The sequence below is a fragment of the Brevibacterium sp. LAARM3_SD1 genome (assembly GCF_057364765.1).
On record NZ_JBNFOL010000001.1, the window covers coordinates 57672 to 113890 of the forward strand.

53 protein-coding genes, 1 tRNA gene and 4 pseudogenes (2 of these 58 cut by a window edge) are annotated in these 56219 nt (G+C 64.2%); 32 read left to right on the forward strand and 26 right to left on the reverse strand.

Annotation, left to right across the window (positions count from 1 at the left end; all coding sequences use genetic code 11):
- The 6 genes from AC2W7L_RS00235 to AC2W7L_RS00260 form a co-directional block, all read right to left on the reverse strand.
- A protein-coding gene (locus AC2W7L_RS00235; protein WP_486002744.1) for an FAD-dependent oxidoreductase crosses the window boundary here: on the reverse strand, positions 1 to 237 show its 5' end (the start). Its footprint begins 894 nt before the window's first position; only the first 237 of its 1131 coding nucleotides appear in the window; it begins with the start codon at positions 235 to 237; its stop codon lies beyond the left edge, outside the window.
- A 192-nt stretch (positions 238 to 429) separates the two neighbouring features.
- On the reverse strand, positions 430 to 1215 hold the full coding sequence (locus AC2W7L_RS00240) for an alpha/beta fold hydrolase (protein ID WP_486002866.1): 786 nt from the start codon (positions 1213 to 1215) through the stop codon (positions 430 to 432).
- Positions 1216 to 1319: 104 nt separating this feature from the next.
- Positions 1320 to 1970: a TetR/AcrR family transcriptional regulator gene (locus AC2W7L_RS00245; protein ID WP_486002745.1), complete on the reverse strand. Its 651-nt coding sequence runs from the start codon at positions 1968 to 1970 to the stop codon at positions 1320 to 1322.
- A 176-nt stretch (positions 1971 to 2146) separates the two neighbouring features.
- Entirely contained in the window at positions 2147 to 3181 is a 1035-nt protein-coding gene (locus AC2W7L_RS00250; protein ID WP_486002746.1) for an FAD-dependent monooxygenase, read from the reverse strand.
- A 55-nt stretch (positions 3182 to 3236) separates the two neighbouring features.
- The gene (locus AC2W7L_RS00255) at positions 3237 to 4265 is read right to left on the reverse strand and encodes an NAD-dependent epimerase/dehydratase family protein (RefSeq protein WP_486002747.1); all 1029 of its coding nucleotides are present in this window, start codon (positions 4263 to 4265) and stop codon (positions 3237 to 3239) included.
- Positions 4157 to 4564, reverse strand: coding sequence for a hypothetical protein (locus AC2W7L_RS00260; protein WP_486002748.1), 408 nt, complete (start codon positions 4562 to 4564; stop codon positions 4157 to 4159). Before AC2W7L_RS00260 ends, AC2W7L_RS00255 begins: the two co-directional genes overlap by 109 nt.
- Before the next feature lie 130 nt (positions 4565 to 4694).
- Here AC2W7L_RS00260 and sigJ point away from each other — a divergent pair, with 130 nt between their 5' ends.
- Positions 4695 to 5552: an RNA polymerase sigma factor SigJ gene (sigJ, locus tag AC2W7L_RS00265; protein ID WP_486002749.1), complete on the forward strand. Its 858-nt coding sequence runs from the start codon at positions 4695 to 4697 to the stop codon at positions 5550 to 5552.
- Positions 5553 to 5729: 177 nt separating this feature from the next.
- Here the strand turns inward: sigJ and AC2W7L_RS00270 are convergent, their stop codons facing one another.
- Positions 5730 to 6509: an alpha/beta fold hydrolase gene (locus tag AC2W7L_RS00270; protein WP_486002750.1), complete on the reverse strand. Its 780-nt coding sequence runs from the start codon at positions 6507 to 6509 to the stop codon at positions 5730 to 5732.
- Positions 6510 to 6690: 181 nt separating this feature from the next.
- Here AC2W7L_RS00270 and AC2W7L_RS00275 point away from each other — a divergent pair, with 181 nt between their 5' ends.
- The 3 genes from AC2W7L_RS00275 (at position 6691) to AC2W7L_RS00285 (ending at position 9789) form a co-directional block, all read left to right on the forward strand.
- Positions 6691 to 7113, forward strand: a complete 423-nt coding sequence (locus AC2W7L_RS00275; protein WP_486002751.1) for a hypothetical protein — start codon at positions 6691 to 6693, stop codon at positions 7111 to 7113.
- A 419-nt stretch (positions 7114 to 7532) separates the two neighbouring features.
- Entirely contained in the window at positions 7533 to 9140 is a 1608-nt protein-coding gene (locus AC2W7L_RS00280; RefSeq protein WP_486002752.1) for an ABC-F family ATP-binding cassette domain-containing protein, read from the forward strand.
- 79 nt (positions 9141 to 9219) lie between these two features.
- Positions 9220 to 9789 (forward strand): CatB-related O-acetyltransferase, encoded by a 570-nt coding sequence (locus AC2W7L_RS00285; RefSeq protein ID WP_486002753.1) that lies wholly within the window; start codon positions 9220 to 9222, stop codon positions 9787 to 9789.
- A gap of 307 nt (positions 9790 to 10096) precedes the next feature.
- Here AC2W7L_RS00285 and AC2W7L_RS00290 read toward each other — a convergent pair whose 3' ends face one another.
- Positions 10097 to 10312 carry a hypothetical protein gene (locus tag AC2W7L_RS00290; protein WP_486002754.1) on the reverse strand — a complete coding sequence of 72 codons (216 nt, stop codon included), beginning with the start codon at positions 10310 to 10312 and terminating at the stop codon, positions 10097 to 10099.
- Positions 10313 to 10331: 19 nt separating this feature from the next.
- On the opposite strand from AC2W7L_RS00290, the gene AC2W7L_RS00295 reads away from it, so the two are divergent.
- A protein-coding gene (locus tag AC2W7L_RS00295) for an IS3 family transposase (protein WP_486002755.1) occupies positions 10332 to 11524 on the forward strand; the annotation gives its coding sequence in 2 pieces (ribosomal slippage) (positions 10332 to 10616 and positions 10619 to 11524; 1191 coding nt in all).
- 670 nt (positions 11525 to 12194) lie between these two features.
- On the opposite strand, the gene AC2W7L_RS00300 is transcribed toward AC2W7L_RS00295, so the two are convergent.
- Positions 12195 to 13331: a Glu/Leu/Phe/Val dehydrogenase family protein gene (locus AC2W7L_RS00300; protein WP_486002756.1), complete on the reverse strand. Its 1137-nt coding sequence runs from the start codon at positions 13329 to 13331 to the stop codon at positions 12195 to 12197.
- A gap of 74 nt (positions 13332 to 13405) precedes the next feature.
- Between AC2W7L_RS00300 and AC2W7L_RS00305 the strand changes: the two genes are divergently transcribed.
- The 7 genes from AC2W7L_RS00305 (at position 13406) to AC2W7L_RS00335 (ending at position 18259) form a co-directional block, all read left to right on the forward strand.
- Positions 13406 to 14323 carry a LysR family transcriptional regulator gene (locus AC2W7L_RS00305; protein WP_486002867.1) on the forward strand — a complete coding sequence of 306 codons (918 nt, stop codon included), beginning with the start codon at positions 13406 to 13408 and terminating at the stop codon, positions 14321 to 14323.
- Between the two features lie 284 nt (positions 14324 to 14607).
- Complete coding sequence (locus AC2W7L_RS00310) at positions 14608 to 15309, forward strand: hypothetical protein (protein ID WP_486002757.1); 702 nt, start codon at positions 14608 to 14610, stop codon at positions 15307 to 15309.
- Between the two features lie 86 nt (positions 15310 to 15395).
- Positions 15396 to 15755, forward strand: a complete 360-nt coding sequence (cmtR, locus tag AC2W7L_RS00315; protein ID WP_486002758.1) for a Cd(II)/Pb(II)-sensing metalloregulatory transcriptional regulator CmtR — start codon at positions 15396 to 15398, stop codon at positions 15753 to 15755.
- Positions 15752 to 16480: a cation diffusion facilitator family transporter gene (locus AC2W7L_RS00320; protein ID WP_486002759.1), complete on the forward strand. Its 729-nt coding sequence runs from the start codon at positions 15752 to 15754 to the stop codon at positions 16478 to 16480. Before cmtR ends, AC2W7L_RS00320 begins: the two co-directional genes overlap by 4 nt.
- Before the next feature lie 20 nt (positions 16481 to 16500).
- Complete coding sequence (locus tag AC2W7L_RS00325) at positions 16501 to 17427, forward strand: LysR family transcriptional regulator (RefSeq protein ID WP_486002760.1); 927 nt, start codon at positions 16501 to 16503, stop codon at positions 17425 to 17427.
- Positions 17428 to 17429: 2 nt separating this feature from the next.
- Entirely contained in the window at positions 17430 to 17789 is a 360-nt protein-coding gene (locus AC2W7L_RS00330) for a hypothetical protein (protein WP_486002761.1), read from the forward strand.
- Entirely contained in the window at positions 17681 to 18259 is a 579-nt protein-coding gene (locus tag AC2W7L_RS00335) for a uroporphyrinogen-III synthase (RefSeq protein WP_486002762.1), read from the forward strand. Before AC2W7L_RS00330 ends, AC2W7L_RS00335 begins: the two co-directional genes overlap by 109 nt.
- 2 nt (positions 18260 to 18261) lie before the next feature.
- On the opposite strand, the gene AC2W7L_RS00340 is transcribed toward AC2W7L_RS00335, so the two are convergent.
- Complete coding sequence (locus tag AC2W7L_RS00340) at positions 18262 to 18384, reverse strand: hypothetical protein (RefSeq protein ID WP_486002763.1); 123 nt, start codon at positions 18382 to 18384, stop codon at positions 18262 to 18264.
- A 341-nt stretch (positions 18385 to 18725) separates the two neighbouring features.
- On the opposite strand from AC2W7L_RS00340, the gene AC2W7L_RS00345 reads away from it, so the two are divergent.
- Both AC2W7L_RS00345 and AC2W7L_RS00350 read left to right on the forward strand, forming a co-directional pair.
- Positions 18726 to 19226: an SRPBCC family protein gene (locus AC2W7L_RS00345; RefSeq protein ID WP_486002764.1), complete on the forward strand. Its 501-nt coding sequence runs from the start codon at positions 18726 to 18728 to the stop codon at positions 19224 to 19226.
- A gap of 45 nt (positions 19227 to 19271) precedes the next feature.
- The gene (locus AC2W7L_RS00350; RefSeq protein WP_486002765.1) at positions 19272 to 19733 is read left to right on the forward strand and encodes an acyl-CoA thioesterase; all 462 of its coding nucleotides are present in this window, start codon (positions 19272 to 19274) and stop codon (positions 19731 to 19733) included.
- Here the strand turns inward: AC2W7L_RS00350 and AC2W7L_RS00355 are convergent.
- Together AC2W7L_RS00355 and AC2W7L_RS00360 are read right to left on the reverse strand one after the other, a co-directional pair.
- Entirely contained in the window at positions 19688 to 20038 is a 351-nt protein-coding gene (locus AC2W7L_RS00355) for a peptidase dimerization domain-containing protein (protein WP_486002766.1), read from the reverse strand. The genes AC2W7L_RS00350 and AC2W7L_RS00355 overlap by 46 nt on opposite strands.
- A gap of 60 nt (positions 20039 to 20098) precedes the next feature.
- A complete protein-coding gene (locus AC2W7L_RS00360) occupies positions 20099 to 20725 on the reverse strand; it encodes an HAD family hydrolase (protein WP_486002767.1) in 627 nt (208 codons plus the stop codon).
- Between the two features lie 98 nt (positions 20726 to 20823).
- Between AC2W7L_RS00360 and AC2W7L_RS00365 the strand changes: the two genes are divergently transcribed.
- Positions 20824 to 21468 (forward strand): GNAT family N-acetyltransferase, encoded by a 645-nt coding sequence (locus AC2W7L_RS00365; protein WP_486002768.1) that lies wholly within the window; start codon positions 20824 to 20826, stop codon positions 21466 to 21468.
- A gap of 162 nt (positions 21469 to 21630) precedes the next feature.
- Here the strand turns inward: AC2W7L_RS00365 and AC2W7L_RS00370 are convergent, their stop codons facing one another.
- Complete coding sequence (locus AC2W7L_RS00370; protein WP_062240453.1) at positions 21631 to 21834, reverse strand: cold-shock protein; 204 nt, start codon at positions 21832 to 21834, stop codon at positions 21631 to 21633.
- Positions 21835 to 22383: 549 nt separating this feature from the next.
- On the opposite strand from AC2W7L_RS00370, the gene AC2W7L_RS00375 reads away from it, so the two are divergent.
- The 6 genes and pseudogenes from AC2W7L_RS00375 to nrfD all read left to right on the forward strand — a co-directional run bounded on the left by AC2W7L_RS00375 (position 22384) and on the right by nrfD (position 30921).
- Entirely contained in the window at positions 22384 to 23475 is a 1092-nt protein-coding gene (locus tag AC2W7L_RS00375) for an LCP family protein (protein WP_486002769.1), read from the forward strand.
- Between the two features lie 54 nt (positions 23476 to 23529).
- Positions 23530 to 23967, forward strand: a complete 438-nt coding sequence (locus tag AC2W7L_RS00380) for a thioredoxin family protein (RefSeq protein WP_486002770.1) — start codon at positions 23530 to 23532, stop codon at positions 23965 to 23967.
- A 62-nt stretch (positions 23968 to 24029) separates the two neighbouring features.
- The gene (locus tag AC2W7L_RS00385; protein WP_486002771.1) at positions 24030 to 24686 is read left to right on the forward strand and encodes a class I SAM-dependent methyltransferase; all 657 of its coding nucleotides are present in this window, start codon (positions 24030 to 24032) and stop codon (positions 24684 to 24686) included.
- 205 nt (positions 24687 to 24891) lie between these two features.
- A pseudogene (gene fdnG / locus AC2W7L_RS00390) lies at positions 24892 to 28052 on the forward strand (formate dehydrogenase-N subunit alpha); the annotation flags it as partial.
- Between the two features lie 437 nt (positions 28053 to 28489).
- The gene (locus tag AC2W7L_RS00395) at positions 28490 to 29617 is read left to right on the forward strand and encodes a 4Fe-4S dicluster domain-containing protein (RefSeq protein ID WP_486002772.1); all 1128 of its coding nucleotides are present in this window, start codon (positions 28490 to 28492) and stop codon (positions 29615 to 29617) included.
- Entirely contained in the window at positions 29614 to 30921 is a 1308-nt protein-coding gene (gene nrfD / locus AC2W7L_RS00400; RefSeq protein WP_486002773.1) for an NrfD/PsrC family molybdoenzyme membrane anchor subunit, read from the forward strand. Before AC2W7L_RS00395 ends, nrfD begins: the two co-directional genes overlap by 4 nt.
- A gap of 249 nt (positions 30922 to 31170) precedes the next feature.
- On the opposite strand, the gene AC2W7L_RS00405 is transcribed toward nrfD, so the two are convergent.
- Genes AC2W7L_RS00405 through AC2W7L_RS00420 form a run of 4 tightly spaced genes read right to left on the reverse strand, consistent with a single transcriptional unit; the run spans position 31171 to position 33651 of the window.
- Positions 31171 to 32802 (reverse strand): MFS transporter, encoded by a 1632-nt coding sequence (locus tag AC2W7L_RS00405; protein ID WP_486002774.1) that lies wholly within the window; start codon positions 32800 to 32802, stop codon positions 31171 to 31173.
- A gap of 6 nt (positions 32803 to 32808) precedes the next feature.
- Entirely contained in the window at positions 32809 to 33012 is a 204-nt protein-coding gene (locus AC2W7L_RS00410) for a hypothetical protein (RefSeq protein WP_486002775.1), read from the reverse strand.
- A complete protein-coding gene (locus tag AC2W7L_RS00415; RefSeq protein ID WP_486002872.1) occupies positions 33009 to 33191 on the reverse strand; it encodes a hypothetical protein in 183 nt (60 codons plus the stop codon). Before AC2W7L_RS00415 ends, AC2W7L_RS00410 begins: the two co-directional genes overlap by 4 nt.
- Positions 33133 to 33651, reverse strand: coding sequence for an NADPH-dependent FMN reductase (locus AC2W7L_RS00420; protein ID WP_486002776.1), 519 nt, complete (start codon positions 33649 to 33651; stop codon positions 33133 to 33135). The genes AC2W7L_RS00415 and AC2W7L_RS00420 overlap by 59 nt, the downstream gene beginning before the upstream one ends.
- A gap of 130 nt (positions 33652 to 33781) precedes the next feature.
- On the opposite strand from AC2W7L_RS00420, the gene AC2W7L_RS00425 reads away from it, so the two are divergent.
- Positions 33782 to 34477 (forward strand): TetR/AcrR family transcriptional regulator, encoded by a 696-nt coding sequence (locus AC2W7L_RS00425; protein WP_486002777.1) that lies wholly within the window; start codon positions 33782 to 33784, stop codon positions 34475 to 34477.
- 154 nt (positions 34478 to 34631) lie between these two features.
- Here the strand turns inward: AC2W7L_RS00425 and selD are convergent, their stop codons facing one another.
- A complete protein-coding gene (gene selD / locus AC2W7L_RS00430; RefSeq protein WP_486002778.1) occupies positions 34632 to 35618 on the reverse strand; it encodes a selenide, water dikinase SelD in 987 nt (328 codons plus the stop codon).
- A gap of 122 nt (positions 35619 to 35740) precedes the next feature.
- Between selD and AC2W7L_RS00435 the strand changes: the two genes are divergently transcribed.
- The 4 genes and pseudogenes from AC2W7L_RS00435 to AC2W7L_RS00450 all read left to right on the forward strand — a co-directional run bounded on the left by AC2W7L_RS00435 (position 35741) and on the right by AC2W7L_RS00450 (position 40816).
- Positions 35741 to 35835 (forward strand) — tRNA-Sec (locus AC2W7L_RS00435).
- A 63-nt stretch (positions 35836 to 35898) separates the two neighbouring features.
- Positions 35899 to 37218 (forward strand): L-seryl-tRNA(Sec) selenium transferase, encoded by a 1320-nt coding sequence (gene selA, locus AC2W7L_RS00440; RefSeq protein WP_486002779.1) that lies wholly within the window; start codon positions 35899 to 35901, stop codon positions 37216 to 37218.
- Positions 37211 to 39114 (forward strand): annotated as a pseudogene (gene selB / locus AC2W7L_RS00445) (selenocysteine-specific translation elongation factor). The gene selA and the pseudogene selB overlap by 8 nt, the downstream one beginning before the upstream one ends.
- A gap of 325 nt (positions 39115 to 39439) precedes the next feature.
- On the forward strand, positions 39440 to 40816 hold the full coding sequence (locus AC2W7L_RS00450; protein ID WP_486002780.1) for an NAD-dependent succinate-semialdehyde dehydrogenase: 1377 nt from the start codon (positions 39440 to 39442) through the stop codon (positions 40814 to 40816).
- Between the two features lie 36 nt (positions 40817 to 40852).
- On the opposite strand, the gene AC2W7L_RS00455 is transcribed toward AC2W7L_RS00450, so the two are convergent.
- From AC2W7L_RS00455 to AC2W7L_RS00465, 3 genes are read right to left on the reverse strand one after another with little or no spacing between them, the layout of a single operon-like run.
- Positions 40853 to 41281: a MarR family winged helix-turn-helix transcriptional regulator gene (locus AC2W7L_RS00455; RefSeq protein WP_486002781.1), complete on the reverse strand. Its 429-nt coding sequence runs from the start codon at positions 41279 to 41281 to the stop codon at positions 40853 to 40855.
- Positions 41278 to 41934 carry an NAD(P)-dependent oxidoreductase gene (locus AC2W7L_RS00460; protein ID WP_486002782.1) on the reverse strand — a complete coding sequence of 219 codons (657 nt, stop codon included), beginning with the start codon at positions 41932 to 41934 and terminating at the stop codon, positions 41278 to 41280. Before AC2W7L_RS00460 ends, AC2W7L_RS00455 begins: the two co-directional genes overlap by 4 nt.
- 53 nt (positions 41935 to 41987) lie before the next feature.
- The gene (locus AC2W7L_RS00465) at positions 41988 to 42869 is read right to left on the reverse strand and encodes an aminoglycoside adenylyltransferase domain-containing protein (RefSeq protein WP_486002783.1); all 882 of its coding nucleotides are present in this window, start codon (positions 42867 to 42869) and stop codon (positions 41988 to 41990) included.
- Positions 42870 to 43105: 236 nt separating this feature from the next.
- Here AC2W7L_RS00465 and AC2W7L_RS00470 point away from each other — a divergent pair, with 236 nt between their 5' ends.
- The 3 genes from AC2W7L_RS00470 to AC2W7L_RS00480 all read left to right on the forward strand — a co-directional run bounded on the left by AC2W7L_RS00470 (position 43106) and on the right by AC2W7L_RS00480 (position 45475).
- Positions 43106 to 43696 carry a hypothetical protein gene (locus tag AC2W7L_RS00470; RefSeq protein WP_486002784.1) on the forward strand — a complete coding sequence of 197 codons (591 nt, stop codon included), beginning with the start codon at positions 43106 to 43108 and terminating at the stop codon, positions 43694 to 43696.
- Positions 43697 to 43783: 87 nt separating this feature from the next.
- Positions 43784 to 44374 (forward strand): NlpC/P60 family protein, encoded by a 591-nt coding sequence (locus AC2W7L_RS00475; protein ID WP_486002785.1) that lies wholly within the window; start codon positions 43784 to 43786, stop codon positions 44372 to 44374.
- 507 nt (positions 44375 to 44881) lie between these two features.
- Positions 44882 to 45475 (forward strand): hypothetical protein, encoded by a 594-nt coding sequence (locus tag AC2W7L_RS00480; RefSeq protein WP_062240480.1) that lies wholly within the window; start codon positions 44882 to 44884, stop codon positions 45473 to 45475.
- Positions 45476 to 45484: 9 nt separating this feature from the next.
- On the opposite strand, the gene AC2W7L_RS00485 is transcribed toward AC2W7L_RS00480, so the two are convergent.
- From AC2W7L_RS00485 to AC2W7L_RS00495, 3 genes are all read right to left on the reverse strand, one after another.
- Complete coding sequence (locus AC2W7L_RS00485; protein WP_486002786.1) at positions 45485 to 46750, reverse strand: M20 family metallo-hydrolase; 1266 nt, start codon at positions 46748 to 46750, stop codon at positions 45485 to 45487.
- Between the two features lie 38 nt (positions 46751 to 46788).
- Complete coding sequence (locus AC2W7L_RS00490; RefSeq protein WP_486002787.1) at positions 46789 to 48537, reverse strand: thiamine pyrophosphate-dependent enzyme; 1749 nt, start codon at positions 48535 to 48537, stop codon at positions 46789 to 46791.
- Between the two features lie 98 nt (positions 48538 to 48635).
- Positions 48636 to 49967, reverse strand: coding sequence for an MFS transporter (locus AC2W7L_RS00495; RefSeq protein WP_486002788.1), 1332 nt, complete (start codon positions 49965 to 49967; stop codon positions 48636 to 48638).
- A 241-nt stretch (positions 49968 to 50208) separates the two neighbouring features.
- On the opposite strand from AC2W7L_RS00495, the gene AC2W7L_RS00500 reads away from it, so the two are divergent.
- A complete protein-coding gene (locus tag AC2W7L_RS00500) occupies positions 50209 to 51411 on the forward strand; it encodes an RsbRD N-terminal domain-containing protein (protein WP_486002789.1) in 1203 nt (400 codons plus the stop codon).
- Between the two features lie 173 nt (positions 51412 to 51584).
- On the opposite strand, the gene AC2W7L_RS00505 is transcribed toward AC2W7L_RS00500, so the two are convergent.
- The gene (locus tag AC2W7L_RS00505) at positions 51585 to 52595 is read right to left on the reverse strand and encodes a DUF2332 domain-containing protein (RefSeq protein ID WP_486002790.1); all 1011 of its coding nucleotides are present in this window, start codon (positions 52593 to 52595) and stop codon (positions 51585 to 51587) included.
- A gap of 224 nt (positions 52596 to 52819) precedes the next feature.
- Between AC2W7L_RS00505 and AC2W7L_RS00510 the strand changes: the two genes are divergently transcribed.
- Together AC2W7L_RS00510 and AC2W7L_RS00515 are read left to right on the forward strand one after the other, a co-directional pair.
- Positions 52820 to 54184, forward strand: coding sequence for an MFS transporter (locus tag AC2W7L_RS00510; RefSeq protein ID WP_441091380.1), 1365 nt, complete (start codon positions 52820 to 52822; stop codon positions 54182 to 54184).
- A 298-nt stretch (positions 54185 to 54482) separates the two neighbouring features.
- Positions 54483 to 55711: pseudogene (locus AC2W7L_RS00515) on the forward strand (FAD-binding oxidoreductase).
- An 80-nt stretch (positions 55712 to 55791) separates the two neighbouring features.
- On the opposite strand, the pseudogene AC2W7L_RS00520 reads toward AC2W7L_RS00515, so the two are convergent.
- Positions 55792 to 56219: pseudogene (locus AC2W7L_RS00520) on the reverse strand (LysR family transcriptional regulator) (it continues 456 nt past the right edge of the window).

Below are 56219 nucleotides of genomic sequence, written 5' to 3' on the forward strand. Positions count from 1 at the left end.
CTGTTGCAACTGTCGCCACGGGGAGGCGTGTTCCCGCAGTTGGTCTCTGAGACCCAGGCGTGTAGCGGCCTTGAAGCCGATTCCTGAGAAGCCGACGACGAATGCGCCTCCGCGCGGTCGGGGTGCTCGCTCCACAACAGTGACGCTCCAACCGGCTCGGGCGAGGCTGACCGATGAAGCCAATCCTGCGATTCCGGCACCGACGACGATGGCGCTCCGAGGTGTTCGCGGCGACATCTATCGGCCTCCAACTGCGGTAGTGACGACAGAGCGGGAGACCATGTTGGAATCCGCGCGACAGCCACCAGCACCTGCAGACCCGGGCTTCCGGCGAGGGACTGAGGTCAATGTCGACTGACAGCTGTCGGACAGGCACACCAATGGCTCGTGCGTGTGAGACAGGTGGAACCGCATTCTCATATCAGACATTCATTCTGCGTCTTCTTCGAGGAATCGTCGGACGACGCGGACTGTTTCGTCAGGGTGGTCTTGTGGTAGAAAATGGCCCGCACCTTCGATGATTTCCACCTGTCCGCGCTCAGCGGCATCCGCGGCCTCGATGGCGAGCTCAGCCGGCACTGCCTCGTCGCGGCTGCCATGGACGAACAGTGTCGGACATGTCAGTTCTTCGATCCGAGGAAGGTGATTGGTGCGCATTCGCCTGGGGCCGATCTCAAAACGATTCCAATCGCTGAAAAGGTGGCCCCCATGTTGTCGCTTGGACTCGTGCTCTGTGAGGTAGGCCGACGTAAGACGGTCAATGTAATTCTCGGTTATGTAATCGGCGTAAGGCAGCTTATTTTTGGCGAACTGTGTTAAGGACTTCGCAGATTGCAGCCGGGAAAGTGCCCACGACACTGGTGTCCGGAGAGATAGGTAGGACAGTTCGTGAGCGCCGACTCGGTCCTGAATTCCGCCGCAGGAGGCGAGTACGAGTCGGTTGACGCGATTGGGATGGTTGAGGGCGACCCCCAGTCCGACGGTTGCGCCCATTGACAGACCGATGATGGTCACTGATGGCAGGTCCCAGGCGTCCAGCATTCTGAGAACAACTGACTCGAGGCCGCTCTGGTCTGCCCGAGCTGACCAAGGCCAGCTCTCGCCGTGCTTGGGTAAGTCCGGTGAGTACACGAGGTGGTCGTCCGATAGGTCGCGAGCGACATGCCTCCATGTGATCGAGCCATTGTCCAAGCTGGCTCCATGCAGAAAGACCACTGGCTGGCCACTACCGTGGACTTGATAGGAGATATGCCCTTCCGCAAAATCGAGACCGTGTCGCTCGAAATTCTCGATGGAACTCGCGTTCTCAAGGCGGTGTGTCAATTGTGGTCCTCCACCTCAGACAATTGGTCGTCGAGACGTTGCAGGAGAAGCAGCTGTGCCTGACGGGCAGCGTCGGCATCGGGCGTATTGGCCGGGGCGAGACCCCGACTGGTGACGTCGGCGAACAGCAAAACAGAATCGGATAGTTCCTGCGGCGAGCACTCGCCCATCGTGGCGGGGGAGTGCACTAGGCCGATGGTGAAGGTCGACAGCATCCGGACGATGCCAGTCGGCTCTATGCTGTCGGTGATCACACCAGCATTTTGCAGGTGGTGCACGTATTCATCGAGCCAATCGATCCGCCTGCGATAGCGTGTGTTCGCAACGTCGGCCATGTGATTGCCAAGTACCGCGGCATCGCCGAGATAGAGGGCACGCATGAGTGGATCGGTCAGCAATTCAGCAACCGAGAAGCGGTACACCTGTGCCAGATCGACTATCCCGTCGGCCTGGAGTACTCGGGAGCGCACCTGAGCGATCAGTCGCCGTGAGCTTTCACGAATCAGCCCGTCGAGAATCGCGGCTTTGTTCTCGAACTCCAGGTAGACCGCCCCTTTGCCGATCTTGGCGTGCGCGGCGATGTCGGACACAGTCGTTCGCGTCCAGCCCTTTTCGTGGAACAGAGCCCGGGCAGCGTCGAGGATCAAGTCGCGACGGTGCGGAACCAATGGCCTCGGCATTGAATCATCCTCGTAGTGACTAGATCCCGACGTTTGGTCACTACGAGTGTATCACTCTGCGCTGGTGACCGGCCAGAGTTGAACGGCATTAATCGTGCAGGCGAACAAGGTCGCGCATTAACACTGTCGGTTGGAAATTGGCATCATGAGAGGGACGCGAGCATCGTCATGACTTTCCGACGGGCGTGACCGAATCTCTTCCCGGTTGAAAGGCGATTGAGGAACCGCGACTGACTGGCGATTTTTCTGGACTGTCGGAGGCGACGGTGGTTGAACTCTTTCAAGCCCTCCTCAAGGGCAGTCGAAGTACGTAGTGCGTCGGCCAGGGTGACTGCGTCGATCAACGATTCGCATGCGCCTCGGCCCATGTTCGGGGCCATCGCGTGAGCGGCATCGCCGATGATGGCAGTCGGGCCATGAATCATCGATCGCATGGGAACGGAGTCGTAGAGTATGCGCCGGTCGACATGCTCGGGACGTATGGCTCCGACAATGCTCGCAACAGACTGGTGCCAATCTCCGAACAGCTCGACAAGCGCTTCGCCGGTCCCCATGGTTTTTCCTCGTCGGTGGAGGAGATCTTCCCTCACGCAGGCGAACCAGTTTGTCGAGGTTGAGTCTTGCGGTGTGATGCCGAACAGGCGGCCTCTGCCCCAAGTCTCGGTGATCTGGTTCGTTCCGCCTGGTGTAACCCCGCGAAAGACGATCGACCCGAGGGGTCGACGGATGTGGTGCTCGCCTTTAATGGCGCGTCTGATCCGACTGTTGATCCCGTCGGCCCCGATGACTAAGTCGCTTTCTGGGAGGGATGCCGGGTCACGGACGTTGTACGACCAATTGATGCGGTCGTCCGGTATTCCTCGACAAAGCGTCGAGAGGAGCATAGGGCGTGAAATGAGGTATACGGGCTCTTCGGGTTCAAAACGGGTGACCACGTTGCCGTCGGGGCGAAGAAGGCGCGCTTCCTGTTGACGAACCGCTTTGGCTTGCACCAGGTTGCTGAGTCCGAGTCTGTCGAGCGCCTTCATTGCCTCGGGCCACATTCCTAACGCCGTTCCGGCCCGTGGTAGTCCAGGGCTCTGTTCAAAGAGACGTACGTCCCAACCGTTGGCCATCAGGGCTCTGGCTGAGGCGAGTCCGCTGACTCCTGCCCCGACTATGTTGGCTCGAGAACTCATACTCTTCCTTTCTTGAGAAGCATGCTGGATGTCCGCGCTTCGGCAAATCGTCGCCTTACAGTGTGCGAGTCAGCCCTTCTTGATAGGTTGAATAGGTCGGTGACCATCCGAGCTCGGCTTTGGCCTTTTCGTTTCCCATCCGAATCCGGGTGTCGACCATCATTGCGTGCAAATACGGAGTCGGCTTCAGGAGCCAACCGGGGACCACTGTGGGACGGCGCGCCCCAGCCTGATCCGCTAGTGCGAAGATGTACTCGGAGAAGCTGACGGGCAGGTCATCGCAGATGTTGTAGGCCTCGCCGGCTCTGCCATGCTCCAAGGCAGCCAAGGTGGCGTCTGCAGCGTCGTAGATATGGATGAGGGAGACCGTCCCCGAAGGCTTCGGTACAGGCAGCCACCCCTTCGCCGCCAGCGACAGAAGCTTCCGCGTCGAGGGTTCGGGCCCGTAGAACATCCCGAAGCGAAGTGCGATGCCATCGAACTTCTGATTAGTGAGCACCAGTGATTCATTGGTGCGCATTGAAGCGAGGTGGCGTTCGACGGCACGGTCCCGATCACTTCGGCCGAACTCTGTTTCCTCCGTCACCAAGCCTTCTCCGAGATCTCTGTAGCCGTACCCGAGGAAGAATGATTGGGTGACGAACCGAGTCGCGCCGATCCGCTGAGCGGCCTCGACCAATGTGGATGTGCCTTCATCACGAAGTCGGTCAGTCGCATGGAGGTCATGGTGGAACACAGGGAGACCCGCAAGCGCTGTCGCCTGGTGGATGACTGCATCGGCTCGTATTCCGGCCACCGCCCGTAGGAGGCCCACTCTGTCGAGTACATCGGCGTGGACCGCCGTCGCGCCCTCCCGTTCCAGCCACTCGACTCCGGTGGCAGATCGTGAGATGCCAATGACTGCATGACCGGCCTCGCGCAGGCGCGCTACTAGCGGTCTGCCGATAGTGCCAGTAGCTCCCGCGAGCAGCACTTTCATGACCTTCTCCCGTCTGCCTCGAACGCCTTCGCCGGGTTGCGTAGTTGGCGGATTCGGAGTACGAGTCCGATGAGGCCCACTATCGAGAGTGCGGACAAGAGCCATGGGTCGGAGGGGTTGCCTCCAAGGTGGAGGTCCTGGGCGTGGTTGAGTGCGTGGAGTGAATTGGTCAGGCTGAAGCCGCCCAACCCGACGGCAATAGCGTCGTTCCATATCAGAGCAGCCAGCAGGGCGAGCCCGATCCCGATCTGAAATACTCCCGCATCGTGGAGAAAGTGGATATGATTCGGCCAGCCGGCGTAGTCGGCGAAGCCAGCAGGGTCCCACCGTGCCCAGACGCCGAAGAAGACCATCGACAGCGCGGTGATCAGCACTGTCGTGCGCACAGGCCAAGTACTTTGCATTGTTTCTCCTTTCCAATCACCCATACGACGAATAGCGTCTCGGTTCTGTGACATGCCTGGCTCGAACGGGTTTCTCAGTGCGTGGACTTATGGCAGGCTCGGTTGAGACGTTCAGCAGAGAGGTGGCGAAGTGGAATCGGTCTTCGATGAGCATCGTGGTCTGCTGTTTCGGGTGGCCTACAGCATCCTTGGGTCGGTGTCCGGGGCCGAAGACATCGTGCAGGAATCCTGGGTGAAGTGGGACCGCAGCCGAAAGGACGATATTGCCCGTCCCCGTGCCTTTCTCGTGCGAATCGCCACCAACCTCGCAGTGGACGAACTGCGCGCGCAAAAGCGGCGGCGAGAGGACTATGTTGGAGTGTGGCTGCCCGAACCGTTGGTCAGCGACAAAGACCCGTCTGAGCGTCTTGTCGAGTCAGAGGACATCACGCTGGGAATGCTCGTCGTATTGGAGGCGCTTTCGCCACTGGAACGAGCGACGTTCGTCCTCCGTGAAGCCTTTCGATTCGACTACGGTGAGATCGCCCGGATCCTCAATCGCTCCTCTGACTCTGTGCGCAAACTTGCCCAGCGAGCCCGTGAACACGTGCGAGCACGTCGCCCTCGGTACACAGCAGATCCTTCTACTGCCCACGCTGCTGCCGGCAGGTTCCTCGACGCCGCGCTCGGAGGAGACATGGATGCATTGCTCGAAGTCGTGGCTCCTGACGCGATCTTGTACAACGACGGCGGCGGGAACGCACCCGCGGCGCTGAAGCCGATCTACGGTGCAACAAAGGTTGCGCGGCTCATGGCCAGCGTCGGTCCGCGGTATGCCTCATTTGATCGAGCGTGGATGGCGGGAGTTGAGCCAGCTGTCGTCCTCCGCGATCGTGACGAACAGATAATTTCCGTGCTTGCCTTCGAGGCTGACCCCGACAGCGGTCTGGTGCGTCGCGCATACGGCGTCGTCAATCCCGAAAAGCTACGAGAACCCAGGCAGCTTTGAATCGCCAACGTCGTGCTGAAGCACACTTGTGGTGTTGCATGCAATGCGCCGAGAAATGTCGCACCGTTCACGATCACAAACGCGAAGCTTGTCGTTACCTCGGGCTGACTCCGGTGTCGTCATCCGACACGTTACAAATGCGCTGGCTCACACTTACCCAGCTGCAGGTTCTGCTGCTTACAGATTCAACTCTGCATTGATGTCTAGCAGCGTGGAAGCAACTGTTTCGGGTTGAGTGAGGGCAGCCAGATGATGGGTGTTGGTCCGCCGCACTGGCCAGCCGCTTTGCTCGAATAGTGCAGCGGCTTCCGTGTATGGCGGACTCAGTTGCACATAGCCGGCGGACCCGGTCCAGTTCGCAACGGGCCGCGTCTCGGCCACAATAGCGGCAGCCACCCGAGGTTCCTCATCGAACACCAATGACCGAAGTGCGTCGTCCGGAACGAGGTCAGAGAGCATGTTTGCGTCGAACCAGAGGTGCCACGGAGGCAACTGTGACCCTCGTGCCAAAGTATTCAGTTGTTCGACTTGCTCGACTGGTGCAACATCTTCCAAGGCTCGCCCGGGGGTGGGCAGTTCAGCGTCCAAATAGATGAGCGCGGAGATTGTGGGGAGAATCGCATCAGCCAGGGCAGGCAGAAGCGGCCCGGCACCGCTGTGACCCACGAGGACCGATTCGCCTGGTGGAGCTGCGATCGACACAAAACGTGTGAACTCAGCGACCAACCGCTCATACACAGGCTCCTTAGTCACTGCAGCTCGCAGGTCCGGCACGAAAGTCGTGACGCCAGCTGCTTCTAACTGGTCGGCCAACGGCTGCAAGCTCGTAGGCCCCAAAAAGGGGCTGTGTATCAGTACAAAAGCTTGTGGACTGGTCGAAGCATGCGACGATTCCTGTTTCGGGCGGCGGACGTCGATCGGGTGAGCCTTCACTGGCTTGGGAGGCATGGCAGTCATCGCCTCTGATCAATGCGTAGCTTCAAGGTGGATCGTTCCGATTCTGGTGGAAAGTTCATAGTCGTACTCCGCCCGATTCCGACTGGCAGCTTTCAGTGTAGTCGGCGTGCTCGAGCCATGCCGAAGCGAAGTCATCGTGTCAGGCTCATCCCCGGCCAGGGGTACTGGCCGGACATGATAGATGTGCCCACATTTCCCTCCTCCCCGCGAAATCCCTTACCCAGTTCATCAGATCGCCGACATCCTGTTCTGCTTCTGCAAAGCCGACGTTGTCCCAGACGGCCAGGACCAGCTGCACCATATCGAACAGTCGCGCTTAGCGGCCAGGCGTTGCAACTCCCGCTACATTGCTGGCACAGAGGTCTTCCCCGAGCCGACAGCTCTGATCAACGATCAGCTGCTCATCCTCGGCACGGACAGACAGAAGATGTCCACGAGCAGGGACAACATGATCCGATTCGCAGCCTCTGAAGATGAGACCGCGACGCTGACTCGACAGACCCGGACAGTTGGCGACCCAACAATCACCTATGAGGCTGAGCACCGCCCTTGCTTGCCGAAGCTCGGTCCGAGGATCACGGCGGCAACGGAGATGCAGCGCTGATGAGTCGCGTGATCGGGTCCGTCACCGAAGCCCATGGCGACCACCGAGATCGACGCAGGCGGGTTGTAGACGACCGATCTCAACTGATCGAGATCCCCCAGATAGGAAATTCCAATGCGCGGGTAGCTGTTGACACCACCCTCACCGAGGCAGTTCGGCGATGACGATGGACTATTAAAGTCTTGGCTGGTGAAAGTGCGCAGAGCGAAGGCGGCTCTCGCTTCAGCAACTCCCGATCATGTCAGTGCGACAGGTCGAGCACCTGTTAGTATTGAACTTTCAGCGGTAGTTTCGAGACAAGGACTTCCACAGTGCTCATCGACGAACGCTCCGGCGCCCCGTCCGTGCGCTGACGTCGTAGACGACCCGTACCCGGGCTCCGATGTCAGCGCTCTCGCTGACCCATCAGGAGCCTGTCCTTGTCTATTACTCACACTGCCTCTGTTGTTCTCGACCACATAGCGTTCGACTGGCCCGACGGCACCCCCGTCTTCCGACATCTCAGTGCTGCCTTCAGCACTGGCCGCACCGGTTTGATCGGCCCGAACGGCACCGGCAAATCAACGCTGCTCAAGCTCATCGCCGGCGAGCTGGTGCCAGCTTCCGGTTCGATCACAGCCACGGGCACCATCGGGTATCTGCCACAGCAGCTCACCTTGCATACCGCCGACACCGTCGCCGATCTACTGGGGGTCCGAGAGCGGCTCGACGCGTTCCGCGCCATCGAGTCCGGCGACGCCGATCCGAGGCATTTCGACACACTCATGGACGACTGGGGCATCGAAGACCGCATCCGCGCCGAGTTGGAGGACTTCGGGTTGAATACTCTCGATCCCGACCGCCCGGTCAGCACACTCTCCGGAGGTGAAACGGTACTGACCGCGTTTGCAGGACTGCGTCTCGCCCGCAACGAGGTCGTGTTGCTCGATGAGCCCACGAACAACCTCGATCGCGACGCGCGCCATCAGCTGTACGAGGCTGTGGCGACCTGGCGCGGGACACTCATCGTCGTCAGCCACGACGTGGCACTGCTCGATCTCATGGACGACACGGCCGAGCTCCGAGCTGGCTGTCTCAGCATCTTTGGCGGCCCTTATACCGCGTATCGGAAACACCTGAAGCGGGAACAGACAGCAGCCGAGCAGGCCCTACGCACCGCGGAGCAAAAGCTCAAGACCGAAGAGCGCCAGCGCATCGAAGCGCAGACGAAGCTCGCACGACGGCAGCGCTACGCACGCACCGATTTCGAGAACAAGCGCAAGCAGAAGGTGGTCATGAAGCAGCGCAAGACGGAGGCCCAGGTCTCAGCTGGCAAACTGCGCGGAGAACTCGATGAGAAGGTGGCCACCGCCCGCGAGGCGGTGGCCGAGCGGGCCGGACGGGTGCGGCATGATCGCATCATCTCGATCGACCTGCCCGATCCCGATGTCCCGCCGAGCCGCCGCCTGGCCGAGCTGCGCGACCAGGAGCGCACCATTGTGATCCAAGGGCCCGAGAGGGTGGCGCTGACCGGACGAAACGGCATCGGCAAGACCCGTCTGCTGGAGACCATCACCCGCGACAGACCCTGGCCCGAAGGCCGGGTGCATGCCCTGGCGCAGACGGATCGGATCGGCTACCTGCCGCAGCGCCTCGACCACCTCGACGAGGAGGCCAGCATTCTCGACATGGTGAGAAAGGCAGCACCGCACACGCTTCTGAACACCATCCGGGCGAACCTCGCCAGGCTCCTCTTCCACACCGACACCGTCGACCGCAGGATCGGCGACCTCTCCGGCGGGGAACGCTTCCGCGTCGCTCTGGCCATGGTGCTGCTCACTGATCCGCCGAACCAGCTGCTCATCCTCGACGAGCCGACCAACAGCCTCGATCTCGACAGCATCGACGAGCTCGTCGATGCGCTCGACGCGTACCACGGCGGTCTCATCATCGTCAGCCATGATGACGCTTTCCTCGATCGCATCGGCATCGATGTCTGGATCGAGCTGACTGCTGAAGGCCTCTCGCAAACGATGAAGGAGAACTGATGGACCGGACTCCCGACCCCGACCAGCTCCACCCGAGCACCCGGGCGGACTTGACCACGTCGTGTTCCTGAACAATGAGGTGACATCTCCTCTTATCGAAGTCGGCGACTACACCTACTACGACAACGAGGGCCACCGACCCCTGTTCGAGCGAGCCAATGTCAAATACCTGTATGGGCCCCAGCGGCTCGTCATCGGTCGCTTCACCACCATCGGCCCCGCAAGCACCTTCCTCATGCCGGGTGGGAATCATCCGATGATCGGGCCGTCCACGTACCCGTTCACGATGTTCGGCGGTGCCTGGGCAGAGAACACGATGGATGCCTTCCGGGCGATCGAACAGCCCGGTGACACCGTCGTCGGCAACGACGTGTGGATCGGACGGGAAGCGACCATCCTGCCCGGGGTCGCGATCGGCGACGGCGCAGTCATCGGCACCCGGAGCGTGGTGACAAAGGATGTCGGTCCATACGAGGTCGTCGCTGGCAATCCGGCCCGCCGACTCAGGACGCGATTCGCCCCGGCCGACATCGAGCGTCTGCTCGCAATCCGCTGGTGGGACTGGCCGATCGAGATGATCACACAACATGCTGCGATGATCATGGCGGGCACCGTCAACGCCCTCGAACGCGTGAACAAGCAACTCTGACAACTACATCATCGTTTTGAATCGCTCCGGGGATAATACAGGCAAGAGCGAATCTCCTTGCCTGTATTATCCCCGGAGCAATTAGTCATGCCAGTATCCCATGACGAACTCTCGGCTTTCCTTCATACCCACTGGGTAACCTATCCGGTACCGCATGGTCAGAATCGCCTGTGCCCATCGAGCCGGCCCTCAGTCTCGTCAGCGCTCGTTCTGGTGCTCGTGACGTGTCCTCGACCGTCACAGTGTCATCGAACGTGTCCAGCCAGTGCGGCGGTGGTAGCCGTATTCCCTGTGCATCGCTGAGTCATCAGAGTGGATGCTTGTTGTTGAACCGCTCCACGTCGTTGACGAAGATATCGATTCCTTCGCCACTGCACACTTCGAGGTCTGGAAGGCCCTCACCGAACAACTTCCGTACGATCTCGTTGTCGAGCACGAAGCCACCCACGCCACCGCCGCCCTGGCCAACGGAAGGGACTGATGCAGGGTTTGGTGACATCTGATGTGGCTTGTTCTCAGGCAAGCCTGGAAGGATTGACACCATGCCCCAGCCGTACCCGAAAGAGTTCCGCGATGACGTCGTCCGTGTCGCCTTGAACCGCGACGAGAAGACCACGATCGCTCAGATCGCGAAGGACTTCGGCGTCCACGAAGGCACTATTGCGAAATGGCTGCGCCAAGCAGACATCAATGCCGGCAACAAGCCCGGCAAGTCCACTGACGAGTCCGCCGAGCTGCGCGAGCTGCGGAGGCGGACGCGTCTGTTGGAGCAGGAGAACGAGGTCCTGCGTCGGGCTGCGGCGTATCTGTCGCAGGCGAATCTGCCGTCAAAAGGCTCTACCCGCTCGTGAGAGAGCTCGCCGCCGACGGGATCCCCGTTGCGGTGTCGTGTCGGGTCTTGAAGCTCTCTCGCCGGCCCTACTACCGGTGGCTGGCAGCGCCTGTCCCTGAAGCTGAGGTGAATGAGGCGTATCGGGCCAATGCGCTATTCGACGCCCATGCCGATGCCCCGGAATTCGGGTACCGGTACCTGGCTGATGAGGCCGAGGCTGCCGGCGAGCCGATGGCAGCGCGGACCGCGTGGCGGCTGTGTTCGGCCAATGCCTGCTTCTCGGTATTCGGAAAGGCCCGGGCCAAGAACGGTAAGAGGCCGGGGCCACCGGTCCATGACGACCTGTGCGCGGTCGTCGACGCCGACGGACGGGTTCGGCACGAGTTCCACGCTACGGCCGTCAATGAGCTGTGGATCACCGATATCACCGAGCATCGCACCGATGAGGGCAAGCTGTATAGGTGCGCGATCAAGGATGTCTACTCCTCGCGGATCGTCGGCTACTCCATCGGGGCCCGAATGAAGGCGCGCTTGGCCGTAGACGCTCTTGAGATGGCTGTGGCCCGTCGCGGTCGTGATGCGGCCGGATGCGTGACGCACTCGGATCGCGGCAGCCAATTCCGGTCGAAGAAATTCACCCGCGCACTGGAGCGCCACGGCCTGATCGGATCGATGGGCAGAGTCGGCGCGGCCGGCGACAACGCTGCCATGGAATCGTTTTTCGCTCTGGTGCAGAAGAACGTTCTCGACCGTCGCCGGTGGGCGAATCGCGAGCAGTTGAGGCTCGCGATCGTGACGTGGATTGAGCGGACGTATCACCGGCGTCGGCGGCAAGCCCGGTTGGGTCGTTTGACACCGGTTGAGTACGAGGCAACTATTGAGTCACCTGCAGTCGCAGCGTGACACCCGAATTGTCACCTCTCCTTGCATCAGTCCCCCGTCATGTACCTGTGCATGCTTACTCAACAACAATGAAACGGGTTCTACCTCTGGAGTCTGGGCTGGAGTTTGAGCTGGCTCTGTGGCTTGACCGCCGATCAGATGTCGAGTGCTTCGTGCCGCAACCGTGTCGAATTGCTTCGAGCGAAGGGGTTCGGCACGTTCCTGACCTGTTGGAACGCAGACTCGACGGGACTGTCACAGTTTGGGACGCTCGTCCTACGGAGCGTCAGGATGCAGAGTTTCTGTCTCAGGCCGCTTTGTCGGAGAACGCCGGTAACGCGGTCGGATGGGCTTACAGAGTATTCGACGGTCTAACGCGGGTTGAGTCGCAGAATCTGCGTTGGGTTTCTGGTTATCGCCGGGCTCCTTCAATCCGTTCAGGAGTCCGGAATTGTATGGCGCTTGTGAGAAAAGACGGCTGGATGCGTGCAACCGGTATTGCTCGGCAGTGTCTGGGAATACCTTCAGCAGTCCCTATTGCTGTCCCGGCTTTTCCAACACTCGCCGCCTTACCCATACCAGGGGCGGCCTGTTGGAATCGGCCCCCTGCACCAAACCAAGCTGTGGCGGATAACTGAGGAACGCTGCGGCCACGTCCGTTTGCGTCTTCCGGACCTCCGGTTGTATGTGCTCACGCGTCGGAGACATCGCGTCGACGTGTTTGGAGTCGATCGAGCGCGAGTTCTCGCGCCACATCGCCTGTGGTGCCTGACCTGCTCATCGCCTTGTCTAGCAGTACTCGTGTACGGTCGCCAACAACACGAACTCTTTGGTGGGTTGCCTCTTCGTCGTTGCCGAGGAGCTCTTCCTCAAGGGCTATCAGTCCGCCCGAGCTCGCCAGGATATCTGGTACATAGAGTATGCTCCGCTCCCGCAGCTCCGCCTCCATCTCGCGGGATTCGACTACATTGTTCGCGCCACCCACGATGCCGCGACACTTCAAACGCGGGATTGAAGAGGGGGTCACAACTGAACCCATCGCGCACGGCGACAATACGTCGCACTCGACGTCTAGAAGCTCATTGGCGTTGACCACGTGAACATCATGCCGCGACGCGACTGTTGATGCCCATCGGGCATCGACGTCGGCGATGGTGACTTCCGCGCCCTCGCCGACAAGCGCCTTGACAACTCGTTGGCCAACATTGCCCACACCCTGAACTGCCACGTGAAGTCCTTCGAGGGAGTCGGTTGAATCAAGACTCAGGCGTGCAGCTTTCATCGACTCAATTACTCCCTGCGCTGTGAAAGGAGATGGGTCACGCTGGCACACGCGTGCCCCTTCCTCTTTCATTACCCGCATGTCCATGGACGTGGTGCCCACATCATTGACGGCTATAAGCTGATTGCGCAGGGAGCCCATTAGCCGCCCGATTGCTCGCAGCAAATTTTGCGATTTCTGTTCGCGCGGATCGGCCAGTACTAGAACGGTCCCGCCACCCAAGTGCAGTCCCGCGGCCGCAGCCTTTAATGTCATGGCGAGAGAGAGGCTCAAACCGTCGGAAAACGCTTCGCTCTCGGAGTGGTAGGCGTGCATGCGAACGCCAGCCAGGGCTGGACCCAGCGTTGTGTCGTTGAGGATGACGATCGCTTGCAACCCGGAGTCTGTTTCTGTTGCGAAAATGACTTCTTCGGCGGTGGCGGACGACATCTGACCGAGGATGGTGTTGGTCGCGGGCTGATCAAGCATGCTCGATGAGGTCGAGGGTGGTGGCTCGGCATCTGCCCTATAGCCCTTGCGACTGGAAAAGTTGTGAGCGGAGGACATACGAACAGCGTATGAACGAACTTCGCATACGTCTAATGCATTCTCATCGCCACAAACATGCAATACTTGCAATTATGCAGCTTGCCGAACTGGAGACGTTTGTCGCGGTGTGCCGAACTGGTTCGCTGACCGCCGCCGCCGAAGAGTTGCATACTTCTCAGCCGGCGCTCACGCGACGGATAGCCAGTCTTGAGAAGGACTTAGGAGTCTCCGTGTTGGAGCGTGCTGGACGACGATTGGTACCGACGCCTGCAGGCGAGAGATTCCGTGACTACGTCGAAGAGGCACTTGCTACACTTCGCGACGGCACTCAACGCCTTCGCGAGGATACTGGCGGGCACCTGACTGTCGCCTTGGTCGGAACGCTCGCCAACAGCCAGATCGTCGCCGCGCTGCGGCAGTTCCACGACGAGCTGGAGAACTGGGAGATACGACTGCGCACGGCCAACTCTCCGGGAGTATCCGAGCTCGTTCGGCAGGGTCGAGCAGACATAGGACTGCGGTATAATCTCGGACTCGAGGATCCGCACCTACTGACCGCCTACACGCTGCATGAGCGGCTTTGCGCTGTCGGTCGCGCTGGTCAGAGTCGGGCACCGGACGCGCGAGAATGGACGTGGCTCGTTTTCCCCTCCAGTCGACAAGAACGCGACCCCTATCGAAGGGCATTGGCAGACTGCCTCTCAGTCGACGATCTCACTCGTGTCCGGCTTCTCGAAGTTGACTCGCTAACTGCGCAGATAGGGTTGGCACGCGCAGGATTCGGGTGCGCTGTCCTCCCTGAAACGTCCTTGGAGATCGACTCCTCAAACCATCAGTTGGAGAGGCTGCCAGGGGTGATACAACCCGCGCTGGACATTGACGTTATCACTCGGCCAAACGCCTTCAAACATCAAGTCATCTCCGATCTGTTGCAGCGGATAGAATCCACTTGGTCGCTAGCGACGCACGCCACTGCAATGTCACCGATAACTCGAGATCAGATTGGCTGATCACCAACCCGGATGATGACTCTGTCCAGTGTTCGCACCAAAGAGGACGAACTGGTCGCGCATCCTTCCGACCCCTTATGCAGATTCCCAATGAAGAGTGACCAATGCAAGAGTGCAGTTATGAACTCTGTGCCTACGCTCAGCGATCACGTGAAATTTCCAATCTATCTGTGACTCGCCTTGCGTCGCGCCATTTTGCACACGGATCGTGCCGAACAGTGCTTAGTACAAAGTACTACGGCGTGTCGTGGGTAAAGTAGGACGCATCTCTACACGGAGCTTGAATGGACGCCTACTGGATGCGCGGCAAGTGGGGTGACGGCGGGAAGAGTGAGGGCCGCTGGAACCAGGGCAGCCGGAATCCGCTGACCATCATCATCACCGGTGCCGTGTTCCTCGTCGGCGTCGGTGTGGTCTTCGCCGTCGGGTACCTGTTCCCGTCCTTGCTGCTGCTCACGATCATCCTCGGGTGCGTCTTCTTCGTCGGTGTCACTCTGGCGATGCGCAGGTTCATGGGACACACACCGGCGTACTGGTACACCGGACCATTCGTGGCCATTGCGCTCATCGGCACTGTGATGCTCGGCGAGGATCTCGCATTGTCGCAAGCTGGCGAACTCACCGAGGTGGTCGTCGCCGATCACAAAGTCGAGCAGAAGACCGTGCGCAGTTCCAATCCGCCCAGGTCGCGGCAGGTCTATGTTCATACCTACAGCCTCGAACGCGCCGACGGCACCCCTGTCGCCGAACCGCTGATCTACCGCGGTAAGGACGGATACGACGACTTCGATGAGGGCGACACGATCTCCGTCCTCATCGATCCGGAGGGGAAGGCACCGACCAAACCGGCCGAGGACGTGGATCTGCCTGCCGATATCGGAATCCTCGTCACCGGACTGGTCACCTCGGGGATCGTGTTCCTCATCTGTCTGATCGTCGTGCTTCTGAGATGGACGCGTTCGCCGTCGCAGGACCACGTGCGCTGACGACCGGGCGGCAGACGCCGGAGAGGCCCTCATTCCGCCATGAGCGGTCCGCGACAACAGGTCAGCACATGCTGTATAGTCAGCATATGCTGACTATTGCCTCTCGTGTCGATGCCATGCAGCGCCTCGGCCGCGCGATGGCCGATCCCACACGCTCACGGATTCTGCTGTCGCTGCTGTCCGAGCCTGGCTATCCTGCGCGCTTGGCAAGCGATCTGGGACTGACGCGCACCAACGTCTCGAACCACCTCGCCTGCCTGCGGGGATGCGGAATCGTGGTGGCCGAACCTGAAGGCCGGCGGACGCGTTATGAGATCGCCGACCCTCATCTGGCAACGGCCCTCACTGCTCTTGTCGAGACGACTCTGGCAGTCGATGAGAACGCTCCGTGTGCCGATTCCAATTGCACGGTGGTCGGCTGCTGCGATGCTGGACTGAGCCGATGACCGAGACGGTGCTGCGAAGGGACAGAGCGGCAGTTCTGCGGAAGCGGATCCGAATCATCGTTGCCATCACCATCACTTGGAACGTGATTGAAGCGTTCGTTGCCATTGCTGCAGGCGGAGCGGCCTCCTCGGCGGCCCTCATCGGGTTCGGACTCGATTCGATTGTCGAGGTCCTCTCTGCCGCAGCGGTAGCCTGGCAGTTCTCGGCACCGGAACCCCAGCGCCGGGAACGGGTCGCTCTGCGGGTCATCGCAGTATCCTTCTTCGCGCTCGCGGCCTACGTCAGCGTGGACGCTGTTCTGTCCATCGTGGGCCCGCGCCAGCCGGAACATTCGACCCTCGGCATCATCATCGCCGCACTCAGCCTGCTGGTGATGCCGTTCCTCAGCTGGTTCGAGCGGAGGACGGGACGAGAACTGGGATCTGCTACGGCTGTCGCTGATTCCAAGCAGACCCTCATCTGCACCTATCTCAGCGCCGCAGTGCTGATCGGAGTCCTGCTCAACAGCCTGTTCGGGTGGGCCTGGGCCGATTCCGTCGCAGCTCTCATCATCGCGGTCTTCGCCGTTCGGGAAGGAGTCGAAGCCTGGCGAGGGGACGCCTGTTGCGCGGTTCCGGCTGCGGTTCTCACCGGTGAGCGTGCAGAAGGGTGCTGTGCTGAAGATGATCCGGTCGACGACGGGTGCCGAAACGCGTGCTGTGCTGCGACGCAGATCGTTGAGTAAGCCCGCCTACTATGGCAGGCATGGACACCACTCCCAACGATCTGCTCGTGCTGCTGGCCGTCTCCCGCACCGCCAAATTCACGACGGCGGCCCACAACCTCGGTCTCACCCACTCGACGGTCTCCCGCCGCATCGCCGCCCTGGAGAAGTCCTTGGGCGGACGCGTGCTGGCTCGCTCGGATGGCGGATGGGAGCTGACCGACCTCGGGGAACGAGCCGTTGCGGTGGCCGAACAGATGGAGACCGCGGTCGCTGAACTCGAAAGTCCCGGCCAGGGCCCGGAGACGGTGTCCGGAGTGGTGCGGATGACCGCGACGGATGGGTTCAGCGCCTATGTCGCCTCCCCGGCGGTCGCGAAGCTGCGTCGTCGGCATCCCGGGCTGAGCGTCGAGATCGTCACCGTCACCAGGCAGGCCCTGCAGCAGCGGTCCGGTCTCGATATCGAGGTCGTCGTCGGCGAACCGCGCGTGCATCGGGCAGAGGCGATCGAGCTCGGTGACTACGAACTCGGTCTCTACGCCTCGCGTGACTATCTCGCGGATAACGGCACCCCCGCCTCGGTGGAGGAGGTCAGCGACCACCGGCTCGTCTATTTTGTCGATTCCATGCTCCAGGTCGACGACCTCGATGCGCCGAGGCGGCTGTTTCCCGAGATGAAGGATGCACTGACCTCGACGAACGTCTTCGTTCACGTCGAAGCGACGCGTGCGGGTGCCGGAATCGGCTTCCTCCCGTGTTTCATGGCCGACCGTCACCCCGACCTCGTGCGACTCTTCCCCGATTCGGTGGCCGAGCGACTGCCCTACTGGATGGTGCTCAGACCCGATTCGATGCGGCGACCGGCGATCGCCGCCGTGGTCCAGGGACTCAAGGATGAGATGCTCGCCCACCAGGCTGCTCTCGAAGGGCGGAAGTTGCCCCGGCGAGTCGGCCAGACCAGGATATGAGCATGAACCAGCCCCGTACCGATGTCGGCGAAGAACTGGCCGGACGTCGCATCGTGCTCACAGCTCAGCGGCGCGCCGAGCAGCTCGCCTCCGCCCTCGAGCGTCACGGCGCGGAGATCGTCCATGCCCCGACCCTGTCCGTCATCCCGCATATCGACGACCCTGAACTCGTCACCCACACCCGTGACCTCATCGAGGCCGGCCGGATATCGTCGTGGTCACGACCGGAGTCGGATTCATCGGTTGGGGCGACGTGGCTGAAGCCGCGGGTCTTCGCGAAGAATGGCACTCGATGCTCGCCGGAGCACGGATATACGCCCGCGGTCCCAAGGCACGCGGAGCGATTCAAGCGGCCGGACTGAGGGCTCACTGGGTCGCCGAATCCGAGACGAGCGCAGAGATCCAGCAGGTCCTCCTCGGCGAGGGCGTGGACGGTCAGCGCATCGCCGTACAGCATCACGGTGCCGGCGCCGACGGACTTGATGAGTCCTTCGCCGCAGCAGGCGCCGATGTCCGCTCCCTCGTCATCTACCGGTGGGGTCCGGCCCCCGACCCGACCGCCGTGGTCGACGCGGTCCGACTCGTCGCGGAGCGCAGGTGCGATGCCGTGGCCTTCACCTCAGCACCCGGGGCGGCAGCATTTCTCACCGCGGCCGACGAGCAGGGACTGCTGCCGGCCGTGATCGAGGCGTTCAACGAATCGGTGGTGGCCGCAGCAGTCGGCGACGTCACCGCGGCGCCGCTGCATGAACAGGGCATCAGAACCGTGATTCCCGAGCGATTCCGACTCGGAGCCCTCGCGCGTCTGCTGATCAGCGAACTCGCCGAATGATCTCAGTCTGACGCGAATTCGATGTCGACGGCGTCTGCCTCGCGCAGTGCGCCGATCGCCTCTGCCTCAGCGGTCACTGCGCTCTTCACCGACGTCGAGACGGTGCCGAAGGTTGCGATCGTCATGCTCAGTCGTCGATTTATAGCAGAGCAGTCAACGGCGCAGCAGCTCGGATCTGGTCCGGTCGCCTTCGCTGTCGTCGGATGCGGACGGCGCCCCGCGCATGGAGTGCGGTCAGCGCGGATCCTGGTGGGCTGTTCTGGATGCCGCAGGCTCCCGCGGCGTCAAGAAGTGAGTTGTGGCTGAGTCGCTCATCGAGGTGATGAGCTCGGAGGCGGAAGGCGATGATCTCGTCGTTCGTCGCGGAGTCGGCCATGTGCCCAGCTAGCTCAGGACCCGTGTTTGAATGGGCCCTGTGCACGGCCGGCTTCAGGTGCGTGCACGACCACAATGAGAAGGGACGACGATGACGCGAACGATGCAGGTCAGCGACAGTATGGTGATCAAAGCCGACGCCGCCGGGCTCTGGGAGCAGATCGCCGATCCGACCCAGATGGCCCGATGGAGCCCGGAGAACACGGGCGCAAGCACGCGCACGACTGCAGGTCCGCTGCAGACAGGCGACGTCTTCGTAGGCACGAACCGTCGCGGGCCGGCGACGTGGGTGACCGAATGCGTCGTCACCGAATCTGTGCCCGGCAAACGGTTCGCCTTCACCGTGCGCCGGATCGGGCCCCGAACTCCCAGCATCGAAGGACCGAACGCGAGCTGGGCATACGAGTTCGAGGACCTCGGCGAGGCGACTCGAGTGACAGAGTCGTGGACGGACGATCGCCGCGCTTGGCCCGACTGGCTGGCCTGGGTCTTCGACCACATTGTCACGCGGGGCCGGAGCTTCGCGGACTTCCAACGTTTGAACATCCGGCAAACTCTCACCGCCATGAAGGATGATGTCGAAAAGCGGTGACACGGACGAAACGAGGGCGAAACAACTCCTCGCTACTCTGATCGCATGACAGCGACGGTACAGCCCACAGAGAGCTCCGCCCGCCACGATGTGGAGGGGATGAACTTCTATACCCGCAAATGGGTGCGGCCTGAGGACCTCAACGCCAACGGCTCCCTCTTCGGCGGCAGCCTACTGAGGTGGATCGACGAGGAGGCCGCGATCTACGCGATCATCCAGCTCGGCAACCATCGAGTTGTGACGAAGCTGATCTCCGAGATCGACTTCCAGGCTTCGGCGAGGGAAGGCGATCTCATCGAGATGGGGCTCCTCGCCACGCATTTCGGACGCACCTCACTGACGATGAGGGCCCGGGTGCGCAATATGATCACTCGCAGATCCATCCTCAGCATCGACAAGATCGTATTCGTCGGTGTCGACGAGGACGGCACTCCGATTCCCCACGGGTACACGACGATCACCTATGACCGAGACCGAATGCCCGAACCACACGGGAAGATCTCGTAGGAGAGACCGCGGTCCGACGCGGTCGCAGGTGTCGCCTCCTGGACCGCCTCGGTGATGGTGTCATTGACCGCCTCACTGTTGACCGTCAGCGGGAACTGGTCGAAGTACTCGAAGGTCGGTTCCTTCGGCGTCCCGGCGGCCTCGCATTCGCCGCGGACGATCCGCTCGATCGACGCGATGACTCTCTTGCGCACCGCAGTGTCGTAGGTGCGGACGTTGAGCAGCAGCTCGGCGCGATCAGGGGTGATATTCGACTTCGGCCCAGCGTTCGACGCACCGACGGTGACGACGCGGACATTTCTCACAGGATCAGCGGGTGAGGAGCCCGTTCAGGGGTGTTGCCCGGGCGGCGCGAGTTGAGCACCCTATTGAGCGAGCAGACCCCGTTCGGACAGGTCCGTGCGCAGTGTGGCGGCTCCTGAGAACACGTGGCCGATGAAGCCGAGCTGTTCGGCTGCCTCCACATTGGCGGGCAGATCATCGACGAAGACCGTCCGGGCCGGGTCGAGATCGAATCGGTCCCGAGTCAGTTCGAATATGGCCGGATCGGGTTTGACCAGCCCGACTTCACCCGAGACGACGATGTCTTCGAGTTCGCTGATCGCCGGGGCGACGACGGGGGCATGGTGGATGGTCTCGGCCGACCAGTTCGACAGCCCGACCAGGCGGATGCCGGCGGTCTTGAGATCTGCGACGATCTCGGCCATGCCGTCGATCGGACCGGTCAGGGACTTGTCGAAGTTCTCGTAGTAGCCGGCGACGATCTCACCGTGGCGGGGGTCCGCCTCGGCGGCTCGGGCGACGATATCGGTGATCGAAACGCCGGAATCAGCTGCGGTATTGAGCGTGGGGAAGTCGGCCGCCTCGGCGAAGGAATGCCATTCATCGGCACTCATGCGATCGGCCAGAGGCCCTGTCTGGTCCCAGCCGATGAGCACATTGCCGAGGTCGAAGACAACGGTCGTCGGGGTCGGGCGATCGGGTTCGGTCATGGGCCACCACCTGCTATCGGCATCCTGGAGTCGAACCCCACGCTACCCGGAGTTGCCGGACCATTGTGGATTCGGTCCGGCTGGCCTAGGTTGGTTTCATGATCGGCTACCCGCCCCTGCAGATCCGGGTGAAGACTCCCCGACTCGAACTCGTCGGTGCCGCCGATGAGATGCTTGCGGCGCTCGCCCCTCTCGTGCGGGACGGCAAGGTCTTCGCGGAACCCGCCCCCTACGACGATCCGATGTCGTTCTACGAGTCCGACCCGGACGTGCGGGTGAGCAGGTGGCTCCAGAGCGTATGGCGTGGACGGGGGCGGTTCTCTCCTTCTGACTTCCGGTTGGCCTTCGCCGTCCTCGTCGATGGTGAGGCCGTGGGGATGCAGGACCTCATTGCGGAGAAATTCGACTCCTGCGGGACGTTCGCGTCATTCTCCTGGCTGTCGACGGATGTACGCGGTCGCGGCCTCGGTACCGAGATGCGCAGTGCTCTGTGGCATCTTGCGTTCGCAGGGCTCGGGGCTAGTGAGGCCGGTTCCGATGCGTTCGTCGACAACATCGGATCGAACAAGGTGTCTGAAGCCTTGGGGTACGAGCGCAACGGCGTCGACTGGGACATCCGCCGAGGCGAGCCGGGACGCATCCAACGCTGGCGCCTGACCCGCGAGGCGTGGGAAACCAGACGGCGGAACGACATCGAGCTCAGCGGAGTCGAGGACTTCTGCACTTTCCTAGCCCACCACTAATTGCTACCTGACGGGGGCCCAGCAACCTGGCGCGAGGTTGCTGGGCCGCCGTCGGGTAGCAATTGGGGAGGAGACGACAGCGACCCTGCGTTCACACCAAGTGGGTGAACGCAGGGTCGCTGGTGAATCTCAGAAGTCTCTAGGTGAGACTCTCAAAGAGTCTCAGAGGCCGCGGACGCGAGTCGCCTGCAGGCCCTTGGAGCCCATCTCCGAGTCGAACTCGACGTTCTGACCCTCGGTGAGCTCGCGGTAGCCGGAGGCTTCGATCGCGGAGAAGTGAGTGAACACGTCAGCCGAACCGTCGTCAGGCTGGATGAATCCGAAACCCTTTTCCGCGTTGAACCATTTCACGGTACCTGTTGCCATAATCTTTGTATCCTTATTTTTTAACTGATGACCGCTGCTGCGATCGTGATGGTCGAACCCATTGCTGGATCCGGCTTTCCCGCTGGCTGGACTGGATCTTCAGACGCAGATCCAACGAAAACTTGTGGGTGAACCGAGGACTCGGAATCGAAGGTGAGGGTGAGTTCTCTGATATGAGGTCTCTGTCTCAGACGAAATCGTGGGGATACTCGGTTTCGATCATGCACTCGAAGGTGCTGGACGGAAGTCGAAAAACGACTGAACTGGGAAAAATCATGAGGGGCGCGGAAGGCAGGCACGCGCCGACGGGCAAACACATGGTGACGAGCGAATCTACCTGCTCTTCAGACACCATCTGCTCCGCACATTTCTGTACGAGAACGATTCCAGCTTAACAGAGCGATCGCACTGTTGGTGATTTCGGCCGATCTATTTCAATCGAGAGATGGCACACGGTTTTATGCACACGACCGCGCCAGTGTTTAGGATTGTATACATTCCGTTTTGTATGCAATCCGTCGTGACCCCGGACGCAGGAGCACCCGAACCGTGGACAACGAAGAATCGTCACCGCCGCCAGGACCCCGCCGACAGCGACGCCTCGCCGCGAAGTACCGGCGCCGGCGCACCTTCGTCGCCGTGGCCGCGGTCCTTACCATCGGTGCCCCCGTGACGATCGCGGTGGCGGTGCACAACCTCGGCGCGAACATCGCCTCCTCACCGCTGCGCGCCCACGGCGGCGACGTCCCCGAGAAGCTCACCGATGAGACGAACGTCCTCATCATCGGATCCGACACTCGCGATCTCGAGTCGGCAAAGGATGCCTCCGATGATTCGGGCTCGGATTCCGAAGCGAACTCCGGGGCCGCCTCGGCGAAGGGATTCGGCAGCGCCGAAGGGGCTCGCAGCGATGCGATGATCCTCGCCCACGTCGCCGCCGATGACGACCGCATCGACGCCGTGCAGATCCCACGTGACACGATCATGGACATTCCCGCCTGCGACGACACCGGCCACGGAGCCACAGAGGCCACACACGGAATGATCAACTCGGCCCTCAACGCCGGACCCGCCTGTTCGGTCTCCGCCGCCGAGGTGCTCACCGGAGTGCGCGTCGACCACTTCATCAACGTCGACTTCGACGGATTCTCAGCGATCGTCGACGCACTCGACGGGATCACCGTCGACCTCGACGAACCGCTCACCGACCCCAAAGCGAACCTCGACTTGCCCGCAGGCCACCAGACCATCGGCGGTGGCGACGCCCTCGCTCTGGCCCGGACGCGGCACGCTGTGGGCGACGGCAGCGACATCTCCCGCATGGGCAACCAGCAGATGGTCATGGAAGCCATCATCGACCGCGCCAAGAGCGGCCAGGTCCTCACCCGGCCCGACCGCCTCTACGGATTCCTCGACGCCGTGACCTCGACGATCGGCGTCGACGACGAACTCGACTCCATGCGAGCGCTCGCCTCCCTGGCCACGACCGTGGCCTCCGTGCCCGAGGACGACATCACGTTCGAGATCATGCCGTGGGTACCCGCCCCGGAGAATCCCAATCGGGTGGTCAAATCCGCCGAGGCGGACGACGTGTTCACCGCCATCGTGGACGACTCGCCGATCGCCGACGTCCTCGACTGAGTCAACCCCCCTCCGTCCAGGCGATATTCATCTGCGGCTCCTAGACTGGCCGACATGTCTACGATCGAAATCACGCAAGACAACTTCGAGTCGACCATCAACGACAACGAGATCATCCTCCTCGACTTCTGGGCCGATTGGTGCGGCCCCTGCAAACAGTTCGCCCCGGTCTACGAACAGGCCGCCGAGGCCAACCCCGACATCGTCTTCGGCAAGATCGACACCGAAGCCCAACAGCAGCTGGCCGGACTCTTCTCGATCACCTCCATCCCGACCCTCGTCGCCTTCCGCCAGGGCATCGTCGTCTTCGCCCAGCCGGGTGCGCTCGCCGCCCCGCAGCTCGAACAGGTCATCACCGCAGTCAAGGGTCTCGATATGGACGAAGTCCGTGCCGAACTGGCCAAGCAGGAAGCCGCCGCTGCCGCAGAGACCGACGGCGCCGACAGCGCCTCACCCGATTCGATCCCTGCCGACCCGGGCGTCGACAAGTGACAGCGACCAGTAGCCACAACGACCACACCCACTCAGACAGAACCGGCGCAGGCAATACCGGCGTGCCCGATTCCGTGGCCGCCTGGGAAGAGCGCTACGCCGAGGCCGACGACGCCATCTGGTCCGGAAACCCGAACGAATCCCTCGTCGCCGTCGTCACCGATATGACCCCCGGCCGCGTCCTCGACGTCGGCTGCGGAGAAGGCGCCGACGCCGTCTGGATGGCCGAGAACGGCTGGGACGCCACCGGCATCGACCTGTCGACCACGGCCATCGACCGAGCCCGCCGGGCCGCCGAATCCCGCGGAATCTCCGCCGAATTCGCCGTCGCCGACGTCTCCACCTGGGAACCGGAGGACCCCGATCGCCGAGGCGGCTTCGACCTCGTCACCGGATCCTTCCTCCACACCCGGCTGCCCGACACCCGAGAAGAACTCCTCACCCGCGTCGCCGCACACGTGGCACCGGGAGGGGCCCTCCTGCTCGTCTCCCACGCGACGATGCCGCCGTGGGCCGCCGAACACAGTGAGAAGTTCGAGCACGGCATGGAACACCACCATGAGCTGGTCAGCCCGAACGGGGACTTCGCCCTCCTCATCGGTGCCAGCGCGCACCGGTGGGAGATCGAACTCGCCGACACCCGCACCCGTCAGGTGACCTCACCGTCCGGCGAACCCGCCGAACTCGAGGACGCGATCCTCCTGGCCCGTCGGGTCTGAGCTGAACGACCTGAACTCCAAGCTCCACAACCTGACCTCCGAGTTCAGGAACCCGAACACGGCACCCAGCACCGAGGCGGCTGCGCGGTCGATCCTGACCGCGCAGCCGCCTCGGTGAACCGGGTGATTCCCACCTCCTGGGACGAGGCCGAAAACCCGGTCTCACCTGGTGCATTTCCGCCCGCTGAGGGGCTAAGGTGGTGCCATGGCTCGGTTCAGCTTCCTCGAGTGGCCGGTACTCCGGCAATTCCGCACGTCTGACAAGACGGGACGCGGTGAATCCGTTGTGTCCCAGCAGACCCGAGACACCACCCCACGCACGGTCACGGCCGATAAGGTCGTCCAATCCGTGTGCCCGTACTGCGCTGTCGGCTGCGGGCAGAAGATCTTCGTCAAGGACGACAAGGTCGTACAGATCGAAGGCGACCCGGACTCACCGATCTCGCGCGGTCGCCTGTGCCCGAAGGGCGCAGCCAGCGAACAGCTCGTCAACGCCCCCGGTCGTGTCACCGACGTCCTCTACCGGGCCCCGAAGGCAAAGGACTGGACGAAGATCGAACTGTCGACCGCGATCGACATGATCGCCGACCGCTTCATCGAAGCCCGCCGCAATCACTGGGAAGACGTAGACGACAAAGGCCACCCGCTGCGGCGGACGATGGGCATCGCCAGCCTCGGCGGGGCGACCATCGACAACGAGGAGAACTACCTCGCCAAGAAGCTCTACACCGCGGCCGGGGCGATACAGATCGAGAACCAGGCGCGCATTTGACACTCCGCCACGGTTCCCAGTTTGGGAACCTCGTTCGGGCGCGGCGGCGCCACACAACCCGTCCAGGATATGGCGAATGCGGACTGCATCATCATCCAGGGTTCCAATATGGCCGAGTGCCACCCCGTGGGCTTCCAATGGGTGACCGAGGCCAAGGCCCGTGGTGCCCGCATCATCCACGTCGATCCTCGTTTCACGCGCACCACCGCGATCGCCGATAAGCATGTGCCCATCCGGGCCGGCTCCGACATCGTGCTGCTCGGTGCGCTCATCAACCGTGTCCTGACCGAGGGACGCTACTTCGACGAGTACGTGCGCGCCTACACCAACGCCGCAAACCTCATCAGCGACGACTATGTCGACACCGAGGATCTCGACGGACTGTTCTCCGGGTTCGACCCGGACACGAACTCGTACGAGAACTCGACGTGGTCGTATCAGACGGATGAGCACGGTGCACCGCTCAAGGACCCCAGCCTGGAGAACCCGAAGTCGGTCTTCCAGATCCTGCGGCACCACTACTCGCGCTACACGCCCGAAATGGTCGAGGAGAACTGCGGAATCAAGCCCGCTGACTTCGACTACCTCTACGAATCGGTGACCGAGAACTCGGGCCGGGAACGGACCACGTGCTTCGCCTACGCGGTCGGCTGGACTCAGCACACCCTCGGCGCGCAATTCATCCGCACCGCCTCGATCCTCCAGCTCCTGCTGGGCAATATGGGTCGTCCGGGCGGCGGAATCATGGCGCTGCGCGGGCACGCGACGATTCAGGGATCGACCGATATCCCGACCCTGTTCAACCTGTTGCCCGGCTACCTGCCGATGCCCAGCGCCGGAGTCCACGACACCTTCGACGACTACGTCGCAGCCGTCGGCACCCCGGAGACCCATAAGGGCTACTGGGCCAACGGTCGCGCCTACGCCACCAGCCTGCTCAAGGCCTGGTGGGGCGATGCGGCGACGAAAGACAACGACTTCGCCTATGACTATCTGCCGCGCATCAACGGCGCCCACGGCACCTACCAGACCGCGGTGCGCATGCTCAACGACGGCGTCGACGGCTATTTCCTGCTCGGACAGAACCCGGCCGTGGGATCGGCCAACGGGCGCATGCAGCGCATGGCGATGAGCCACCTGAAGTGGATGGTTGTGCGCGACTTCAGCCTCATCGAATCCGCCACCTGGTGGAAGGACGGCCCCGAGATCGAGACCGGGGAGCTGAAGACCGAGGACATCGACACCGAGATGTTCTTCCTGCCGGCGGCCAACCACACGGAGAAGGCCGGCACGTTCACGCAGACTCAGCGTCTCGTGCAGTGGCGCCACAAGGCCGTCAATCCGCCCGGGGACGCACAGAGCGAGCTCGACTTCTTCTTCGAACTCGGCCAAGCCGTGCGCGAGAAGCTGAAGGACTCCGACGACCCCCGAGATCGGCCGCTGCTCGACATGACCTGGGACTACCCGGTCGACGACGAGGGCGAAGTCGACGCCGAGGCGGTCGTCAAGGAGATCAACGGCTACTTCATCGGCGGTGAGCGCGACGGTGAGCCGCTGGAGAACTTCAACCAGATGACCGACGACGGTGCCACCGCAGGAGGCTGCTGGATCTACGCCGGCGTCTACGCGGGAGGCCAGAACATGGCCGCGCGCCGCAAACCGCGCGACGAGCAGGACGAGACCGCCGCCGAATGGGCGTGGGCATGGCCGGCGAACCGTCGGATCCTGTACAACCGTGCCTCCGCCGCACCCGACGGAACTCCCTGGTCGGAGCGGAAGAAGTTCGTGTGGTGGGACGAGGAGACCGGGAAGTGGACGGGCAAGGATGTGCCCGACTTCCCGATCGACCGAGCCCCTGCGGCCCGATCGGATGCCGCCTACGGGGGTCCCGCGAACCTCGACGGCGATGATCCCTTCATCATGCAGGCCGACGGCAAAGGGTGGCTGTTCGCACCCAGCGGCATGATCGACGGACCGATTCCCACTCACTACGAACCGCAGGAATCGACGGTCACGAACCCGCTGTACTCACAGCAGAACAGCCCGACCCGGATGGTCATGCGCCGTGAGGACAACCTGTCCGCACCCGGTGCCGGAGTGCCCGGATCCGAGGTCTTCCCCTATGTGTTCACCACCTACCGTCTCACCGAGCACCACACCGCCGGAGGCATGTCCCGGTGGCTGCCGTACCTGTCGGAGCTGCAGCCGGAGATGTTCTGCGAGATCTCACCGGAACTCGCCGCCGAGGTGGGCTCGAGCCCTACGGTTGGGCGACCTTGGTCTCCCCGCGGGCGGCGATCGAAGCCCGCGTCCTCGTGACGAAGCGGATGACCCCGCTGACGATCGGCGGGAAGACGGTCCACCAGATCGGTCTGCCCTACCACTGGGGCGTGGGCGGTCAGGGAGCCGTCGTCGAAGGCGATTCCGCCAACGACCTGCTCGGTGTGACGATGGACCCCAACGTCTACATCCAGAACAGCAAGTACGTGGCCGGAACGATCATGCCCGGCCGCCGTCCCCGCGGACCCGAACTCGTCGACTTCGTCGAGAAGTACCAGCGCGAGGCCGGGCTCAGTCCCGAATCCGGCAACCAGCAGGTCACGGTCTCCGCCGAGGAGACCGAGGCCTCCCGCGACGCCGGAGCGGGCCGCAGCGCCGGTGGGCACGGTCACCGAGGCGGTGATTCGGCCGTCGGCGTCACCCCGGGCAGGACCCTGGACGGGGGAGCACAGGGACGCTCCGATCGGGACGGCACGACCGCCTCGGCGACGGTCGACAGTGCCGATGATCGCAGCGGTAGGATCACCATCGAACCCACCGAGGCGGCCGAACCCACCGAATCCGCCGAGACGGCGGTGTCGAACCGCGCCGACGACGGGGACCCCAGCGACGGCGACCCCGACCACGGCAGGCATGCCGACGGCAGTGCGATCGCCGAAACCGAGGTGGCCGAAGCGGAGGCTCGCGCCCGGGCAGCTCGGGACCGGCAAGCTGACGAAGCGCGCCAGCAGAACGAGGAGGAGGACGACTGATGTCGACACCGACGGTCGATGACGGCACGTTGGCGGACGGGCACTGGCACGATTCCGCGCACAGCCGTAAGGGATTCTTCACCGACACCTCGATCTGCATCGGCTGCAAGGCCTGCGAAGTCGCGTGCAAGGAGTGGAACCGCAACCCGCAGGACGGCACCTTCGAACTGCTCGGTTCCTCGTATGACAACACGGGCAGCCTCGGTGCGAACACGTGGCGGCACGTCGCGTTCATCGAACAGGACGCCGAACGCATCGAGAAGGCGCGGGAATCCGGGCGCAAGCTCGTCAACCTCGGCATGCCGACGATCCGTCCGCGCACCGATGAGTCTGCCGCCGCGCAGCCGTTGGACGGTGCTCTGGGCGCGGCGGCAGAGGGCCTGACCTCCGCCGGTCTGCCGACGACCCCCGAGCTCAACGTCGATCTGCTGGCACCGGGTGCCCTGGAGCCGACCGACCTGTCGAACGTCGACACGACACCCCCGGACACCGCGGACTTCCGCTGGCTGATGTCCTCCGACGTATGCAAACACTGCACGCACGCCGGTTGCCTCGACGTGTGCCCGACCGGTGCGCTCTTCCGCACCGAATTCGACACCGTCGTCGTCCAGAACGATGTCTGCAACGGCTGCGGAACCTGCGTGGCCGGCTGCCCCTTCGGGGTCATCGAACGCCGCGACGACGGCACGATCAACACCCCCACCGATCGGGATGATCGCAAGGCCGCGGACATGGATGTGCCGAACGCGGGCACCGCGAACAAGTGCACCCTCTGCTACGACCGCCTCGTCGAGGGTCAGGAACCCGCCTGCGCGCAGACCTGCCCGACCCAGTCGATCAAGTTCGGCGACCGTCAGGACATGGTCGACCAAGCGCATGACCGCGTGGCCGAACTCCACGCGAAGGGCCTGACCGAGGCTCGCCTGTACGGGGCGAACCCGAACGACGGGGTCGGCGGCACCGGATCCGTGTTCCTCCTCCTCGACGAACCCGAGGTCTACGGCCTGCCGCCGGACCCACGGGTCGCGACGAAGGATCTGCCGAAGATGTACGCCAACGCCGGGATCGCGGCGCTGGGCATGGTCGCCGCGGCCGGACTCGCGTTCCTCGGGAGCCGCCGTTCATGAGCACATCAGAATACGATTCCTACCGCCCACCCGAGCCGGAAGGCGGACGCAGAAAACGTCGCCGAGGCGGCCGCGGAGGACCCAGCGGACCTGACGGTTCCGGTGGCCGTCGGGGTGGTCGCGGCGGTAACGGTCGCGGCGGCGGGTGGAAGAACCGCGGTGCCGACGGCAACCGTGAGATGCCGATGGTTGAGGACGTCGAATTCACGTCCTACTACGGTCGACCGATCGTCAAGGCTCCGCCGTGGGGCGATGAGATCGGGGCGTACCTGTTCCTCGGCGGTCTGGCAGGCGGTTCGTCCTTGTTGGGCTTCGGTGCGCAGCTGACCGATCGGCCCGGTCTGCGCATCGCCTCCCGGATGACTGCGATCGCCGCGACCGGCATCGGCGGTGCCGCTCTCGTGGCCGACCTCGGCCGGCCCGAACGGTTCCTCAACATGATGCGCGTGGTCAAAGTGTCGTCGCCGATGAGCTTGGGCACCTGGATCCTCTCGGGCTTCGGCGTCGGATCGGGTGTGACCTTCGCGATCGAACTCGACCGAATCACGGGTGAGAAGCTGCTGCCCCTGGGCCCGCTGCGCAAGGTGCTCCATGGCATGGAGACTCCTGCCGCAATCGAGTCCGCGTTCTTTGCCACCCCGCTGGCTGCCTATACCGCCGTGCTTTTGGGGGCGACGGCCGTTCCGACCTGGAACGCTGCTGGTCGCAATGGTCTGCCGTACGTGTTCGTGTCCTCGGCGTCGATGGCCGCCGGAGGTGTCGCGATGGCATTGGCACCGGTGGCCGAGACCGGACCGGCCAGGCTGCTCGCGCTCGCCGGGACCGCCGGTGAAGCCTATGCGATGTCGGCGATGAGGAAGCGCATGCACCCGGCTGAGGTCGATCCGATGGACGACGGCGAACCGGGACACAAGCTCCACCGGGCCGAGAAGCTGCTCATCGCCGGGGCCGTCGGTGCCGCCGCCGTCGAGGTGGGGGCACGTGTGTTCGCGAAGAAGCTGGCACGGGGTTCCGGTACGACTGGTGCTTCGGGTGTGGCTGGTGCAGTTGCCGAGGCTGTCGGAAGTGCAGGCTCTGCTGGAGTCGCCAAACGGAGCTGGAAGACGCGTGCCGTGCTGCGTGGGCTGTCAGTCGTCTCCGGTGCGGCTCTCGCTGCCGCCTCGGCGTACACGCGTTTCGGAGTGCTCGAGGCCGGCATCGAATCGACGAAGGACCCGCGTCACGTCGTCGAACCGCAGCGCGCTCGCCTCGAAGAACGTCGCGCAGCCGGCATCACCGACGACTCCATCACCACCGGCAGATAGGCGACCGGAGGCATCCCCCACGCTTAATGGCACATCCCTCATCGCAGCACGACGATCTGCGACCAACGGCGAAGGGCGTTCACAGAGTGGGAGGTGTTCCTGGCGGCGCCGATCTTCGGATTCTTCCACTGGCTCTTCCTCAGTGGTTTCCGGCGTTTCCGTGACGAGTACGTCACGCCGCGTTGAGTCTTTCGTCTGCTGGTCGATCCGAGTCGCGGTGCCGATTGACTCCCGCGCATGTCTTCTCCGTCACGGTTCGGGCTGGCACTCGGTGGGTGCTTTCGACTCCGTCGCCGGGCTCGGCGTGACTTCACTACTTGGCAGCGACGTGTCAGATTCCGAACCGTCATCCATGTGATCGGAGGGGAGCCTGACACCGCGCAGCCCGCGACTCACGAAGACGGCGATGACGACCCCGACGAGTACTGCTGCGGCGTAGACGGTCACTGTTGCCGAGGTCCAGGCGTCATGGATGCTGGTGAGCACCTGGTCTCCTGAGCCTCCGCCGCTCTCTGCTGCGATCGCCGCTGCCGCGCCGGGACTGTCGGCGGCCGCAGCCGACTCGTCGTCCGAGAGTCCGTCGGGTGCGGCAGACTGCAGGTTGACGCGGTACACGGCCGTTGACAGGCTGCCGAGGACCATAATGCCCAGAACGCTGCCCAGGCTCGCACTGATGTCCTGGAGCGCTGAAACGGGGCCGGTCTGCATCTTCGATACGGAGGTGATCACCAATTGTGCACCGAGAACCATCGGCGGGCTCGCTCCCAGGGCGGCGATCGTCATCCCCACGGCGAACAGCCAGGCGACCGGGTGGGCAATCACCGCGACCAGGACCACCAGGAGTCCCAATACTCCAGTGCCTGCCCCTACGGTCATCACCGTGGCCGGGGCGAATCTGACAGTCAGGGCGGGAGTCAGTGCAGTAGCGGCGATTGAGGCAGCCCCAGGAATCGCCAAGACCAGCCCGAGCCTGCTGGTCGACATGCCGACCACGATCTGCAGGTGTTGGATGAGGATGAAGTCCGCGGCCATGAAGGCCAGCGGCGAGAACAGGAAAAAGAGCATCAGGATGCGCAGCACACGAGAGGCAAACAGACTCAGATCCACCAAGGGATTGGAGATTCGACGCTGTCGGTCGACGAACCACCAGCCCAGCACGCCGCCGCCGGTGATTGAGAGCACATAGGCCACAGAGAAGCCTCGATCGGCGATCTCCTGGAGGCCGAAGACCATGAGCATCACTGCCGCCATCGAGGTCACGACGCTGATGATGTCGATCCGATCGGCAGTCCTTTCTGCCGCATCGGGGAAGAGCCAGAGACCGCCCAACACCGCTATGGCTGCGACGGGAACATTGATGAGGAACACTGAGCCCCACCAGAAGTGGTCGAGAAGCAGACCGGTCAACGGTGGGCCCAGTGCTGAACCGACTGGGAATGCCCCCATCACGACTGCGAAGCCGACACTGTGATGACGGGTGCTGGTGAACAGCCATCGCAGCATTGCGAAGGCGGCGGGACTTGCTGCTGCTGTCGCCGTACCGATCAGGATGCGCGCAACCAGAAAGGATTCGGAATCGGGCGCGAACGCCGCCAGTGCTGACCCGATCCCGTAGAGAGCCACAGCCAGCAGCAGCAACCTGCGCGGTCCGATTCGTCCGGTCAGCCAGCCCATCGTGATCAGTGTGCCGGCGGCGACGAGTTCTCCGATGTGCACGATCCACAGCAGTTGGGTCGCCGTCGGTTCGAGATCGGCGGCCACCGGGGGCACGGCTAAGAAGATCGCGGTGAAGTCGGTGGCCATCATGAACATGGGCAGTCCCAACAGCAGCAGGGCGGTCCACTGGCGCCATGTCGGGCGCTCGGTTTCACTCGGGGTCATGTCTGCTCAGCTCCTCAGGGTGGCTTTCCGGCGTCGCGGAACCCACCAGGTGTCATCTGGTCGTGGAATGAGAACGGGGGCATTGATCTCCGGTCGTGCGCCGTTGCCGTCCATCTGCGGATCGGATCGGGCGTTCGTCCGAGTCTCGACGACATCACGGACCTGTGGGCAGAGTCCGTGTGCGTCGGGGAGGAGGTCACCGCGGCTCATAAGCAGCTCCTGTTACGTGCTGTGCGCAGTGCGCGGGCCCACCAGATGAGTTGGTCGAAGAACTTCGTGGCGGCCTCGGTCATCGCCGAAGAATTAGTGGGGGAGCCGTGGTCGGTGAAGTTATCCCAGAAGTTGGGGAAGGTCAGCACATTGCGAATGGTCATGGTGTTCAGTTCCACGAAGACAGTGCGCAGCTGTTCGACGGCTTCGATCCCCCCCGGCGCGTCCTCCATAGGAGATGAACCCCACCGGCGTCGCGGCCCACTCCTCGTGAACCCAGTCGATGGCGTTCTTCAACGAGGCCGGATAACCGCGGTTGTAGACCGGCGTGACGATCACCACTGCGTCGGCGCTACCGATGCGGCGGGAGAACCCGGCCACTCTTTCCGGGCGGCGGGCCTCTTCGCCGGTCAGTACCACCGGCAGGTCCTCTTCTGCCAGGTCGAGTACATCCACGTCGACATCGGCGCGCCTCCGTGCTTGTCCGACCGCCCAGAATGCAGGCACGGGACCGAATCGGTCCTGTCGGACGCTCCCGATGATCACCAGCACTCGCACCGGACGTTGATCGTGGTCGTCTCTGTTCGGGGCTTTCACGAGTGAATCATGATTGGCTGTCGGTGCTGAGGGCGAGGTCATAACAGGCTCCTTCGCGTATTACATTACGTTACAAAGCGTAATGTAATAAGAATGTGGCACACAACCCCTCAATGGCAGCTGCAAGGAGACGCATCGTACGTGCATTGAATCGACGTCTTAGAATGTGATCATGACGGATTCAGTCGATTCGGCGGAAGCCCCGGCGAGGCAGGGGACCGGAGGTCGGCCTCGGAGCAGGGAGATCGACGATGCCCTGATCGCCGCCACATTGGGTATCCTCGACGAGGACGGGTATCCGGGCATCTCCCTGGAATCCGTTGCCCGACTCGCGGGGACGTCCCGACCGGCGATCTACCGCCGCTGGTCCGGGCGCGCTCCTCTGGTCCTGGCCGCGATTGCATCTCGGCTGGACGTTCCCACGCCTCCGGACACTGGGTGCACCTTGTGCGACATCGATGAGAGCTTCAATGTGTTCCTCGCTGCCTACCGGACCATTCACCCCGAAACCCTCAGTGCTCTTTATGCAGACTGCGCTCCGGTTCCCGAGCTCCGAGACCAGTACCTGACCACGATTATCGAACCAGCGCGTTCCGCAGTCGGGCAGACCCTGGATCGGGCTGTCGCTCGCGGTGCTCTGAGAGACACCATCGACCGCGATCTGCTGCTCGACGTCGTCGCATCCTTGGTGCACTACCGGGCGGTGTTCAGTCCTGAACACCTCGGTGATGCCGAGGCCGGACACGCGATCGAGGTGCTGCTCCAGGGGGCCGCCGTCGATTACCAGGCCCTGCTGGCACACAGCGAAACACTCGAACAAGAGGGCCTCAGGGGCACTCCCACGCACCGCCACTCAGCTGGGCTGTGACCCAGGCAGTACCGTGCTCCTCGTTCACGGAATCTCCGGCTTTGATGATCCGATGACGCTCAATCTGCGTGCACGAGAAATCGCTGAAGTCCAGATGGCTGTGGCCCCCATCGTCCGAATGGTCGTGCGGACTCGGCGGAAGAGGGGCACGAACTCACCGCACGTGCACGCCCGAGCCTGCGACGATCTCGCCGATGATCGGGTGACCGGGCAGTTCGCCGACGACGAGCAGCCCGCCCGAGGTCTGCGCATCGGCGAGAAGCAGCAGGTCGTCCTCGGTCACCGAATCATCCGCGGTCAGATGAGGCCGCACCCAGTCGAGGTTTCGTCTCGTCCCGCCGGACACGTACCCGGCCGTGATCGACTCATCGACACCGCCGAGGCGGGGCACCGCGGCCGCATCGATGACCGCTCCGACCCCGGAGGCCCGCGCCATCTTGAACAGGTGCCCGAGCAGACCGAAACCGGTGACGTCCGTGGCCGCTCGTACGCCTGCAGCCACGGCCGCACGTGAGGCCTCGGCGTTGAGAGCGGTCATTGTGGCGGTAGCCTCGTCGAAGGTCTCACCAGTGACTTTGTGTCGGTTGTTGAGGATGCCCACGCCGATCGGCTTGGTCAATGTCAGGGGCAGCCCCGCCTCGGCGGAATCATTGCGCATGAGTTCATCCGGGTGGGCCACACCGGTGACGGCCATCCCGTACTTCGGTTCGGGGTCGTCGATCGAATGCCCGCCGGCGACCGGGCAGTTCGCCTGCGCCGCGACGTCGAGTCCGCCGCGGAGGACCTCGGTGAGCAGCTCCATCGGCAGCTTCTCCCGCGGCCACCCGACGAGGTTGATCGCGGTGACCGGGGTCCCGCCCATCGCGTAGATGTCCGAGAGCGCATTGGCCGCGGCGATCCGTCCCCAGTCGTATGCGTCGTCGATGACGGGGGTGAAGAAGTCCGCGGTCGAGAGCACCGCAAGGTCGTCACGGACTCGCACCGCCGAGGCATCATCGCCGTCATCGAGGCCGACGAGAACATCTGGACCGGAATGACCGACCAGCCCGCGCACCGCGTCCTCGAGTTCACCCGGCGGGATCTTGCACGCACATCCTCCACCGTGGGCGAACGAGGTCAGACGGTCATGAATCTCAGCCATACCCGGAGACTAACACTCATGTGACAGGACCGTCACCAGGTCCGATGGGCGTCCACATCGCGACGAACGCCCCCTCCTCTGACCGCTGTGACCACCCGCCGTCCCACGATAGGATGACCGATGGAGGCGTCCGTGTCCTGGTGGGCGCCCTGGTCTTCAAAACCAGTGAGACCGAGTATCTCGGTCTGGCGGGTTCGATTCCCGTCCGCCTCCGCCAACCGTTTCGCGGTCCCGCCGACCAAGCGGCGCCGCCGTGACCCCGCACAGAGGAGGCCGCCCCATGGTCGAACCTGACCCGCGCCGGTCCATTCCGCGCACGGACCATCTCCTCGCCCTTCCCGAGGTCATCGCAGCAGGTGAGCGCCTCAACCAGGCGACCATCAAGTCCATCATCTCCGAGGTGCAGAACGCCGCCCGGGCCGGTGAGATCCCCGTCGCCGAGGTGGCCCCCGCCATCACCTCCAAGCTTGATTCCCGTTCGGCTTCCTCCCTGACCCCAGTGCTCAACGCCACTGGCATCCTCGTCCACACGAACCTCGGCCGGGCACCGCTCTCACCTGCGGCAACCCAGGCGATCACCGAAGCCGCCGGATATGTCGACGTCGAAATGGACCTCGGCACCGGCAAACGCAGCAAGCGGGGCACCGGAGCGAAAGCCGCCCTGCTGCAGGCGAGCCCGGCTGCCGAGGATGCTCTCGTGGTCAACAACGGTGCGGCCGCCCTGCTGCTGGCCGTCACTGCAATGCGCGGTCGCGGTACAGGTTCCGGCGAGATCATCATCAGCCGCGGCGAACTCATCGAAATCGGTGCCGGGTTCCGCCTCACCGACCTCATGACCACCACCGGCGTCAGCCTGCGCGAGGTCGGCACGACGAACCGCACCCACGTGGCCGACTACGCCGAGGCCATCAGCGACGACACGTCCTGCCTGCTCAAGGTGCACACGAGCAACTTCCGCGTCGAAGGATTCACCTCCTCCGTCGAGGTGGCCGACCTGCGCGGACTCGCCGACGAGCACAACCTGCCGCTCATCGTCGACCTCGGCTCCGGACTCTTCACTCCCGACCCTGCCCTGCCCGACGAACCCGACATCGACACCGCCCTGCGCGCCGGCGCCGACCTCGTCATCGTCTCCGGCGACAAGCTCTTGGGCGGACCGCAGGCCGGCCTCATCCTCGGCCGCACCGAAGCAGTGCAGACACTGGCCAAACACCCTCTGGCCAGAGCGCTGCGCACGGACAAACTGACCCTCGCCGCCCTCGAAGCCACGATCACGCACACGGCGAACCCGATCCACGACGCCCTCCACATCGACGCAGATCACCTGCGGAAACGCACTGAAACCCTCGCCGCGACGGTCGGTGCCACGATCGTCGACCACGACGGACGAGTCGGCGGCGGGGGAGCCCCCGGAGTGCCCCTGTCCGGCTGGGCGGTCGAACTGCCCGAAGCCTTCACCGAGCCGCTGCGCCGCGGCGATCCTGCGATCGTCGCCCGAGTCCACCAGGGACGATGCCTTATCGACCTGCGCTGCGTACCCGAAAGCGAAGACAACCGCATCGCTGCCGCCATCAAGCGAGTCCGTGCTGACAATGCCTGACACTTTCGTCATCGCCACCGCCGGACACGTCGACCACGGGAAGTCGACCCTGGTGAACGCCCTGACCGGGATGGAACCCGACCGATGGGCCGAAGAGAAGAAGCGCGGACTGACCATCGACCTCGGTTTCGCCTGGACCACCCTGCCCTCGGGCCGCGAGATCGCCTTCGTCGACGTGCCCGGGCACGAGAAGTTTCTCGCGAACATGCTCGCCGGGCTCGGCCCCGCCCCCATCGCCTGCTTCGTCATCGCCGCCGACAAGGGCTGGCAAGCCCAATCGACTGACCATCGCGACGCGATCAATGCGCTCGGCATCACCCACGACCTCGTCGTCATCACCCGGGCCGACCTCGCCCCTGACTCCGTCGAGACCACAAAGGCCCAGGTCAGAGCGCAGCTGCGTGGAACACCACTCGAAGCAGCACCGATCGTCACTGTCTCGGCCACGACCGGGGAAGGCCTGCCCGAACTCATCAGCGTCCTCGACGAGGTCACGGCTACGGCCGAGCCTCCGACCACCTCGGGGAGGGTGCGTTTGTGGGTCGACCGGGCCTTCACCATCAAGGGTGCCGGCACCGTCGTCACCGGGACCCTCACGGCAGGCACCCTGACCACGGGCGACAGTGTCGAGCTGCGCGGAGAGACCATCGACCGGACCGTGGGCGTACGGGGTCTGCAGTCCCGTAATTCCACCACTACCGAGGTGGTCCCGCAGGCCCGCGTGGCCGTCAACCTCCGCGACGTCCCCGCCGACGACCTCCACCGCGGCGACGCACTGCTCACGAGCGGGGCCTGGCCGATCGTCGACACGATCGACGTGCGCCGCACCATGGGCGAGGCCCTCGACTCCGGCATCCACGAACTCATGGCCCATATCGGCACCGCCGCCGTACCCGCACGATTGCGAGCCTTCGATGCCGACCACGCCCGGCTCACCCTCGACCGACCGCTTCCGCTGCAGGTCAGCGACCGGATTGTGCTCCGTGCCCCGGGCAGCCGCAACGTCTTCGCAGGCCTCCTCGTGCTCGACGTCGACCCGCCCGAACTGTCTCGGAGAGGTGACGGCGCCCGCCGCGCTCGGGAGCTCGCCGACCGTCCTGTGAAAGGCGATATCCTCGCCGAGGTGGCCCGCCGCGGAGCCGTCGAACGCACCGTCCTTACCCGGTTCGGTCTGCAGGTGCCCGTCGACGAATCCTTGCCTGCCGACGTTGAGGATGTGGGCGGCTGGTTCGTCCACTCGCCGAGGCTGACCGCTTGGGTCGAGTCGGCGAAATCACTGGTTAGCCGCGAGCTCGCCGCCTCGCCGATGGCCGCGGGAGTGCCGGTCAAGGCCGTTGCCGAATCACTGCGCCGGACCCCGGCCCCGAGCCGCAGACGGTCCGGCGCGACCAATCGCGATGATTCATCGAAGGGGAAGGTGCAGCCGACAGTGCCCCTGCCCGATGGCACGGGTGCCGCGATTCTCGCACTGTTGAACGTGATCATCTCCCGAGCCGGACTCGAGGCGTCGACGGAATGGTTCGCCCGCCCGGGCATACCGCGGGACTCGGTGCCGCCGAAGCCGGTATCGCCGAGATCGAGCGCCGACTCGCAGCCGACCCGTTCGCCGCACCAGAAGCCGATGATCTGCGAGAACTCGGCCTCGGAGCGCGGGAGCTCGCGGTCGCTGAGAAGGCGGGACGGATCCTGCGCCTCGGCGACGGAATCATCGTGGCTCCGCGCACCCCCGCGCAGGCGATGCGGATCCTCGCCGGTCTCGACCAGCCCTTCACCACAAGCCAGGCGAGGCAGGCGCTGGGGACGACCCGACGTGTCGTCATCCCCCTGCTCGAACACCTCGACGGCCGAGGCTGGACGCGCCGACTCGACACCACACACCGCGAAGTCGTGCGCTGAGAACGGTTACGGCATTACCGGACGGGTCGCCTCGATGACGGATCTATTCTCGGGTCGGTGGGCGGCCGCCTCGGCGAAACTCCGTGACCTGTATTACGATCAAGTCGGAATGATCGTTCGCGCCGATTCGGGCGCTTCCGTCGATGGTATGGGTGATAACTGACTGCGGTGATGGGGCCGCAGCGACGCCATTCATCGCCTCACAATCCCCATATCCGGGCGCGCTGCCCTGGTCGCAGCACTGACCGCCCACCAGAAATTCTCACCATTGACCGTCTCCGGTCGCGCAGATGCGATTCCGACCGGAGACCGCGAAGGAGCAACCATGTCGAACTATCGTGTTCAGAATCCCGCCACGGGCGAGGTCGTCGAGACCTTCCCCGAGGCAACGAATGCCGAGATCGAAGCCACCGTGACTGCCGCCCACTCCACGTACCTGACGTGGAAGGACACCGATATTCAGGAGCGGGCGTCGGTTGTGCGCAGGGCTGCGGAGATCTTCCATGAGCGCAAGGACGAACTCGCCAGGACCATTTCGGTGGAGATGGGCAAGTCGTATGCCGAGTCTGTTGACGAGGTCGAGTTCGCTGCCGACATCATCGACTACTACGGCGTCCACGGCCCCAGTCTGGCCACGGATTACCAGATCCCGTCGACCATCCCCGGCACTGCACGGATCGAATCCCTGCCGGTCGGTGCCCTGCTGGGTGTGATGCCGTGGAACTTCCCCTACTACCAGGTCGCCCGGTTCGCTGCCCCGAATCTCGTGTTGGGCAATACGATCATGCTCAAGCACGCCGACATCTGTGGGCGGTCGGCACTGTTGATCGAGGAGATCTTCCACGCCGCCGGTGTCCCTGCCGGCGGGTACTCGCACCTGTTCGCGGGCCATGATCAGATCGCTGCGATGATCGCTGACCCCAGGGTCCAGGGTGTGTCGTTGACCGGGTCGGAGCGGGCGGGTGCGATCATCGGTGCCCAGGCGGGTCAGAACCTGAAGAAGGCCGTGCTCGAGCTCGGTGGCATCGATCCGATGGTTGTTCTCGACGCCGACGATGTTGCGGTTGTGGCGCGTGAGGCGTGGGAGTTCCGGACGTATAACGCCGGACAAGTCTGCAACTCGAACAAACGCCTGATTGTCATGGACGACATCTATGACGACTTCGTTGCCGAACTCGTGCGATTGGGTACCGGACTCACTCCGGGGGATCCGATGAATCTGGGTGAGGGTGAGTATGTGCCGCTGTCGAGCCGTGACGCCGCGGAGACCGTTGATGCGCAGGTGAAGAAGGCCGTTGCTGAAGGCGCTCGGGTGCGTATCGGCGGTGAGCTGGGAGAGGGCCCGGCGGCGTATTATGCGCCGACGGTGCTCGTCGATGTGCCCAGGGATTCCGAGTCGTATGGTGAGGAGATCTTCGGCCCCGTGGCCACTGTCTTCAAGGTGTCCAGCGATGAGGAAGCGCTCGAGTTGGCGAACGATTGTGCTCTTGGTTTGGGTGGGTCGGTGTTCTCGACTGATGAGGGGCGTGCTGATCGTGTGGCGGCTCGTCTTGAGGTGGGGATGACGCATGTGAACACGATTGCTGCTGAGGCTGCTGAGCTGCCGTTCGGTGGGGTGAAGCGGTCTGGTTTCGGTCGTGAGATGGGTCCGATCGGGATGGGTGAGTTCGTGAATAAGCGCCTCCACTTCATCGCGAAATAAGGGAAGGGGGAACCGCCTCGGTGGAGCATCGGACGCTCAGCCCGAGCGGTTCACCGCCCGCAGGCGCGCAGCCGCCTCGGCGATGAATCCCACGATCTCCGGACTCGGCTCATCCTCGTCGAGCACACTGTCGGCTTTCGCATAGGCCGCATTGAGCTCGGCGAACCGTGTGGTCGAGCGGATGGTCATCGAGCGCCCGTCGGAGGGGTTGGTGCCGCGTTCTATCCACCCGTCCCTCTCGAGCCGGGAAAGCACCCCGGTCATCGTCGCTCTGCTCCAGCCGATTCGCTCGGCGACCTGTGAGGGCGTGCACGGTCCCTCGCGGTCGATGACATCGAGGATGTCGAGGTCGCGTGGTTGCAGGCCGACGGACCGGGCGACCCGGTCGTTGAGAATGACGAGTTCGATTCGGAATTCGCGAATCGCAACCCTGAGGCTCTGAGTCCCGGTCGTGTCGCCGTTCATTTCGCGCGGCGATCGGTTGCCGGAGCCATTGCCTGGTGGATGTGCTGCGGTTCCTCGAGTTCGGCGATCATAGCTGCGGCGAGGTCGGCACGGGACGTGAAGCCGCCGTCGAGGAAGTCGGGTGTGAGTCGGTACTGCGAGACCCGGTCGCGGTTGATGAGTCTGCCCGGTCGCATCACTGTCCAGTCGATGTCATCGCAGGTGTGGAGGAATTCCTCCATCGACCGCATGTCGGCGTAGAGGGTGCGACCGATGACGTTGCGGAGCAGGGGAAAGAGGACCAGGTCGCCGAAGATGTTGGTCCGCGGCGGCGGATAGGTCAGACCCGAACTCACCACGACGAGGCGCCGGCCGGCCGCGCGCTCTCGCAGACCCGAAACGATGTTCGAGGTTCCGGTTGAGTAGATGTCGATCGGCTTGCGTGTATACGCGGCTCCCAACGCCGACAGTGCAGCGTGCGCGCCGTCGAGCGCCTCGTCGACGCCGACGCCTGTGCAGGGATCGGCCAACACCTGCTCGAGATCGTCATGCCTAGGCAGCGGAAGGCGATCGGCCCGACGGCTCACCGCCCTCACCGAGTGCCCCGCGGCCAGGGCCTGTTTGCAGACGAGCAGACCGGTGGGTCCGCTTGCCCCGAATACCGTGATGTCCATGAGTTCCCCACCCCGAAGAGTCTGATCGCTCCGAATATAGTACGAGAACCGTATCAGTTTATCCGTGGGTTGCCCAGAGCCAGTGCGTCCTCGATCATGTCCTCCATCGCCGAGGCGGTCAGTCCTCGCCACTGTGCACGTGACGGTGCGGAGGGGATCCGCGCGCCCCGTACCTTGGCCAGGGCCACTTCGGTGATGGGGGCATGCTGAGGAAATGCGTCCAATGCGTGACGTCCGGCTTCGTCCTTGCCGATGATCTCCCCGGTACTGAGCGTGTGATGCATGCGCGCGGGACCGAGCACACACCACTCGACGGTGCTCGCGGTCAGCCCCCTCGGGGACGTCAGCAGTCGCCGCAGCACAGCCTTCGGATCTTGCGGCGGACGCTCGTGCAGCTGCGTTGCCAGCGGGATCCAATACTCCCGCAGATTCGTGCGGATCCACGGTCGAAGCTGATCCGGCTGCGCATCGAGATCCCATGCAGCGATCGGTCGTCCCCGCACCGTGATGCCGCTGTCGACGAGCTCCTTCCAGATCACTGGATTGACGTCGAACGCGCCGTGCGCATCGAAGATCTCACCCGTATGGGAGGCGATCGGACGGATCTCGGTGACGGGGCGACTGACCTCGGATTCGGCGATGAAGACGGTATTGCAGCACGCACTCACACCTCGCCCGCGCGTCGCCCCTACCGTCAGGCGGGGCACCTGCGAGAGGTGGAGCAGGCGCAGTCTCCGGATGAGATCCGGCCGCGTGCGCCAATCCTCGGCGATGACCGCGACGAGGTCGATGTCGCTGCGCCCCGGACGATAAGCGCCAAGCGCGATGGACCCGGTAACCCCGCAGGCGATGATGCCGCCGGGCAGGATCCGATCGGCAATACGCAGGTAGGACCTGATGGCCTGCGCGGCGTCGACTGGCAGCTTTGCGGTCATGGAAACAGCGTAGCCCCGGCTCCATCCGGTATCCGTTCAGGGAACGCTGAGGACAGGGAAACCTGCAGTTCAAAGCGAGTTGAAATCCCATTGCCTCTCCATTGACGGTCTGTTTGTTGAGCACGCTCTTCCGATCCGACAGCCTGGATTGCGGGCACGAGATCAGGGTCACGTTGAACTCGGTGGGAGGAAGCCGAGAGGACCCGACGCCCGACACAACTGGAAAGTGGGAACTGATGAAACTCGTACGCAAGTTCGCGGTGACAGCCCTTTCCGCGGCTGTTATCGCCGGCGGTGTCTCCATGGCGACCGCTGCGTCTGCAGAGCCGGCCCCCGTCTCCAAGGAGGCCGCTCCGTTCACCAGCAAGGCCCTCGACGGCGGCAAGGTCCCGAGCACCCAGGACGCCACGCAGCTCACTCAGGAGCAGATCGACAATGCTCGCACGATCATCGCTGTCGGCAAGGGTGCAGAACTGTCGGCACAGGCGCAGAAGATCGCCGTGATGACGGCCCTGCAGGAGTCGAGTCTCATCAACGTCGACGGGGGTGACCGCGACTCCGCCGGTCTGTTCCAACAGCGTCCCTCCATGGGGTGGGGCACTCTGGCTCAGGTGACCGACCCGATCTACTCGTCGAAGTCGTTCGACGGAGTCAACCCCGAGGGCGCGAACCGCGGCCTCATCCAGGTCCCGGGGTGGGAGACGCTGTCCCTGGGAGCCGCCGCACAGGCAGTGCAGGGTTCCGCGTTCCCCGACGAATACGACAAGTGGGAGCCCCTGGCGACCGAGCTCGTCGAGGGCAACCAGGACGTCGACCCGATCAGCTGATACGCCCCAAAGCCGTACTCCGGCCGTGCCCCGAAACCGAATGTTCCGACGTCACAAGTGCACATACGAGAAGCATCAGGAGAGAAGATGACAATTTCGCGCACACTCACGGCCACCGTTCTCACCGCGGGAATCCTCGCCGGAGGAACCATGATGACCACCGCACCGGCACAGGCCGACCAGACACCCGCCGCTCAGTCCTCCACTGCACAGTCCTCGGCTGCACAGGCAGAATCCGGCAGAACCGCCTCGGCGCAGTCAGATGACCGCCGCGACGAGATCATCAGTCGCGCCCAGACCTGGGTCGACCAGGGAGTGCCCTACAACTGGGACGCCACCCATCCGGATCCACAGGGCAAGCAGCACCGGATGGACTGCTCGGGTTTCGTTTCGATGGCCTGGGGACTCGATGACAGCCTCAACACCGTGACTCTGCCCGATGTCTCCCACAAGATCGACAAGGACGAACTGAAGCCCGGCGACGTCCTGATGAAGGGAGGCCCCGGCACCGAGGGCGCCAACGGCCATGTGGTCATCTTCAACGGCTGGGCCAATGACGACAAGACCGCCTACCACGCCCTCGAGGAGAACGGTTCGCTCGGCTCGGTCGCCCACGAAGTCTCCTACCCCTATGACCAGGACGACAGCTTCGTCCCCTACCGCCTGAACGGTCTGTGATCTGATCGGTTCGTGATCAGGCATTGAACTGCGGGCAGCGTTCCGCGCTCGAGCACCGATTCGTCGCCGCGTCCCACTCAGGGGCGCGGCGACGATGCCTGCGCCGAGGATGTCAGACCGGAGGGACGGGATCGATGAGGCCCAGGTCACGTCCGGCTCCTGACATTTCCCTGGCCCACGCCTGCGAACAGCCCGACGAACCGATCGAGACCCCGGTCACGGGCATGTGAGAGCACCGCTGGTGACCGCAGGACGTTCAGCGAACTCTGACCGCATGCACACGGACCCATGACGATTCGTTGTGGCGAGAATAAGTCACCTCGAAGTCTCTCTGCATTGAACAGCGCCGATCGGTCCGTCAGTGTTGTGTGGGGCGATTCCACGGCACCTTCTGCTTTGGTGTTTCTGTGCCGACCACAGACCAAATGCCGCAGAACAAACGACGTGTGCCGCGCACCAGGAATCGCCGACCGGGTCGATGACCCGATCAAGAGAAAGTGAGAACAGATGAAACGTGCGCGCACTCTTGCGGTGACTGCACTGTCCGCCGCCGTCCTCGCCGGGGGAGTCACCATGGCAACGGCGACCTCGGCTGCGGCCGGCCCGATCTCCGGAGGCGTCAGCCAGGAGGGTGAAGCAGCCCAGTCCGACGCCGGCTCGACCGGAGGAATCGACGACCCCGATGAGCTGAGCGAGGAGCAGATCGACAATGCGCGCACGATCATCGGCGTCGGCAAGGGCGCGGATCTCTCCGAACAGGCGCAGAAGATCGCAGTGATGACCGCACTGCAGGAATCCAGCCTCAACGACCTCGACGGCGGAGACCGAGATTCAGCCGGTGCCTTCCAGCAGCGTCCCTCGATGAACTGGGGATCGGTCGACGAAGTCACTGACACCGTGTACGCATCGAAAGCCTTCTACGGAGTCGACTCCGGAACCGACAATCCAGGGCTGACCCAGATCGACAACTGGGAGAGCATCGACCCCGGTGACGCCGCACAGGAAGTGCAGCATTCGGGCTACCCCGACGCCTACGACAAGTGGGAGCCGCTGGCCGAGAAGCTCGTCGACGACAACCAGGACGTCGACGCCATCGACTGACTCCGACCGTCAGGCCAGGGCGCCGGCGGCGAGCCGGCGAACCACCTCGGTGAGGTGATGGAGACCCGAGACGAGATCTTCGTCCTTCGTGAATTCCTGCAGGCTGTGCGAGACCCCGTCGACGCTGGGAATGAAGAGCATGACGGTGGGCACCTCGTCCTTCATATTCGTCGAATCATGTCCGGCCACGGTCATCACCTTCGCCGAGGTGAGTCCCAGATCATTCGCAGCCGACCGTGCCAGCTCGACCCCGTCCTCGGAGTACGGGTTCTGATCCCAGCTGTGTTCGGCGACGATCTCGATCTCCACCCGGTCGTCCTCGCTGACCTGGGCGATCGTGGACATGAGCTTCTCATGGGCGGAGGCGATCACCTCGGCGCTGGGGGAGCGCAGATCGAGCAGCAGGCTGACCTCGCTGGCGACGACGACCGGAGAATTCGGGTACACCGTGAGCTGCCCGCATGCGGTGTGCAGAGCACCAGGCTCGAAGTCGTCGACGAGTTCACGTGCAGCCACGACCAGACGCGCCGCACCGAGCAGAGCATCCTGCCGATCGGCCATGAGAGTCGACCCGCTGTGCGCTTGAGCACCGGTGACCTTGAACTCGTACTTGTGGGCCGCCCACGTGGCGTTGACCAGGCCGATCGTCACCCCGTCCTCTTCCATGCTCCGACCCTGCTGGACATGGATCTCCGCATACGAGGCGATCTCGGGAACGGTGAAGTCCCCGCGCTCACCGATCGCATCGAGCGCCTCGGCGACGGTGGTCCCGGCAGCATCACGGGTGGTCAGGGCCGCTTCGAGCTCGGCCTTGCCGGTGAAGACATTGGACCCCATCATCGACGGCTTGAACCGGGATCCCTCCTCGTTGAACCAATTGACCACGGCGAGGTTGAACTTCGCCTTCGACGGGTCCGCCCGCAGCTCATCGGCGACGGCGAAGCACGCATGTGCCGAGGACATCACCCCATAGGCGCCGTCGAAGCGCCCGGCCGTCGGCTGGGAATCCATATGCGAACCCGTGAGCACGTACGGGGCGCCGGGAACGAGCTCGAGGAGTCCGAACTGGTTGCCGATCGCGTCCCGGTGGACGCTGAAACCGTGCTTGACCAGCAGGTCTTCGAACCATTTCCGCTGCTGACCATCGGCGGCGCTCGCCGCCTGTCGGTCGACCCCGTTCGTGCCCTCGACGGCTCCGAAACGCGAATGCACGGCCCAATCGGCGAGGAACTCGGCTTCGCGATCGGCGCTGATCAGAGAGGGTGAAACGGTCATAGCGGGTCCTTTCGAGACGGGTGATCGCCGCACAGGGATCAGGAGGTTTCGTCGGCGGCGGGTGGCATCGTCGCCGGATCGATGAGCACATGGATGAGCGCGGGCCCGTCGTGGGCAAGCGCTCTGTCGAGCGCCGGCCCGAATTCCTCCGTCGTTTCGACGCGCTCCCCGTGCCCGGTCAGCCCGGACTTGGACGAGCCGGTGCCGGTCGAGGACGCATCGCTCGCCGAGGCCGCGCCGGAGCTGCTGAGATCGAATGCCGACATCCACGCGGCGAAGTTCGGGTTGACCATCCGCGTGCCCGAGGGCCGCCCTGGATAGTGATTCTCCTGGTGAGACACGATCGTGCCGTACACGCCGTTGTCGATGACGATGATCAGCGGTGATCCGCTGTGGGCGAAGGCCGTGGCGATCTCCTGGCCGTTCATGAGGAAGTCCCCATCGCCGCAGATCGCGACCGCGCGCCGCTCCGGGTACGCCAGAGAAGCCGCGACTGCCGCGGGAACGGCGAGACCCATCGCCCCGTTGCGGGCTCCGACGAGACTGGCCGGACGTTCATGCCGGATGAACCGGTGCCCCCAGATCGTGGCATTGCCCGCCCCGTAGGTGAGGATCGCATCCCCGCCGAGGCGGTCATCGAGAATCCCGAACGCCACCCCGAGATCGACCCCGGCACGGTCCGCGTTCTCCGGTACCGCCTCGGCGTCGGGGCGATGAGCGGCGAACCGGAACTGCACGTCCGCGCGCCCCTGCATCCACTCGTCCGTTCGGGTTCCGCGCAGCTGGATCGCATCCCGAGCCGCGCCGGCTTCGGTCCTGGTCAAGGCTCGAGTGAAGGAGTCCGGGGAGGCGATGATGTGCTCGTCGATGCGCCCTGCGTGCTGGGCGGCCTCCATGTCGAGGGAGACGAGCACGGTCTCGGCGTCGAAGCCGATCGTGTACCCGTCGCTTAAGACATCGGAGCGGGTGCAGCCGACGAAGACGATGAGGTCCGCCGCGGCGAATCCGGCCGCCACCGCATCGGCGCGACCGTAGCCGAGCCACCCCGCCCACGCCGGCGAGGAATGCGGAATCGCATCGTAGGCGCGCCAATCGCAGAAGATCGGCACCCCTGCCGAGGCGGCCTGACCTGCCAGCTCGGCTCCGCAGCCGTTGTGCCACCCATCCCCGCCGAGGACGAACGCGGGACGCTTCGCGGCCGCGATCCGGGAAGCCAGCCCATCGATGACGGCGGGTGCGGGGGTCGGTGGGGCCACCTCGGCGAGGGTCGGGGTGGGAGCCTCGGTGAGCCGGACGAGGACATCCTCGGGCAGGCCGACGACGACGGGGCCGGGGCGACCGGATGCGGCGATGCGCAGCGCATCGGCGGTGATCTCACCCGCGCGGTCCGCATCATCGATGGTGAGCACGCGCTTCGCCGTCGAGGAGAACCACTCGGACAGGCTGAACTCCTGGAAGGATTCGCGGGACCGGTCATTGAGCGGGACGAGGCCGACGAAGAGGACGAGCGCGGTTGCGTCCTGCCAGGCGGTGTGGACAGAGATCATCGCATTCGCCGCCCCTGGACCGCGGGTGACCATGGCGATTCCGGGGCGGCCGGTCAGCCGGGATTCGGCCAGCGCCATGAACCCGGCACCGCCCTCCTGGCGGCACACGACGGTCTCGATGTTCGCGTCGTACAGTCCGTCGAGGACGTCGAGGTAGGACTCGCCGGGGACCGCGTAGACGCGTTCGATGCCTGACTTCTCCAGGGTGTCGACGATGAGGTGGCCGGCGGAACGCGACATGGTGGGGGGTGTCCTTTCGACGATCGAACGGTGTGAGGTCCGGGAGGCCCGTCTCGGTGCTGTGCTCAGCGCTGAGTGCGGCTCTGGGGGCCGGGCTCTCAGTGTTTGAAGCCGGGCAGGTCGACGCTCAAGCGGGGAGCGACGTAACCGGCGAAAGCCGTGAACAGGGAGAGGAAGACGAGCATCGCGGCGGCCGGCCACCAGTGGTCGCCGGCGGAGGCGACGAAGCTCGTGGCCAGCAGCGGAATGAACCCGGAGAGCATGCCTGCGGCATTCTGCGCCATGCCCACACCCGTGTAGCGGGTCGTCGCGGGGAACAGCCCGGTGAGCACTGTGCCCGATGCCGCGTAGGGCAGGGACAGAGTGGACACGGCCAGGGTCATGGCGATGACGACGAGGACCGGAACCCCGGACTCGAACATGAAGAACGCGGGAACCGCGACGACCGCCGAGGCGACTCCGCCCCAGAGGATGACCTTCGAAGCTCCGAACTTCGTACCCAGGGCACCGCCCCAGAGGAGGGCGCCGATTTCGACGGCGGCGGCGACCATGCTGCCGAGCAGGAGGAGCGAATCGTCGTAGCCGAGGACGTTGACGCCGTACCAGACGCAGAAAGCGGTGACGAGGTAGAAGCCGCCGACGCCGAGGAGAGCCGCGGCCATGCCGATGATGATCTGCTTCCACGAATCACGGAAGGTGGTGCGGATGGGGCTCTTCTCGACCTCGCCGGACTCTTCGAGCTGACGGAAGACGGGGGACTCCTCGAGACGGGCGCGCAGGTAGACGGCGACGACGAGCAGCGGCAGAGCGATGAGGAACGGGATCCTCCAGCCGAATGAGTCGAAGCTGTCCTGCGAGAACACCAGGGTCATGACGAAGAAGCCGCCGGAGGACAGGATCGTGCCGATCGGGGAGCCGATCTGCGGGATCGCCGCGTAGCGGGCGCGCAGGTGGAGCGGGGCGTTCTCGACGACGAGGGTCATCGCGCCCGACCACTCGCCGCCGACGAAGAGTCCCTGGAGGATGCGCAGGAGCACGAGCAGGGCGGGAGCGGCGAAGCCGATCGCCGCATAGGTCGGCAGGAGGCCGATGAGGCCGGTGACGATGCCGATGCCGATGATCGTGATGAGCAGGACCTTGCGCCGACCGATCTTGTCGCCCATGCGGCCGAAGATCAGACCGCCGATGGGACGAGCTGCCAGTCCGACACCGAAGGTGGCGAAGGAGGCCATGGCGGCGGCCGTGGCGTTCTCGCTCGTGAAGTACTGGACGTTGAAGACCAGGGCGGCCGCTGCCGAGAAGAGGAAGAAGTCGTACCACTCGAGGGCGGTGCCGATCAGGGCGCCGGCGGCGACCTTGTTCGCGTCCTTGACGCTCAATTCCGTGGTGGCGTTGAGCTCGGCGGACGCCGTGGTGTTCTGCTCGCTCATAGTGTGCTCCGTTGAGGATCGGGACGCGGTCCGCGGCTCCGCCGGTCGGCGGCTGGGCCGGTCGGCGGCTGGGCCGGTCGGCCCATACGGGTCCGGTGTCGGTCGAGTCGTTCGGACCGGTCGCATTCGGTGGTGTGTGACCGGCAGATATCGACCTTACCGAGTGTCGTACGTCTCTTTCCAGACACATTTGTCGCCGAATAGGACAGCAGGATTGTGCATCTGCACATATTGTGGGGTGATGACTGCCTATCGTGACCGCCGACTCCGCGATCGTCCGCTTCCGGGAGACGCGGCCCGATGGCTCGAGCTCCTCGATGCCCTCGACCTCGACGAGCTGACCGATCGCTTCATGGCCCGTGTCGTCCGCGTTCCCGGCTATGATCCCGCGCCGATCCCGGTCTCGGAACTTCGTCGGACCGGGCGTGATTCGTTCCGTACCCTCATCGAAGGACTGCGCGCAGGAGGATTCGACGGGCCTGTGACTGTCTCGACGGAGGTCGGGGTCTCCCGGGCCCGGGCCGGCATCCCGCTCGAGGCGCTGATGACGGCGATCCGCCTCGACTTCAGCGTGCTCTGGGAGGTGCTCACTCGGGTGGCGACCCAGGACGATGCGGAGTTGGTCATCCGCCACACGGGCATCGTGCTGTCCACGGTCGACGAATACGTCTCCCAGGTCCAACAGGCCTACACGGCCGAGCTCGCGCGGATGCGGGCCGAGGAGTACTCGGTGCACGCCGGCCTCATCGCCAGTCTGTTCGAGGATCCGGACCCGACCGGCGAACGACTGTCGACGATCGCGACCGGGCTCGGTCTCGACGTCGACTGCCCGCTGCTCGTCATCGCTGCCACCGGGGACGATGTCCGGGCCCTGCGGGTGATCATCTCCGATCATGTCCGCGCGGGCGGAACCATGTTCGCGCACCACCTCGGCGAGGTTCTCATCGCCTTCACGCAGGCTCCAGACGGCGCGGGCCATGTTTCCGATCCCGGCGGGGGCGGAGTCGGTCATTCGCTGGGGGCGCTCGCCGGCAAGATCGCCGAGGCGAGGGTGGGGTACGTCCGCGCCGAAGGAATCGGGGCCCTGCGGCGGTCGGCGTTGACCGCGCGTGACCTCGCCGACGTCATCGCCGCTGATGAGACGTCTGCGATGACGTGGCGCAGCGGGTGGGCGCGGTTGGCCGCCCGGTCACTCAATGCCGCGGGCAACCCGATCCTCTCCGATGTCGAGTCCGCGCTTGCCGCCTGCGGTCCGGTCGAGCGAGAGCGCCTCATCGAGGCGGTGCAGGTCTATCTGGCGACGGGGAGCATCGGCGCGTCGGCCGAGCGGCTGTTCTGCCACCGCAACACTGTGGCCAATCGTCTGCGCCGTTTCGCCGACCTCACCGGCGTCGACCCGATGATCCCCGCCGAGGCGGCCCGCCTCGTCGTCGGTTGGGCGTGAGCTGCCGGGCGGGTTGCGGATTCCGGTGCAACAACTGCTTCAAAGTGTGTTTGCGCAGCATTTGCGTGGGGCATCTGCACGTTGAACCCGCGGGTGTGCCCGCGTTCGCAGATTCGACGTCGCGAGGGGGTGTGAGCGAGGGCGTCTGACCGCAGACCAGCGCTCAGCTAGCTCTACGGCAGTCCGGTATAGCTCTGCCCGTGCGGTCCAGTCAGAGCGACAGCTCGGCCGTCGACGCTGAGGACGAATCGCCCATCGGCTTCGACCCCGAGCGTCTCGAGCTGCGCAGGAGTGTCAGGCAGGACGCCCGCTCCCTCGTTGCTGATCCACACGACGTCATCACGCGATCGCATGAGCGAAGCGAAGCAGGCACGCACCTCGGCGTCGACATAGGCCAGCACCGCGCTGTGGAAGACGACCGGCTGGGTCCCGGCGGGCACCTCGGCAAGCAGGGATTCGACGGTGTCGAGCAGGTCGCCGCGGACGAGATGCGGGGGATCGGCGGCCGCGATCGAGGCAGCGGCGAGGAGGCGCTCCCGCCTCGCCTCATGTTCGGGCCAGATCAGCGACGTCAGCCATTCCCGCTGGTCAACATCGGTGATATCAAGGGGATTGAGATCGATTCCGGCGCGCCACGCGACTTCGGGGAGGCGCTCTGGCACCGAGATATTCGTCAGTTCGCAGTCGAGCACGACCGCGCTCGGACCATCCGCAGGGTCGAGCGTCGTCGACTGCGCGAACTCCGCGCCGACCGCCCCGGTGACGGTGAATCGGTAGCTGTATCGGTCGGGATAGAGGCAGAGCCCCGCCGAGGCGCCGACCTCCATGAGCGCGAGCGGGCCGGGAATCCGTGCGAGCGCGGGGAGCAGCGTCGCACAGCGACCGGCCTCGTTCGTCTGTGTCGACCGGGCAAGCATGAGCTCCCGAACGTCGTTCCAATGCCTGAGCAGCCATGCGCGCAGGTCAGCATAGGTGCCCTCACCGGCGCCGAGGTGGCGGGCCGCGGCGAAGAGAAGGTTGGCTTGGCGCTTCGGTCGGGGAAGCTCGAGCAACAGGGCGATGACCTCGTCATCGGCGGCCACGCCTTCAGCCCAAGCGGTATAGATCGGGGAGGTTCCGGACGCCTCGAGGCGGGCGAACTTGCCGTAGTAGTCGCGCAGAGTCTCGGCTTCGAGCTCGGTCATCGGCTGCATCGGTTTCCCTTCGTCGGCGTGGTCTCATCGTAGCCGCGTCCCGGTATTCGGTACTTTCGCCGCGAACTCTAGGCGAGACCGAGCCGCTGTCGTAATGTGTTGCCGTGATGCGCTGGCCGCCGCCCCAACGCGCCCGATAACGCACCCGCACCGAACCGCCGACGCGGCACGAGTTCGAGCCATCACCGTGGCCCGACCTGATCGAAGGAGATCGCATGTCATCCGAGGTGAGCCCGCCGACCAGCGGACAGACCCCCGCCGATTCGGCACTGGAGAAGAGGACCCTCCGCAAGGTCCTCATGCGCCTCATCCCGTTCGTCATCGCGATGTACTTCATCAACTACCTCGACCGGACGAACATCGGCATCGCGGGGCCGGGCGGGATGAACGAAGACCTCGCGATGAACGCGACGCAGTTCGGGTTCGCCGCAGGCATCTTCTTCTTCGGCTACCTCATCCTCGAGGTGCCCTCGAACCTCGCTCTGCACAAGTTCGGCGCACGCATCTGGCTCGCCCGCATCCTCATCAGCTGGGGCATCGTCGCGGCGGCCATGGCCTTCGTGCCCAACCACGGGTGGCTCTACGTCCTGCGGTTCCTCCTCGGCGTCGCCGAGGCGGGATTCTTCCCCGGCATCATCCTCTACCTCACATACTGGTTCCCGACCTCGATGCGCGCCCGGGCCACGGCCCTGTTCATGCTCGCCATCCCGCTCTCCAGCGTCGTCGGGTCGCCCCTGTCGTCGTGGCTGATCTCCAGCGGCAACGCGATCTTCGAGAACTTCGCCGGCTGGCGCTTCATGTTCATCATCGAAGGTGTGCCCGCGATTCTGCTCGGCATCATGTGCATCTTCTACCTCACCGACCGTCCGCGCGATGCGAAGTGGCTGAGCGCCGAAGAGCGCAACTGGCTGCAGGCGACGATGGACGCCGAGGAGAGGAGCAAGGAAGAGACCTTCCACTACCCGGTCCGCCGCTCGCTGCTGCAGCCGCGCGTGTGGGCCCTGTCCTTCGTCTACTTCGGCATGGTCTACGGCCTCTACGCCATGAGCTTCTTCCTCCCCACGATCATCGCCGGCTTCCAGGAGTCCTTCGGCGTCGAATACTCGATCGTCGAGATCGGCCTCATCACGGCCATCCCCTACATCTTCGGCGCCTTGGCCATGTACTTCTGGTCCCGCCACGGCGACCGCACCGGCGAACGAGTCTGGCATGTCGCCCTGCCGCTGTTCATCGGCGGAGTGGCGATCCCGATCGCCCTCTACCTGTCCTCGCCGTTCACGACGATGATCGCCGTGACGATCACCTGCATGGCCATCTGCGCGGCCCTGCCGACCTTCTGGCCGCTGCCGCAGACCTTCCTCGCCGGAGCCGGCGCCGCAGCGGGACTCGCGCTCATCAACTCGCTCGGCAACTCCGCGGGCTTCTTCGCCCCCTACATCACCGGCTGGCTGGCCGATCTTACCGGCACTCAGAATGCGGGCATGTGGGTCGTCGGCGCAGCCATGGTCGCCGCCGGCATCGTCACCCTCATCCTCAGGGCCGCTCCCGCACCGGATAACCTGGACGCAAAGCTGAAGTGACGGTCCTCGCGGTACCACACCTCGCCGAGGCGGCCGACCGTTCCGTACTCGCCCGCCGTCCGCCTTCGCCCCACCGATCCGAGGAGCACAATTGACGACCCCGACGTCCACCGCACCCGACTTCCCCGCCCTCGACCCGGCGGCACTCGAGGATCTCGTCGCACGGCTGAGCGACGGAGCGCTGACGACGGATCCCGACGTCATCGACGCCCACTCCAGCGACGAAGCCCTGTTCTGCCCGCGTGAAGGGGCGATCGCCCTGGTCAGGGCCGCCTCGGCGGAAGACGTCCAAGAGGTCATGCGGTTCGCCAGCGCACATCGGGTGCCGGTCGTCCCGCAGGGGGCTCGGTCCGGGATCTCGGGCGGCGCGAACGCCTCACCAGGGGCGATCCTGCTCAACGTGTCGAAGATGAAGGACGTCGTGGCAGTCAACGAGGCTGAACGCCTCGTCACCGTCCAGCCGGGCATCATCAACCAGGATCTCAAGGACCACCTCGCACCGTTCGGACTGTCCTACCCGCCGGATCCGGGGTCGGTGGCCCTGTCCTCGATCGGCGGAAACATCGCGACGAACGCCGGCGGACTCTGCTGCGTTAAATATGGTGTGACCAGGGATTATGTCCGCTCACTCAAGGTCGTTCTGGCCGACGGGTCCATCACCACGCTCGGCCCGCAGACGGCCAAGGGTGTGGCCGGGCTCGATATGCGTCACCTCTTCATCGGCTCCGAAGGCACCCTGGGCATCGTCGTCGAGGCGACGCTGCGCCTCGTGCCCGCCCTGCCCGAGCCGTTCACCGCGATCGCGACCTTCCCGGATGAGCGCAGCGGACTGCAGACCGTCGCCGACTTCATGGCCGACGGCGGGGTGCCGAGCCTGTTCGAATTCCTCGACGGGGCAAGCCTGCGCATGCTCAACGACTACGGCGACTTCGGCCTCGACGGTGACGCCGGTTCGATGCTCATCATGCAGGTCGACGACAACCCGACCGATGCGGAAGCTGCAATGTCGGCCTTCACCGAGGTGGCCCAGCGCTGCGGTGCCCTCGACGTCGCGTACTCCGACGACCCGAGCGACTCCGCGGCACTCATCGCCGCGCGCGGATGATCCAACCGGCCTACGAGAAGTTCGCCACCGCCCACGGTGGCGGTCAGCTGCTCGACGATGTGTGCCTGCCGCGGACCGCCGTGCCCGAGTTCTGCGACCGGCTGGCCGAGCTGCGGGCCTCCTCCAGGCTCGAGATCGCCCTCGTTGCCCACGCCGGTGACGGCAATATGCACCCGTCGGTGTTCTTCGATTCCTCGGACGCGGTCGAGACGGGGAGGGCCGAGGACGTGTTCGCAGAGATCATGCGCGTGGGCCTCGAACTCGGCGGCACGATCACCGGCGAACACGGGGTCGGGTTCCTCAAGCGGGCCTGGCTGCCGAAGGAACTCGACGAAGGGTCACGACGGATCCAGATGGCTGTCAAGAACGCGCTCGACCCGCTGGGCATCCTCAACCCCGGCAAGATGCTCGCCGAGATCTGAGGGCAGCCGGGCCGCCGTCGTAGGGCGCATGTGCCGGCTCGCGTCCCAAAAGCGGAGGGGCTCGGCCGTCTGGCCCCTCGTCAGCTGGTGGCGAGTTCGCACAAGGCTGTGACCGCATCCTCGATGAGGTCCTGCTGCGGGTGGCCCGGATCGCTGATCGCGTGGATGAAGCGGATCGGTTCGGGCGCTGCCAGCGGGATGATGGCCACCCCGGGTGGCAGGGGTTCGACACCGAGCCGAGGCAGCAGAGTCAGACCCAGGCCCCGACTGACCATGTGCAGGGCCGTGACGAAGCTGTGCGCTTCGTGTTTGAAGTGCACTCGCACTCCGCGCGGGAGCAGGCGTCGAAGAGAATCGTCCGGCACGGGCCGTCCCCGGTGTCATTGTCGATCCAGGGGAATCTCTCCAGCTCACTGAGGCTCACCCCCGCACGATCGGCCAGCGGATGGTCATCCGGCACCGCGACCACATACGGATCCTCGGTGAGGAAGTGCCCCTTCACCTGCGG

Coding starts and splice junctions, on each gene's coding strand:
- AC2W7L_RS00250 (WP_486002746.1), bottom strand. CDS start 3,181: ATGAGTTCTCGAGCCAACATAGTCGGGGCAGGAGTCAGCGGACTCGCC.
- AC2W7L_RS00255 (WP_486002747.1), bottom strand. CDS start 4,265: ATGGCTCTTGTCCGCACTCTCGATAGTGGGCCTCATCGGACTCGTACT.
- AC2W7L_RS00260 (WP_486002748.1), bottom strand. CDS start 4,564: ATGCAAAGTACTTGGCCTGTGCGCACGACAGTGCTGATCACCGCGCTG.
- AC2W7L_RS00270 (WP_486002750.1), bottom strand. CDS start 6,509: ATGACTGCCATGCCTCCCAAGCCAGTGAAGGCTCACCCGATCGACGTC.
- AC2W7L_RS00275 (WP_486002751.1), top strand. CDS start 6,691: ATGTGCCCACATTTCCCTCCTCCCCGCGAAATCCCTTACCCAGTTCAT.
- AC2W7L_RS00300 (WP_486002756.1), bottom strand. CDS start 13,331: ATGTCCTCCGCTCACAACTTTTCCAGTCGCAAGGGCTATAGGGCAGAT.
- AC2W7L_RS00305 (WP_486002867.1), top strand. CDS start 13,406: ATGCAGCTTGCCGAACTGGAGACGTTTGTCGCGGTGTGCCGAACTGGT.
- AC2W7L_RS00310 (WP_486002757.1), top strand. CDS start 14,608: ATGGACGCCTACTGGATGCGCGGCAAGTGGGGTGACGGCGGGAAGAGT.
- cmtR (WP_486002758.1), top strand. CDS start 15,396: ATGCTGACTATTGCCTCTCGTGTCGATGCCATGCAGCGCCTCGGCCGC.
- AC2W7L_RS00320 (WP_486002759.1), top strand. CDS start 15,752: ATGACCGAGACGGTGCTGCGAAGGGACAGAGCGGCAGTTCTGCGGAAG.
- AC2W7L_RS00325 (WP_486002760.1), top strand. CDS start 16,501: ATGGACACCACTCCCAACGATCTGCTCGTGCTGCTGGCCGTCTCCCGC.
- AC2W7L_RS00330 (WP_486002761.1), top strand. CDS start 17,430: ATGAACCAGCCCCGTACCGATGTCGGCGAAGAACTGGCCGGACGTCGC.
- AC2W7L_RS00340 (WP_486002763.1), bottom strand. CDS start 18,384: ATGACGATCGCAACCTTCGGCACCGTCTCGACGTCGGTGAAGAGCGCA.
- AC2W7L_RS00345 (WP_486002764.1), top strand. CDS start 18,726: ATGACGCGAACGATGCAGGTCAGCGACAGTATGGTGATCAAAGCCGAC.
- AC2W7L_RS00350 (WP_486002765.1), top strand. CDS start 19,272: ATGACAGCGACGGTACAGCCCACAGAGAGCTCCGCCCGCCACGATGTG.
- AC2W7L_RS00360 (WP_486002767.1), bottom strand. CDS start 20,725: ATGACCGAACCCGATCGCCCGACCCCGACGACCGTTGTCTTCGACCTC.
- AC2W7L_RS00365 (WP_486002768.1), top strand. CDS start 20,824: ATGATCGGCTACCCGCCCCTGCAGATCCGGGTGAAGACTCCCCGACTC.
- AC2W7L_RS00370 (WP_062240453.1), bottom strand. CDS start 21,834: ATGGCAACAGGTACCGTGAAATGGTTCAACGCGGAAAAGGGTTTCGGA.
- AC2W7L_RS00380 (WP_486002770.1), top strand. CDS start 23,530: ATGTCTACGATCGAAATCACGCAAGACAACTTCGAGTCGACCATCAAC.
- AC2W7L_RS00395 (WP_486002772.1), top strand. CDS start 28,490: ATGTCGACACCGACGGTCGATGACGGCACGTTGGCGGACGGGCACTGG.
- nrfD (WP_486002773.1), top strand. CDS start 29,614: ATGAGCACATCAGAATACGATTCCTACCGCCCACCCGAGCCGGAAGGC.
- AC2W7L_RS00405 (WP_486002774.1), bottom strand. CDS start 32,802: ATGACCCCGAGTGAAACCGAGCGCCCGACATGGCGCCAGTGGACCGCC.
- AC2W7L_RS00410 (WP_486002775.1), bottom strand. CDS start 33,012: ATGAGCCGCGGTGACCTCCTCCCCGACGCACACGGACTCTGCCCACAG.
- AC2W7L_RS00420 (WP_486002776.1), bottom strand. CDS start 33,651: ATGACCTCGCCCTCAGCACCGACAGCCAATCATGATTCACTCGTGAAA.
- AC2W7L_RS00425 (WP_486002777.1), top strand. CDS start 33,782: ATGACGGATTCAGTCGATTCGGCGGAAGCCCCGGCGAGGCAGGGGACC.
- selD (WP_486002778.1), bottom strand. CDS start 35,618: ATGGCTGAGATTCATGACCGTCTGACCTCGTTCGCCCACGGTGGAGGA.
- selA (WP_486002779.1), top strand. CDS start 35,899: ATGGTCGAACCTGACCCGCGCCGGTCCATTCCGCGCACGGACCATCTC.
- AC2W7L_RS00450 (WP_486002780.1), top strand. CDS start 39,440: ATGTCGAACTATCGTGTTCAGAATCCCGCCACGGGCGAGGTCGTCGAG.
- AC2W7L_RS00455 (WP_486002781.1), bottom strand. CDS start 41,281: ATGAACGGCGACACGACCGGGACTCAGAGCCTCAGGGTTGCGATTCGC.
- AC2W7L_RS00460 (WP_486002782.1), bottom strand. CDS start 41,934: ATGGACATCACGGTATTCGGGGCAAGCGGACCCACCGGTCTGCTCGTC.
- AC2W7L_RS00465 (WP_486002783.1), bottom strand. CDS start 42,869: ATGACCGCAAAGCTGCCAGTCGACGCCGCGCAGGCCATCAGGTCCTAC.
- AC2W7L_RS00470 (WP_486002784.1), top strand. CDS start 43,106: ATGAAACTCGTACGCAAGTTCGCGGTGACAGCCCTTTCCGCGGCTGTT.
- AC2W7L_RS00475 (WP_486002785.1), top strand. CDS start 43,784: ATGACAATTTCGCGCACACTCACGGCCACCGTTCTCACCGCGGGAATC.
- AC2W7L_RS00480 (WP_062240480.1), top strand. CDS start 44,882: ATGAAACGTGCGCGCACTCTTGCGGTGACTGCACTGTCCGCCGCCGTC.
- AC2W7L_RS00485 (WP_486002786.1), bottom strand. CDS start 46,750: ATGACCGTTTCACCCTCTCTGATCAGCGCCGATCGCGAAGCCGAGTTC.
- AC2W7L_RS00490 (WP_486002787.1), bottom strand. CDS start 48,537: ATGTCGCGTTCCGCCGGCCACCTCATCGTCGACACCCTGGAGAAGTCA.
- AC2W7L_RS00495 (WP_486002788.1), bottom strand. CDS start 49,967: ATGAGCGAGCAGAACACCACGGCGTCCGCCGAGCTCAACGCCACCACG.
- AC2W7L_RS00500 (WP_486002789.1), top strand. CDS start 50,209: ATGACTGCCTATCGTGACCGCCGACTCCGCGATCGTCCGCTTCCGGGA.
- AC2W7L_RS00505 (WP_486002790.1), bottom strand. CDS start 52,595: ATGACCGAGCTCGAAGCCGAGACTCTGCGCGACTACTACGGCAAGTTC.
- AC2W7L_RS00510 (WP_441091380.1), top strand. CDS start 52,820: ATGTCATCCGAGGTGAGCCCGCCGACCAGCGGACAGACCCCCGCCGAT.